Origin of the sequence: Polaribacter glomeratus (assembly GCF_002954665.1) — a bacterium.
Classification (GTDB): domain Bacteria; phylum Bacteroidota; class Bacteroidia; order Flavobacteriales; family Flavobacteriaceae; genus Polaribacter; species Polaribacter glomeratus.
The window spans coordinates 2,245,632-2,303,302 of sequence record NZ_MSCM01000001.1 but is presented as its reverse complement, the minus strand read 5'-3'; the positions used below and the strand labels follow the sequence as shown (position 1 = coordinate 2,303,302).

45 protein-coding genes and 2 riboswitches (2 of these 47 cut by a window edge) are annotated in these 57,671 nt (G+C 31.9%); of the genes, 31 read left to right on the top strand and 14 right to left on the bottom strand.

Annotation, left to right across the window (positions count from 1 at the left end):
* Nucleotides 1–288: the start of a tRNA (N6-isopentenyl adenosine(37)-C2)-methylthiotransferase MiaB gene (miaB, locus tag BTO16_RS09755; RefSeq protein WP_105021386.1), read on the bottom strand. 1,167 nt of this gene lie to the left of the window's left edge; only the first 288 of its 1,455 coding nucleotides appear in the window; its start codon is at nucleotides 286–288; its stop codon lies beyond the left edge, outside the window.
* Nucleotides 289–490: 202 nt separating this feature from the next.
* Here miaB and topA point away from each other — a divergent pair, with 202 nt between their 5' ends.
* The 7 genes from topA to BTO16_RS09720 all read left to right on the top strand — a co-directional run bounded on the left by topA (nucleotide 491) and on the right by BTO16_RS09720 (nucleotide 10,034).
* Nucleotides 491–3,013: a type I DNA topoisomerase gene (topA, locus tag BTO16_RS09750; protein WP_105021385.1), complete on the top strand. Its 2,523-nt coding sequence runs from the start codon at nucleotides 491–493 to the stop codon at nucleotides 3,011–3,013.
* A 35-nt stretch (nucleotides 3,014–3,048) separates the two neighbouring features.
* The gene (locus tag BTO16_RS09745; RefSeq protein ID WP_105021384.1) at nucleotides 3,049–4,209 is read left to right on the top strand and encodes a formimidoylglutamase; all 1,161 of its coding nucleotides are present in this window, start codon (nucleotides 3,049–3,051) and stop codon (nucleotides 4,207–4,209) included.
* A gap of 105 nt (nucleotides 4,210–4,314) precedes the next feature.
* A complete protein-coding gene (porK, locus tag BTO16_RS09740) occupies nucleotides 4,315–5,676 on the top strand; it encodes a T9SS ring complex lipoprotein PorK/GldK (RefSeq protein ID WP_105021383.1) in 1,362 nt (453 codons plus the stop codon).
* A gap of 42 nt (nucleotides 5,677–5,718) precedes the next feature.
* The gene (porL, locus tag BTO16_RS09735) at nucleotides 5,719–6,354 is read left to right on the top strand and encodes a type IX secretion system motor protein PorL/GldL (RefSeq protein ID WP_105021382.1); all 636 of its coding nucleotides are present in this window, start codon (nucleotides 5,719–5,721) and stop codon (nucleotides 6,352–6,354) included.
* Nucleotides 6,355–6,399: 45 nt separating this feature from the next.
* Nucleotides 6,400–7,926 (top strand): type IX secretion system motor protein PorM/GldM, encoded by a 1,527-nt coding sequence (gene porM / locus BTO16_RS09730; RefSeq protein WP_105021381.1) that lies wholly within the window; start codon nucleotides 6,400–6,402, stop codon nucleotides 7,924–7,926.
* Between the two features lie 16 nt (nucleotides 7,927–7,942).
* A complete protein-coding gene (porN, locus tag BTO16_RS09725) occupies nucleotides 7,943–8,797 on the top strand; it encodes a type IX secretion system ring subunit PorN/GldN (protein WP_105021380.1) in 855 nt (284 codons plus the stop codon).
* 196 nt (nucleotides 8,798–8,993) lie between these two features.
* The gene (locus tag BTO16_RS09720) at nucleotides 8,994–10,034 is read left to right on the top strand and encodes an NAD(P)/FAD-dependent oxidoreductase (protein WP_105021379.1); all 1,041 of its coding nucleotides are present in this window, start codon (nucleotides 8,994–8,996) and stop codon (nucleotides 10,032–10,034) included.
* A 49-nt stretch (nucleotides 10,035–10,083) separates the two neighbouring features.
* On the opposite strand, the gene BTO16_RS09715 is transcribed toward BTO16_RS09720, so the two are convergent.
* Entirely contained in the window at nucleotides 10,084–10,461 is a 378-nt protein-coding gene (locus BTO16_RS09715; RefSeq protein WP_245892057.1) for a DUF983 domain-containing protein, read from the bottom strand.
* 71 nt (nucleotides 10,462–10,532) lie between these two features.
* Between BTO16_RS09715 and BTO16_RS09710 the strand changes: the two genes are divergently transcribed.
* The 5 genes from BTO16_RS09710 to BTO16_RS09690 all read left to right on the top strand — a co-directional run bounded on the left by BTO16_RS09710 (nucleotide 10,533) and on the right by BTO16_RS09690 (nucleotide 17,866).
* Nucleotides 10,533–12,449, top strand: coding sequence for an ABC-F family ATP-binding cassette domain-containing protein (locus tag BTO16_RS09710; protein WP_105021378.1), 1,917 nt, complete (start codon nucleotides 10,533–10,535; stop codon nucleotides 12,447–12,449).
* Nucleotides 12,450–12,583: 134 nt separating this feature from the next.
* On the top strand, nucleotides 12,584–13,522 hold the full coding sequence (locus tag BTO16_RS09705; protein WP_105021377.1) for a 1-aminocyclopropane-1-carboxylate deaminase/D-cysteine desulfhydrase: 939 nt from the start codon (nucleotides 12,584–12,586) through the stop codon (nucleotides 13,520–13,522).
* Entirely contained in the window at nucleotides 13,522–14,355 is an 834-nt protein-coding gene (locus BTO16_RS09700; protein ID WP_105021376.1) for a glucosaminidase domain-containing protein, read from the top strand. Before BTO16_RS09705 ends, BTO16_RS09700 begins: the two co-directional genes overlap by 1 nt.
* Before the next feature lie 134 nt (nucleotides 14,356–14,489).
* Complete coding sequence (locus tag BTO16_RS09695; protein ID WP_170064436.1) at nucleotides 14,490–17,255, top strand: M16 family metallopeptidase; 2,766 nt, start codon at nucleotides 14,490–14,492, stop codon at nucleotides 17,253–17,255.
* Nucleotides 17,256–17,350: 95 nt separating this feature from the next.
* On the top strand, nucleotides 17,351–17,866 hold the full coding sequence (locus tag BTO16_RS09690) for a gamma carbonic anhydrase family protein (protein ID WP_105021374.1): 516 nt from the start codon (nucleotides 17,351–17,353) through the stop codon (nucleotides 17,864–17,866).
* A 202-nt stretch (nucleotides 17,867–18,068) separates the two neighbouring features.
* Here the strand turns inward: BTO16_RS09690 and BTO16_RS09685 are convergent, their stop codons facing one another.
* Nucleotides 18,069–18,515 (bottom strand): hypothetical protein, encoded by a 447-nt coding sequence (locus BTO16_RS09685; protein WP_105021373.1) that lies wholly within the window; start codon nucleotides 18,513–18,515, stop codon nucleotides 18,069–18,071.
* A 176-nt stretch (nucleotides 18,516–18,691) separates the two neighbouring features.
* A complete protein-coding gene (locus tag BTO16_RS09680) occupies nucleotides 18,692–19,081 on the bottom strand; it encodes a hypothetical protein (RefSeq protein ID WP_105021372.1) in 390 nt (129 codons plus the stop codon).
* An 88-nt stretch (nucleotides 19,082–19,169) separates the two neighbouring features.
* Between BTO16_RS09680 and BTO16_RS09675 the strand changes: the two genes are divergently transcribed.
* Together BTO16_RS09675 and BTO16_RS09670 are read left to right on the top strand one after the other, a co-directional pair.
* On the top strand, nucleotides 19,170–20,825 hold the full coding sequence (locus BTO16_RS09675) for a mechanosensitive ion channel family protein (RefSeq protein WP_211298220.1): 1,656 nt from the start codon (nucleotides 19,170–19,172) through the stop codon (nucleotides 20,823–20,825).
* Nucleotides 20,822–21,799: an endonuclease/exonuclease/phosphatase family protein gene (locus tag BTO16_RS09670; protein ID WP_105021370.1), complete on the top strand. Its 978-nt coding sequence runs from the start codon at nucleotides 20,822–20,824 to the stop codon at nucleotides 21,797–21,799. The genes BTO16_RS09675 and BTO16_RS09670 overlap by 4 nt, the downstream gene beginning before the upstream one ends.
* Nucleotides 21,800–21,948: 149 nt before the next feature.
* On the opposite strand, the gene BTO16_RS09665 is transcribed toward BTO16_RS09670, so the two are convergent.
* The 10 genes from BTO16_RS09665 to metK all read right to left on the bottom strand — a co-directional run bounded on the left by BTO16_RS09665 (nucleotide 21,949) and on the right by metK (nucleotide 38,401).
* A complete protein-coding gene (locus BTO16_RS09665) occupies nucleotides 21,949–22,905 on the bottom strand; it encodes a tRNA dihydrouridine synthase (protein ID WP_105021369.1) in 957 nt (318 codons plus the stop codon).
* Between the two features lie 208 nt (nucleotides 22,906–23,113).
* Nucleotides 23,114–24,289: a DmpA family aminopeptidase gene (locus BTO16_RS09660; protein WP_105021368.1), complete on the bottom strand. Its 1,176-nt coding sequence runs from the start codon at nucleotides 24,287–24,289 to the stop codon at nucleotides 23,114–23,116.
* 251 nt (nucleotides 24,290–24,540) lie between these two features.
* Nucleotides 24,541–25,623 carry a DUF3667 domain-containing protein gene (locus BTO16_RS09655; RefSeq protein ID WP_105021367.1) on the bottom strand — a complete coding sequence of 361 codons (1,083 nt, stop codon included), beginning with the start codon at nucleotides 25,621–25,623 and terminating at the stop codon, nucleotides 24,541–24,543.
* A gap of 315 nt (nucleotides 25,624–25,938) precedes the next feature.
* Entirely contained in the window at nucleotides 25,939–27,081 is a 1,143-nt protein-coding gene (locus BTO16_RS09650; RefSeq protein WP_105021366.1) for an alpha/beta hydrolase-fold protein, read from the bottom strand.
* A gap of 414 nt (nucleotides 27,082–27,495) precedes the next feature.
* Nucleotides 27,496–28,800 (bottom strand): sulfatase-like hydrolase/transferase, encoded by a 1,305-nt coding sequence (locus tag BTO16_RS09645; RefSeq protein WP_105021365.1) that lies wholly within the window; start codon nucleotides 28,798–28,800, stop codon nucleotides 27,496–27,498.
* Nucleotides 28,801–28,817: 17 nt separating this feature from the next.
* Nucleotides 28,818–29,759 (bottom strand): YHYH protein, encoded by a 942-nt coding sequence (locus tag BTO16_RS09640; protein ID WP_105021364.1) that lies wholly within the window; start codon nucleotides 29,757–29,759, stop codon nucleotides 28,818–28,820.
* Between the two features lie 525 nt (nucleotides 29,760–30,284).
* On the bottom strand, nucleotides 30,285–32,765 hold the full coding sequence (locus BTO16_RS09635; protein ID WP_105021363.1) for a zinc-dependent metalloprotease: 2,481 nt from the start codon (nucleotides 32,763–32,765) through the stop codon (nucleotides 30,285–30,287).
* A gap of 332 nt (nucleotides 32,766–33,097) precedes the next feature.
* A complete protein-coding gene (locus BTO16_RS09630) occupies nucleotides 33,098–34,843 on the bottom strand; it encodes an LruC domain-containing protein (protein WP_105021362.1) in 1,746 nt (581 codons plus the stop codon).
* A 284-nt stretch (nucleotides 34,844–35,127) separates the two neighbouring features.
* Entirely contained in the window at nucleotides 35,128–36,867 is a 1,740-nt protein-coding gene (locus BTO16_RS09625) for an LruC domain-containing protein (RefSeq protein WP_105021361.1), read from the bottom strand.
* 244 nt (nucleotides 36,868–37,111) lie between these two features.
* Nucleotides 37,112–38,401, bottom strand: coding sequence for a methionine adenosyltransferase (gene metK / locus BTO16_RS09620; RefSeq protein ID WP_105021360.1), 1,290 nt, complete (start codon nucleotides 38,399–38,401; stop codon nucleotides 37,112–37,114).
* Nucleotides 38,402–38,757: 356 nt separating this feature from the next.
* Nucleotides 38,758–38,877, top strand: a riboswitch (SAM riboswitch).
* A 135-nt stretch (nucleotides 38,878–39,012) separates the two neighbouring features.
* Here metK and BTO16_RS09615 point away from each other — a divergent pair.
* The 17 genes from BTO16_RS09615 to BTO16_RS09535 all read left to right on the top strand — a co-directional run.
* Complete coding sequence (locus tag BTO16_RS09615) at nucleotides 39,013–40,287, top strand: O-acetylhomoserine aminocarboxypropyltransferase/cysteine synthase family protein (protein ID WP_105021359.1); 1,275 nt, start codon at nucleotides 39,013–39,015, stop codon at nucleotides 40,285–40,287.
* Between the two features lie 91 nt (nucleotides 40,288–40,378).
* A complete protein-coding gene (gene thrA / locus BTO16_RS09610; RefSeq protein ID WP_105021358.1) occupies nucleotides 40,379–43,780 on the top strand; it encodes a bifunctional aspartate kinase/homoserine dehydrogenase I in 3,402 nt (1,133 codons plus the stop codon).
* Nucleotides 43,781–43,956: 176 nt separating this feature from the next.
* Nucleotides 43,957–45,126: an O-succinylhomoserine sulfhydrylase gene (locus tag BTO16_RS09605; RefSeq protein ID WP_105021357.1), complete on the top strand. Its 1,170-nt coding sequence runs from the start codon at nucleotides 43,957–43,959 to the stop codon at nucleotides 45,124–45,126.
* A gap of 27 nt (nucleotides 45,127–45,153) precedes the next feature.
* A complete protein-coding gene (locus tag BTO16_RS09600; protein ID WP_105021356.1) occupies nucleotides 45,154–45,573 on the top strand; it encodes an RrF2 family transcriptional regulator in 420 nt (139 codons plus the stop codon).
* 30 nt (nucleotides 45,574–45,603) lie between these two features.
* Nucleotides 45,604–46,824 (top strand): acyloxyacyl hydrolase, encoded by a 1,221-nt coding sequence (locus BTO16_RS17855; protein ID WP_245892055.1) that lies wholly within the window; start codon nucleotides 45,604–45,606, stop codon nucleotides 46,822–46,824.
* Nucleotides 46,825–47,052: 228 nt separating this feature from the next.
* The gene (locus BTO16_RS09590) at nucleotides 47,053–47,316 is read left to right on the top strand and encodes a DUF2061 domain-containing protein (protein ID WP_105021355.1); all 264 of its coding nucleotides are present in this window, start codon (nucleotides 47,053–47,055) and stop codon (nucleotides 47,314–47,316) included.
* Nucleotides 47,316–47,930 (top strand): phosphoadenosine phosphosulfate reductase domain-containing protein, encoded by a 615-nt coding sequence (locus BTO16_RS09585; RefSeq protein ID WP_211298219.1) that lies wholly within the window; start codon nucleotides 47,316–47,318, stop codon nucleotides 47,928–47,930. The genes BTO16_RS09590 and BTO16_RS09585 overlap by 1 nt, the downstream gene beginning before the upstream one ends.
* 11 nt (nucleotides 47,931–47,941) lie before the next feature.
* The gene (gene cysD / locus BTO16_RS09580) at nucleotides 47,942–48,847 is read left to right on the top strand and encodes a sulfate adenylyltransferase subunit CysD (RefSeq protein ID WP_211298218.1); all 906 of its coding nucleotides are present in this window, start codon (nucleotides 47,942–47,944) and stop codon (nucleotides 48,845–48,847) included.
* Nucleotides 48,848–48,950: 103 nt separating this feature from the next.
* The gene (locus BTO16_RS09575) at nucleotides 48,951–50,198 is read left to right on the top strand and encodes a sulfate adenylyltransferase subunit 1 (RefSeq protein WP_105021353.1); all 1,248 of its coding nucleotides are present in this window, start codon (nucleotides 48,951–48,953) and stop codon (nucleotides 50,196–50,198) included.
* Between the two features lie 29 nt (nucleotides 50,199–50,227).
* Nucleotides 50,228–52,318 (top strand): HEPN domain-containing protein, encoded by a 2,091-nt coding sequence (locus BTO16_RS09570; RefSeq protein WP_105021352.1) that lies wholly within the window; start codon nucleotides 50,228–50,230, stop codon nucleotides 52,316–52,318.
* A gap of 19 nt (nucleotides 52,319–52,337) precedes the next feature.
* Nucleotides 52,338–53,108, top strand: coding sequence for a uroporphyrinogen-III C-methyltransferase (gene cobA, locus BTO16_RS09565; RefSeq protein ID WP_211298217.1), 771 nt, complete (start codon nucleotides 52,338–52,340; stop codon nucleotides 53,106–53,108).
* Nucleotides 53,109–53,110: 2 nt separating this feature from the next.
* Nucleotides 53,111–53,686, top strand: a complete 576-nt coding sequence (locus BTO16_RS09560; RefSeq protein ID WP_105021350.1) for a precorrin-2 dehydrogenase/sirohydrochlorin ferrochelatase family protein — start codon at nucleotides 53,111–53,113, stop codon at nucleotides 53,684–53,686.
* A gap of 89 nt (nucleotides 53,687–53,775) precedes the next feature.
* The gene (locus BTO16_RS09555; protein WP_105021349.1) at nucleotides 53,776–54,831 is read left to right on the top strand and encodes an NAD(P)/FAD-dependent oxidoreductase; all 1,056 of its coding nucleotides are present in this window, start codon (nucleotides 53,776–53,778) and stop codon (nucleotides 54,829–54,831) included.
* Between the two features lie 161 nt (nucleotides 54,832–54,992).
* Nucleotides 54,993–55,325 carry a 2Fe-2S iron-sulfur cluster-binding protein gene (locus BTO16_RS09550; protein ID WP_105021348.1) on the top strand — a complete coding sequence of 111 codons (333 nt, stop codon included), beginning with the start codon at nucleotides 54,993–54,995 and terminating at the stop codon, nucleotides 55,323–55,325.
* Nucleotides 55,326–55,333: 8 nt separating this feature from the next.
* A complete protein-coding gene (gene epsC / locus BTO16_RS09545) occupies nucleotides 55,334–56,092 on the top strand; it encodes a serine O-acetyltransferase EpsC (RefSeq protein ID WP_105021347.1) in 759 nt (252 codons plus the stop codon).
* Nucleotide 56,093: 1 nt separating this feature from the next.
* Nucleotides 56,094–56,987 (top strand): cysteine synthase CysM, encoded by an 894-nt coding sequence (gene cysM / locus BTO16_RS09540; RefSeq protein WP_105021346.1) that lies wholly within the window; start codon nucleotides 56,094–56,096, stop codon nucleotides 56,985–56,987.
* 208 nt (nucleotides 56,988–57,195) lie between these two features.
* Nucleotides 57,196–57,320, top strand: a riboswitch (SAM riboswitch).
* A gap of 49 nt (nucleotides 57,321–57,369) precedes the next feature.
* A protein-coding gene (locus tag BTO16_RS09535) for a homocysteine S-methyltransferase family protein (protein WP_105021572.1) crosses the window boundary here: on the top strand, nucleotides 57,370–57,671 show its beginning. Its footprint extends 700 nt past the window's final position; the window shows 302 of its 1,002 coding nt (coding positions 1–302); it begins with the start codon at nucleotides 57,370–57,372; its stop codon lies beyond the right edge, outside the window.

Below are 57,671 nucleotides of genomic sequence, written 5' to 3'. Positions count from 1 at the left end.
ATTGATTTGTTTTACAGCATTGTATTTTTGCAAACGCTTTCTAACAGTATCTTCTGCTTTTTCTCGAATCGAGCAAGTATTTACAAGTACTAAATCTGCTTCTTCTAAGAATTGTGTGGTGTTATAACCTTGTTCTGCTAAAATTGATGCAACAATCTCACTATCATTCATATTCATTTGACAGCCATAGCTTTCAATGAATAGTTTCTTGCCATTTTGTACTTTATGTTCGGTTACAAGTGCTTTACCTTGTAATTTTTCGTCGATGATTTTTTCTACGTGTTCCATGAATCAATTTTTCATTTGAAAGAGTGCAAAGATACAACCAAAAATTATTTTTTATGACAGATTGGCAGAAAAAATAACCATGTATTTTTGTTAATTATTCATCGAAAATTAAGGAAATAATTTTTTTTAAAAAAAAACTGCATACTTTTGCATTCTTAAAACATACAATTTAGGGTATGTTTTTTCGACAAAAGAAAGATATATGGCAAAGAATTTAGTTATAGTAGAGTCACCAGCAAAGGCAAAAACCATCGAAAAATTCCTTGGAAAAGATTTTCAAGTAGAATCTAGTTTTGGTCATATTGCAGATTTACCATCCAAAGAGTTAGGTATTGATGTTGATGGAGATTTTAGTCCAACATATATAGTTTCTGATGATAAAAAAGCATTGGTAAAAAAACTAAAGGCTTTAGCTAAAAAAGCAGAAACAGTTTGGTTAGCAAGTGATGAGGATAGAGAAGGAGAGGCAATTGCTTGGCATTTAAAAGAGCAATTAAGTTTAAAAGAAGCCAATACTAAACGTATTGTTTTTCACGAAATTACAAAGAAAGCTATTTTAAAAGCAGTCGAAAACCCAAGAGATATCGACTATAATATGGTAAACGCACAACAAGCGAGAAGAGTTTTAGATCGAATTGTTGGGTATGAATTATCGCCCGTTTTATGGCGAAAAGTAAAAGGAGGTTTATCTGCAGGAAGAGTTCAATCTGTTGCTGTTCGTTTAATTGTTGAAAGAGAAAGAAGCATTCAAGATTTTAATGCAGAAACACATTATAAAGTAGTTGCTGAGTTTTCTAATAACCAGGGAGCAACTTTTAAAGCCGGAATTCCTAAAAATTTCGAAACTAAAAAAGGAGCAGAAAGTTTCTTAAAATCGTGTGCAAATGCTGATTTTTCTATTGCTGATTTAACAAAAAAACCAGCAAAGAAATCACCAGCAGCACCTTTTACAACATCAACCTTACAGCAAGAGGCGTCTAGAAAATTAGGTTTCCCGGTAGGAAAAACAATGCAAGTTGCACAACGTTTGTACGAAGCAGGTTTAATTACTTATATGAGAACCGATAGTGTAAATTTATCGGTGGATGCAAGAGATGAAGCTGCCGAAGAAATTACAAATTATTACGGAAAAGAATATAGCAAACAACGTGTTTTTAAATCGAAAGTAAAAGGCGCACAAGAGGCTCACGAAGCGATTAGACCAACCAACATGAAAATGCACACGGTTGATACAGAATATGACCAAAATAGATTGTACGATTTAATTTGGAAAAGAACGTTGGCTTCGCAAATGAGCGATGCAGAGTTAGAAAGAACCAATGTGAAAATTGAAAATTCTGGAAACACAAAAATATTTACTGCAAACGGCGAAATGATAAAGTTTGATGGTTTTCTAAAAGTATATTTAGAAGGCACAGATAATGAAGATGAAGAGCAAGCTGGGATGTTGCCAAATTTAAAAGTAAATGAAAATTTAGACTACACTTTTATAAACGCAACGCAACGTTTTACGAGTCCGCCTTATAGATTTACAGAAGCATCTTTGGTAAAACAATTAGAGGAATTAGGTATTGGTCGACCATCAACATACGCGCCAACAATTTCTACCGTTCAGCGAAGAGGTTATGTAGAAAAAGGAATTAACGAAGGCGTAGAAAGAGAATATCAACAGATGATATTGTCAAATGGCGATGTAAGAAATCAGACGTTATCAGAGAAAACAGGTTCGGATAAAAATAAGTTAGTGCCTACGGATATCGGGAATATTGTAAACGATTTCTTAGTTGCTAATTTTTCGAATGTTTTAGATTTTGGTTTTACAGCGCGCGTAGAAAGTTCTTTTGATGATATTTCTGAAGGAACAGAAAACTGGACAGAAATGATTAAAGGTTTCTATAAAAAATTCCATGATAATGTAGAGCACGTAAAAGAAAATGCAGAAAGAGAAAGTGGCGAGCGTATTTTAGGTAAACATCCAGAATCTGGAAAAACAGTATTAGTTCGTTTGGGTAAATTTGGACCGATTGCACAAATTGGTGCTCCAGAAGATGAAGAAAAAGTTTTTGCAAGTTTAAATAAAGAACAGAATTTAGGAACCATTACCATGGAAGAAGCCCTAGAATTGTTTTTATTGCCAAAAACTTTAGGAAGTTATGAGGGCGAAGAAGTAATTGTTTCTAACGGACGTTTTGGGCCCTATATTCGATTTGGAACGATGTTTGTTTCTCTTGATAAAGGAGAAAACCCGATGGAAGTTGATTTGCCAAGAGCAGAAGAATTAATTGTTGCAAAACAAGAAGCTGATGCGCCGATTGCACATTACGAAGAATTGCCTGTTCAAAAAGGAGTTGGACGTTTTGGACCTTTTTTAAAATGGAATAATATTTTTATCAACGTAAATAAAAAATACGATTTTGATAATCTTTCTAATGATGATATTGTTGAATTAATTGAAGCTAAAAAACAAAAAGAAATAGAGAAAGTTATTCATAATTGGGAAGATGAAGGCATTCGTGTAGAAAAAGCGAGATGGGGAAGATATAATGTTCTAAAAGGGAAAATTAAAATTGAGTTGCCAAAAACAACAGAAATTGAGAAACTTTCTAAGGAAGAAGCAGTTGCCATGATCGAAGCGAAAACACCCAAGAAAAAGGTTGCAAAAAAGAAAACGGCCGTTAAAAAAACAGCAAAAAAAACAGCTAAAAAAACAGTTAAAAAGAAATAAAGATTTCGGTATCTTTCCACTCCCAATAAAAATTGATGAATCAAGATTTTTTAACCCCTGTAAAAGAAGCTGTTTTAGCGCATTTAGCGTTGCAACCCTCTTTATGTTTGGGGAATACAATTAAAGTTTATTCAGAGAAAGAAGGTTTTCCTGATTTAGAAAACGTACAAATTGCGATTTTCGGAGTTCAAGAAGACAGAAATTCTGAAGATAATTTTGGTTGTGGAGAGAATTTGCATTTTATCAGAAAAAAATTATATCAATTATTTCCAGGAAATTGGCAAACAGAAATTGCCGATTTAGGAAATGTTCTAAAAGGAAATTCTGTTACAGATACCTATTATGCAGTTTCAGAAATTATAACAGACTTATTAAAAAAGAACATTATTCCTGTTATAATTGGTGGAGGTCAGGATATTACTTATGTAAACTATAGAGCTTACGATGCCTTAGAGCAAACTGTAAACGTTACAGCTGTAGATAGTAGGTTTGATTTGGGTGATTTAGATTCTGAATTAACATCACAATCGTATTTGAGTAAAATAATTATGCAAGAGCCTAGCAACTTGTTTAATTATAGCAATGTTGGATATCAAACGTATTTTAACTCTCAAGAAGAGATAGAACTGTTAGATAATTTATTTTTTGATACGTACAGATTAGGAAAAGCAAAAGAATTAGAAAATATTGAGCCCGCTTTTAGAAATGCAGATATTGTTTCTATAGATATTGGCGCAGTAAGGCAAAGTGAGGCTCCTGCTAATAATAATGCTTCTCCAAATGGTTTTTATGGCGAAGAGATTTGTGCTATTTCTAGATATGCAGGGATAAGCGATAAAGTTTCGTCTTTTGGTGTTTATGAATACAATAGTCAATATGATAACAATCATCAAACAGCAAATTTAATTGCACAAATGATTTGGTATTTTATTGAAGGTGTGAATTCTAGAGTCAAGGATTATCCGTTTTCGGGAAAAGAAAATTATCAAAAATTTACTGTTATTCTAGAGGATGATGATCCTTTGGTGTTTTATAAAAGTAATAAAACAGGACGATGGTGGATAGAGATAAATATTTTATCAGATAATAAATATAAAAGACATGCGTTAATACCATGTACATACAAAGATTATAAAGAGGCAACAAAGCAGGTTATACCAGAAAGATGGTATAAAGCAATGAGGAAAATGCTCTAATAAAATAAATAGTAAAAAAATAGTACGTTAAAATCAACTTCAAGATTGTTTTTTAGCAAAAAAAATAATAGGTTTACGAACTTTTAGTAAAGACAAAAATAAAATATGAATAAAGCAGCAATATTTGCACTTTTAATAGCCGTTTTTTACAGTTGTGGTTCTAATGATAGAGGAGAATTGGTAGGTGTAAAAGCTAATAAAAAATGGTTCTCAGAAAAACCTTACGGAATGGCTTTAATTCCGGGTGGTTCTTTTACAATGGGTAAACAGGATGAAGACATTGTAGGTACTTTAAATACGCCTACAAAAACGGTTACTGTTAGTCCTTATTTTATGGATGAAACAGAAATTACAAATAATGAATATAAAGAATTCGTTTTTTGGGTTAGAGATTCTATTGTTAGAACAAAATTAGCTTACCAAGCAGAATTTGCAGGTTTAGGAGCAACCCCTGGGCCAAACGGACAATTGCCTTCTGGCGGAATTCAAAATTATAAATTTAAGGATACGCTGGCAAATGCCACACCATACGAGAAATACATGTATGATAATTATTATAGTTTTGATACTATTCAGCCATTAGATTGGTCTGAAGAAATTATTTGGAAAACAGCAGATTTTCCAGACGTGGATTATGTAGAAGTTATGGATACTTTATTTATTAGCAGAGACAACGCCATAGATGGTGTTAGAACTTTTAATACTAAATATCTAAAATATAAATATACTTGGTTTGATAGAGATAATGCAGCAAGAAAAGGTGGTAATAGAAAAGATTTTGTACAAACAGAAGTTTTAAATGTGTATCCAGATACTACTGTTTGGGTTAAAGATTTTAATTATTCTTACAACGATCCTATGCATCAAGATTATTTTTATCATCAATCTTATGGAGACTATCCGGTAGTAGGTGTTACTTGGGGGCAAGCAAATGCTTTTTGTAACTGGAGAACAAAAAAGAAAAATATTTATTTATTAGGAAAGAAAAATGCAACACAAGTTCCAGATTTTAGATTGCCTACAGAGGCAGAATGGGAATATGCAGCAAGAGGTGGTTTGGATTTTGCAACCTATCCTTGGGGAACAGGAAGTACTACAAGTGATAGAGGATGTTTCTTAGCAAACTTTAAGCCTGTAAGAGGAAATTATGCAGTAGACGGCGCTCTATATACAATGGAAGCTAAATCATTTAATGCAAATGATTACGGACTTTACAATATGGCTGGTAACGTTTCTGAATGGACAAACACAGCATACAATTTATCTTCTTATTACATGGCTTCTACTATGAATCCTAACGTTGAGGATAGAAAAAACAAAAGAAAAATTATTAGAGGAGGTTCTTGGAAAGATGTTGCATATTATTTAGAAGTAGCTTCTAGAGATTATGAATATGCAGATACAGCAAGAAGTTATATCGGTTTTAGAACCGTTCAAAATTACATTGGAACAACAAACAAAAAATAACAAAATAACAAAACAACAAAAAACAAAAAATTTTAAAAAAAAATGGCACAGTCAAGAACATACAAAAAAACAATGAATTTCTTCTACGGAATGGGAGCAGCAGTAGTAATTGTTGGAGCGTTATTTAAAATTCAACACATTACAATAGGTCCGCTTACAGGAGGATTAATGTTAACAATTGGTTTATTAGTAGAAGCATTTATTTTTGCTATTTCGGCATTTGATACTCCGGAAGATGAATTTGATTGGAATAAAGTTTATCCAGAGTTAAGCGAAGATGGATTTTCATCAGAAGCTAAAATTGGTGCAGATGGATTATTATCTCAAAAATTAGATGCGCTATTACAAGAAGCTAAAATAGACTCCTCTTTAATGGAAAGCCTAGGTACAAGTATGAAAAACTTTCAAGGAGCTGCAGAAGGATTGTCTGCTGCATCAGAATCTATTTCATCAACCAATAAATACAATGAACAAGTTTCTTTAGCAGCTGTTCAAATGGAATCTTTAAACGGTTTGTATAAAGTACAAGTAGAAAACACCAGCAAACAAACTGAGTTAAATAGCGCTATTGTGCAAAATACAGAAAGATTAAAGGTACAAATGGAATCTTTAGCAAATAACTTATCTTCTTTAAACGGAGTTTATGGTAATATGCTTTCTGCAATGTCAAGTAAATAATTAGTTCACTAATAAACATAACTTTTAAAAAAAAACTAATTAAGAATGGCTGGAGGAAAAATGTCTGCAAGACAAAAGATGATTAACTTAATGTATCTTGTATTCATTGCTATGTTAGCAATGAACATGAGTAAAGAGGTTTTATCTGCTTTTGGTTTTATGAATGAAAAATTAGAAACTAACAATGTTTCTACTACTGAAAAAAATAATCAAGCATATGCAAATTTAGCAACAAAAGCTTCAGAGCAAGCTGCAAAATTTGATAAGTTAAATAAACAAGCGTTACAGATTAAAAAATATTCTTTAGAATTCTATGCATATTTAGAAGAATTAAAGTCTCAGATGACTGCTGATTTAGAAGATAAAAAAGCGTACGAGTCGATGGATAAAACCGACTTTTTAGATACTTACTTCTTTAAAGGTGATAACTTTACTCAAGAAGGACAAGTGTTTTTAGATAAAGTTAATGGGTATCGAACTAATGTAAATAAAGAGTTAGGCGCAGGCAATAAGTTTGAATCTGTTATAAATAATAGGTTTAATACAAATGATGTAACTGATAAAGACGGTGATGTTATTCCTTGGTTAAAATACAGATATGAAGGCTTTCCTTTAATAGCTTCAATTACAAACTTAACGCAGATGCAAGCTGATATTAAAAATTCAGAAAGCGATATTGTTTCTGCTTTGTTAGGTGGTAAGCTAGAAGAATCTTTATCATTAACCAATTACAAAGGTATTGTAGCACTTGATAAAAACGCATATTTTGCTGGTGAAAAAGTTACTGGTAGAATAGTTTTAGGACGTTATGACGCTACAATGGTTCCGGATAATGTAATCTTAAATGGCCAAAGTTATAAGAACATAGAATCTGGTCAAGTAATTATAGATATGCCAGCAGGAAATGTAGGTAATCATGATATTAAAGGGAAAATAACATTTACGCAAGATGGTAAACCAGTTGATGTTCCTTTTGAAAGTTCATATTCTGTAATTCCAGAACCAGGAAATGCTGTAGTTTCTGCGGATAAAATGAATGTAGTATATAGAGGTTTAGACAATCCTATTTCTGTTTCATTACCCGGCGTAAGTGATAATAACTTAAAAGTTTCTGCTTCTGGTGGTAATTTATCTGGCAGTAATGGTAAATATAGTATTAAGCCAGGCGATGGAGGTATCGCTACAATTAATGTAAGCGCAACTTTAAGTAGCGGCACAACTGTAAACTCTAAAGCAATTTTTAGAATTAAAGATATACCAGCAGCAATGGGTTCTGTTCGTGAACAATACGGAATCGTAAGAATGCCAAAATCTGGTTTAGCGAATTCACCAATTTCTGCAGGTTTGCCAGATTTTGAGTTCGATTTAAATATTACAGTACAAGGCTTTAAAATTAAAGTTCCTGGAGAATTAACAATTATTGTAGACGGTTCAACTTTAAGTGCTGCAGCTAAAAAAGTTTTAGACAAAGCACAAAGAGGCGATATTATTAATATATATGATATTAAAGCAACTGCAAACGGTTACAATCTTAAACAAGTTTTACCAGTAAGTATAGAGTTAACTAATTAGCATAAAAAATTAGATTATGAATAGAAATTTTTTAATATTATTTTTCGCTTTTTTAACATCTGGATTTTTAAATGCACAAGTTAATTTGCTAAATGCAAAATCGGTTAATCAAATTGGTGTAGAAAGTGCAGAGCAATTATTAGCAGATAATGATGGTCCAATTCCTTACGGTTATGTAGATGACAGAGATGTTATGTGGTCTAAAGTGGTTTGGGAGTTTGTAGATTTAAATCAGAAAATTAATTTACCGTATTATTTTCCTATCGATACAACAAATACAGCTTCAGCTAGAAGGTCTTTATTTGATACTTTAATAAGAGGAATTAGAGAAGGTGAAATTAAAGAAGCATATTCAGACTCTTATTTTACTTCAAAAATGACACAAGAAGAAATTAATTCTCGCTTGGTAAACGTTCGTAAACAGAATGGTTACGAAGATACGTATAGAGTTCAATCGCAAGATATTGGAGGGTATATGTTAAAAGGAATGTGGTATTTTGACAAGCGTCAAGGGGAAATGAAATACAGATTATTGGCAATGGCACCGATGGGTAAAGATGTACAAACTATAGGTGCAGAAGGTATCGAAGACGAAACTTTATACGAGTTATTTTGGATTTTCTTTCCTACAGCAAGACAAACTTTGCACGATTCAAAAGTTTTTAATCCAGACAATGCATCACATCCAATTTCATACGATCACTTGTTAAACGCTAGAAGATTTAGTTCGGTAATTGTAAGAGAAGAAAATATTTATGGCAATAGAGCCATTTCAGATTATGTTCGTGGTAATTCTTTATTCCAACTTTTAGAGGCAGATAAGATTAAAGAAGATATTAGAAATAAAGAAATTGATATGTGGAATTATTAGTTTATAATAAAAAATTATAACAGAAACGTTTACGAAAGTAGACGTTTTTTTTATTTGAAGCTATTTCCTGCTTTCACTACTCGCTTCACGCAGAAAAAGCGTGAGAGCTCAAACAGACCGTTCAATCAGGGCTAAAATAATTTGTTAGTTCACATAAAATCGATAATTTTAATTAAAACTTAAGTATTTTTGTTGCATGAAAGTAGATTACATTATTGTTGGTTTGGGATTAGCAGGTTTAGCATTTGCAGAAGAATTAGTAGCTGCAAATAAAACGTTTGTAGTTTTTGAAGATGATTCTCAAACCTCTTCTTTAGTGGCTGGTGGCGTTTACAATCCTGTAATTTTAAAACGATTTACGCCAGTTTGGAATGCAAAAGAACAATTAGAAGTTGCACTTCCTTTTTATCAGAAATTAGAGAAAAAATTTAATACAACGTTTGATGAAAAATTTTTAATAAAAAAAGTTTTTAAATCGATTGAAGATCAAAATAACTGGTTTGAAGCTACAGACAAGCCTTTGTTATCTGCGTATTTAGATCCTAAAATAGACAATCAAAAAAGAAAAGGTATTCTTGCTGATTTTGGTTTTGGAAACGTAAATGAAGCAGGTAGAATTGATACAAAAAAACTTGTAGAACTTTACAGAGAGTATTTAAAAACTGCAAATAAAATACAGTTTAAAAAGTTTGAACATCAGCAAATAAAGTTTAGAGAACATCATCTAGAATACAAGGAATTTATTACAAACAGAATTGTTTTTTGCGAAGGTTTTGGAATGATGAAAAATTTATTTTTCAATTATTTGCCTTTAAATGAAGTAAAAGGTGAGTTAATTATAATTCATGCTCCAGATTTAGATATTGACTTTTTAATAAAATCTACTTTATTTGTGCTTCCTTTAGGTAATCATTTGTACAAAGTAGGCGCAACTTTTAATTGGAGTGATAAAACTTCTAATCCATCCGAAGAAGGAAAAACCGAGTTGGTAGAAAAACTAGAAAAAGTAATTACTGTTCCTTATAAAATTGTAGAGCAAACTGCAGGAATAAGACCTACCGTTAGAGATAGAAGACCTTTAGTTGGTATGCATCCAGCATACAATAAGTTAGCAATTTTAAATGGGTTAGGAACACGCGGTGTTATGATTGCACCAACTGTTGCGAAACAACTTTTTAATAATTTAGAAAAAAATGAAAAATTAGATGTAGAAATTGATATTAAACGATTTGAATAACTTTTAGTAGTAAGTTTTTTAATCAACAAGAAGCAATAATACGAAACATCTAACTTTTTTCATCAAAAGAAACAAACATGTTTATCCAAATAATTCTTGATAATCTTAAATTTATTGGAGCTAAAAGAACTAAAACTACAAAGACACTAAAAAATGACTGTAATAAATTTAGCTCAAAACCAAGCTTTGTTATTATAAAAACAACAATAGATATGGCAACTGTAATTCCGTAATTTACATACATAGCGCCATAAAAAAACGAGGGCTCTAACATATATTTTAAACTACAATTAGGGCAATTATCATAAATCTTAGTAACTTTTGAAGGCTTAAAAGTGAACCCATACTTGAAAAAAGCGCCTTCTTGACATTTTGGGCATTTACCTTTAGAAATGCTGTATAATTTTGTTCCTTTTTTAAACATCATAAAATTAAAAATTTATACTTTTGCAAAGATAAATTTTTATCAATCTAACTTAGTAACATTTATACTATTTAATGTTAAACGTACACAATTTAACAGTTTCTTTTATGGGAACTGAATTATTTTCAGGCATCACTTTTAAATTAAATAAAGGAGATAGAATAGGCTTAATAGGTAAAAATGGAGCAGGGAAATCTACGCTTTTAAAAGTGCTTTCTAAAGACATCGAAAGTAGCGGAACAATGGCTTTTGATAAAGATGTAAGAATTGGTTTTTTAAGACAAGACATCGATTTTGTTGAGGGACGAACAATTTTAGAGGAAGCATATCAAGCCTTTGTAGAAATTAAGGAGATTGAGGTACTACTCGACGATATAAATGAGCAATTAGTTACAAGAACAGATTACGAAAGCGAAGAGTATAGCCAATTAATTCATGATTTAACAGATAATACAGAGCGTTACGAGTTACTTGGTGGTTATAATTACCAAGGTGATACAGAGAAAATACTACAAGGTTTAGGTTTTCAAAGAGAAGATTTTGATAAATTAACGGATACTTTTTCTGGTGGATGGAGAATGCGTATCGAATTAGCAAAATTATTATTACAAAATAATGATATTTTGTTATTAGATGAGCCAACGAATCACTTAGATATTGAGTCTATTATTTGGTTAGAGAACTTTTTAAGATCATACTCAGGAGCAATCGTATTGGTTTCTCATGATAAAATGTTTTTAGATAATGTAACCAACAGAACTATTGAGATTTCTTTAGGTCAGATTTATGATTATAAAAAGCCCTATTCTCAATTCTTATTATTAAGAGGAGAAATCAAAGAAAAACAATTACAGGCTCAGAAAAATCAAGAAAAAGAAATTAAGCAAAAACAGTTTTTAATTAACAAGTTTAAGGCAAAAGCGAGTAAAGCATCGATGGCACAATCTTTAATGAAACAACTTGACAAAGTTGAGTTAATTGAAGTGGATCAAGATGATAATCAAGCTATGAATATTCGTTTTGCAATATCTAAAGAACCAGGAAGAATTATTGTTGAAGCAGAAAAATTATCTAAAAGCTATGGTAAAAAACACGTTTTAGAAAACGTAGATTTACTAATAGAAAGAAATAGTAAGATTGCTTTTGTTGGTCAAAATGGACAAGGAAAATCAACCTTAGCCAAAATGATGGTTGGCGAAATTCCGTTTAAAGGTCATTTAAAACTCGGTCATAATGTAGAAGTTGGTTATTTTGCTCAGAATCAATCAGAACATTTGCCACCAGATAAAACGGTATTAGAAATCATGGAAGATGCAGCAACCGACGGTAATAGAATGCGCGTTAGAGATATGCTTGGATCTTTCTTATTTGGAGGTGATGCGGTAGATAAAAAAGCAAAAGTACTTTCTGGAGGAGAGAGAAATAGACTTGCTTTGTGTAAATTATTGTTGCAGCCATTTAATGTTTTAATTATGGATGAGCCAACAAACCACTTAGATATAGCCTCTAAAAACGTCTTAAAAGAAGCTTTAAAGCAATTTAACGGAACCTTAATAATTGTTTCTCATGATAGGGATTTCTTACAAGGACTAACATCTACTGTATATGGTTTTAAAGATAAAATTATAAAAGAGTATTTAGGTGATATCGATTATTTCTTAGATCAGCACAAAATTGAAAATTTACGCGAAGCTGAAAAGAGAACAGTTATAAAAGTAGAAAAATCGAGTTCTAAAGTTGAAGCAGACCAGCTCTCTAAAGAAGACGAAAAAGAGTTAAAAAAACTAAATAACAGACTTTCTAAAATTGAAACAGAAATTGCAGATTTAGAATCAGAAATTACAAAAAGCGATTTGGAGTTGGCTAAAAACTATAACGAAGTCTCTTCTAGACCTAACTTTTTTGAAAAATACAAAGCTAAAAAAGCAAAAGTTGATAGTTTAATGGAAGAATGGGAAAAGGTGGAAGCAGAAGTAACAGAGTTTTCTTAAAACTGGTTATAAATACTTAATGTTAGTAATTTATATTGCCTTTAAGTGTTTGTAAAATAGATGTATTTTTAATTTTATAATTATTATTTTTAATAAATAAACCCTAGTTTCCTGTAATATAGGAAAAACACAAAATGAACTTCGATTCTCAAATAGAAACTAAAAATCAACAAATTTTTCTTCCAATTCTGGAAGAAAAAAAGGTAGAACTCTTTATAAAAAGAGAAGATTTAATTCACCCTTATATATCTGGTAATAAATTTAGAAAATTAAAATATAATTTAGAAGAAGCAAAAAAACTTAAAAAGAAATCGTTACTTACTTTTGGTGGTGCTTTTTCTAATCATATAGTAGCAACGGCAGTTGCAGGCGAAATGGCTGGATTTAAAACTTTTGCCATTATTAGAGGCGAAGAGTTGGGTTTAAATCTTGCTAAAACATTAGAAGAAAATGCTACTTTAAGAAAGGCACACGAAAGCGGAATGAAATTTCATTTTGTTTCTAGAGAAATATATAGACAAAAATCTTCGTTTGGTTTTATTGAAAAAATGAAAAATAAATGGGGCGATTTTTATGTAATTCCAGAAGGAGGAACCAATATTTTTGGTGTTCAAGGGTGCAAAGAAATTTTAACAATTGAAGATAAGTATTTCGATTTTATTTGTTGCTCAGTTGGCACAGGTGGCACAATTTCTGGATTGATAAATGGATCTAAAAAACACCATAAAATTCTTGGTTTTCCTGCTTTAAAGGGAAACTTTTTATCCGAAGAAATAAGAAAATATACGGTTAAAAAGAATAAATGGAGTTTGCAAAAAGACTACAACTTCGGTGGTTATGCAAAACACACAGATGAATTAATAAGTTTTATAAACACTTTTAAAAAAGATACAGATATTTTGTTAGATCCTATTTATACAGGCAAAATGATGTTTGGCGTTTTAGATTTGATCCAAAAAGATTTTTTTCAAGAAGATAGCAAAATTTTAGCCATACATACTGGCGGAATGCAAGGTATTCATGGAGTAAACCAGAAGTTAAAAGAAAAAAACAAAGAAATTATACTATTATAATGAAGCTAAAAATTTTACTTGGTTGCTTGTTTCTATTTATGCTGTCTAATTGTGGGTCTAGCAGAAAAACAGTTAAAAGTAAGGTTAGAGTAGTTCATAAACAGAAAGAAACTAAAATCAATAATTTACCTGATGTAAATGAAGATGCTCACATAGAAAAGTTAGAAGAAGGTACAAAAAGATTAAATGATTTTTCATTAGCATATATTAAAAAATATGCAGCAATTGCGGTTAGAGAAATGCATTTACATAGCATCCCAGCAAGTATAACTTTAGCCCAAGGCGTTTTAGAATCGGGTTCAGGAAGAAGTGTATTGGCTTCTAAATCTAACAATCATTTCGGGATAAAATGTCATACAGAATGGCAAGGTAAAAGAGTGTATCATGATGATGATGAGAAAGGAGAGTGTTTTAGAAAATACAAATATGTTTCTTCTTCTTTTAAAGATCATTCACTTTTTTTAACACAAAGAAGTAGGTATCACTTTTTATTTTCTTATGGCACTAGAGATTATAAAAACTGGGCGCACGGCTTAAGAAAAGCCGGCTACGCAACAGATCCTCGTTATCCTGCAAAATTAATTACCATTATTGAAGATTATCAATTGCATGAATTTGATCGCATTAAAAAAGGCGATTTTACCTACGAAAGTACTATTGAAGAAGGTGAAGAAAACAACAATGACGAAGTAAATACTTACATTGTACAAAAGGGTGATACTTTATACTCTTTGTCAAGAAAATTTAACACCACAGTAACTGCATTAAAAGATTTGAATGGTTTAAAAAGTAACGATTTAACCATAAACCAAGTATTGATTATAAGTAATTAAAAAATGCAGTACTCTCATTTTTAGAGATGTTGATTTTACATATTCTTTTAATTTATGCAGGTAATCAGTTATTTATGTTGTAATAATCCTAATTAATTTATATCTTTATCATACAAACTTAAAAAATTAATATGATGAAAAAACTGAATTTACAACGTAGTTGCTATCTTTTTGCACTTATGTTTTCTTTTGTTGCATTCACTTTAAATGCACAAACCAAAACGGCTTCCGTTGAAGGAATTGATGAATATAGACTTGATAACGGATTAAAAGTACTCTTATTTCAAGATAAATCGTCACAAACTATCACCGTTAACATTACTTATAGAGTTGGTTCTAGACATGAAGGTTACGGTGAAAAAGGAATGGCACATTTATTAGAACATTTGGTATTTAAGGGCACACCTAATCACCCAAATATTCCAGAAGAATTAACATCACATGGTGCAAGGCCAAACGGTACAACTTGGTACGATAGAACTAATTATTTTGAAACATTTAATGCTACAGATGAAAATTTAGATTGGGCTTTAGATCTAGAATCAGATAGAATGGTTAATTCTTATATAGCAAAAAAAGACTTAGAATCTGAGTTTTCTGTAGTAAGAAACGAATTTGAATCAGGAGAAAATTCTCCTTCAAATGTTTTAATGGATGGTGTAATTAGCACGGCATATTTATGGCATAATTACGGTAATACCACAATCGGAAATAAATCGGATATAGAACGAGTACCTATCGAAAATTTAAAAGCATTTTACAAAAAATATTACAGACCAGATAACGCGGTTTTAATGGTTACTGGTAAATTTGATTCAGAAAAAACGTTAGCACTTATCAATAAAAAGTTTGGTGCAATTAAAAATCCAACAACACCTTTGGTGGATGTGCCAACTATTGAGCCAGAGCAAGACGGCGAAAAGCGCGTTAGTGTAAGTAGAGTAGGTGATTTACAAATAGTTTCAGCAATGTATCATACGCCTGCAGGTTCTGCTTTAGACTATGCGGCTGTTTCTATTGCAGAAAATATTTTAACAGACGAACCTTCTGGTAGATTATATAAAGAATTGGTTGAAGGCAAAAAAGCTTCAAGTTTATGGTCATTTTCTCCGTTTACAAAAGAACCAGGATTTTTATACATCAATGTAGATGTACCTTCTACGAAATCTTTGGATGAGGCTGAAAATACGTTGTTATTTAGTTTAGACAACTTTTCTTCAAAACCAATTACAGCGGAAGAACTAGAAAGAGCAAAAGGAAATCTACTAAAAGACATAGATCAAATTAATAGAAATTCTGCTTATTTAGGAACCTATATGAGCGAGTTTATTGGTGCTGGCGATTGGAGATTATCATATATAACAAGAGACCGAATTGAAGCAACAACTTTAGAGCAGGTAAATGCTGCTATTAAAAAATACTTTATCAAATCGAACAGAACAGTTGGTAAGTTTATACCAACAACCAACCCTGTAAGAATCGGAATTCCGCACACAGAAAATTTAAACGAATTAGTAACCAACTATAAAGGAAAAAAATCCTTAGGAGAAGGCGAGGCTTTTGATGTTTCTTTTGATAGTATTTCTAAAAGACTAGATCTTGGAACACTTGCAGGAACCAACATAAAATATGGTTTTATCAAAAAGAATAATAGAGGTAACACGGTTACGTTAAACTTTACATTTAGAAACGGAAATGTAACGCAATTGTCTAATTTAGGTCTAAGTGATAGTTATACAGCAAGAATGCTAAATAAAGGAACTACTACAAAAACCAGACAAAATATAGAAGATGAATTAAGTGCGCTAAAATCTACTATAAACTTTAGAGGCGGCAACGGCAGAACATCCGTAGATGTTAGCTCTACCGAAGAAAATTTAATGGCAACCTTAGCGTTAATGACAGATATGCTTAAAAACCCGTCATTTAACAAAGAAGAATTTGATAAATTAAAAGCAGAAGAATTAGCAAATTTAGAAAGCAGTAAAAATGATCCTCAGTATTTAGTTTTAAATAAAATTAGAAGAATTAATCAAAAGCATCAAAAAGGACATCCTTTGTATTTGGAGTCTTTAGAAGAAAACGCTGCATCTATAGAAACACTAACCATTAATGACCTTAAAAAATACCATCAGGATTTTTATGGTATTTCTAATAGCGCTAATTTAATTGTTATAGGAGATTTAGATGAATCAAAATTAGAGCAATTTTTTCAAAACGAATTCAAAAACTTTAAATCTACGAAACCTTTTACAGAAATTCCAAATGCCTTTTTTGTAAATAAAGGAACCAATGAATCTATAAATACACCAGACAAAAAAAATGCATTTACTTTCGGAATTTTAACAGCTAAAACGAGCCAAGACAGCCAAGATTTTGCAGCTTTACAAATAGCAGGATCTATTTTTGGAGGTGGTTTTTTGAGCTCTAGAGTTGCAAATCGTTTGCGTCAAAAAGATGGTGTAAGTTATGGAGTTGGCGGAAGAGTAACGGTAGATAATAATAAAGATAATGAAAATTCTATGATTATGGTCTACGCAATTTATGCACCACAAAATGCAGCCAAAGTTCAATTAGGATTTAAAGAAGAAATAGCACTTTTTATGAAAGACGGTATTACACAAGATGAATTAGATACAGCTATTAAAGGATGGGTGCAAGCAGAAAATGTTTCTAGAGCTAAAGATGACGAATTGTTAAATGTTATTAATGATAATATTTTTTATAACAGAGATTTAAATTTTCAGAAAAATATAGAAAATAACGTTAAAAAACTTACCGTTGAAGATGTGAATAAAGTAATTAAAAAATACTTTAAAACAATTGATAATTGGAGTTTTATAAATGGTGGAGATTTTAAAAACGACATAAATACCAAAGAAATAAAAAAAATAGATTAAGTTTTTTTACACATAAATTTTAAAAGGAGAAGTTTTAACTTCTCCTTTTTTTAGCTAAAAATTTAACAGAAATAATAATCAATAAAAAATAAAATATGCCAATTATTAAAGCCGTAAACGGTAAACACCCACAAATACCAGAAGATTGCTATGTTGCAGAAAATGCTACAATTGTTGGTGAAGTTTCTTTAGGCAAAGAATGCAGTATTTGGTTTAACGCCGTTCTTAGAGGAGATGTTCATTATATTAAAATAGGCAATAAAGTAAACATTCAAGATGGCGCAGTTATTCACGCAACCTATCTAAAATCGCCCACAACCATTGGTAATAATGTTTCTATTGGTCATAATGCAATTGTACATGGTTGCACAATTCAAGACAATGTTTTAGTTGGTATGGGTTCTATTATTATGGATGATTGCGTAATAGAATCAAATTCTATTATTGCAGCTGGCGCAGTTGTAACAAAAAACACAAGAGTAGAAAGTGGTAGCATTTATGCAGGCGTGCCAGCTAAAAAAGTGAAAGATATTTCAGAAGAATTAATTTCTGGAGAAATTGATAGAATTGCCAATAATTACGTAAAATATTCCAGTTGGTTTAAAGAGTAAATTTTGGGCGTTACACAAGGTCGCGATTTCACTACTCGCTCTTTTTGAAAAAATAAAAAAGAGTTTAAACAATTAGCCTGGCTTGATAGTAGTCGAAAGGATCAATCGCTAACGCAAAATTTAGAAAACATCAAAAACCCGATTTCAATTAAGAAGTCGGGTTTTATTTAAAGTTAATCAACCAAACTAATTATTAACTTTTTTAGCGTCTTTCATTTTTGCTTTTTTCAGCCTGTTTTTTTCTCATCATCATTCTTCGTTCATTTCCTTTTCTTTCTTTTTTCATCTGCTCAAACTTCTCAAATTGTTCTTTATTTAAGATGTTTTTCATGCTGTTTTTAAAAGCAATTTGATTGTCTAATTGTGCACTTCTCATTGCATAAATTTCATCTGCAGTAGGTTTTTTATTTTCCTTTCTGCTCTGCATAGCTGCTTTTTTTTCTGCCGCTTGCGCATTCATTAACGGTTTAATTTGGTCTTGTTGTTTATTCGTTAAATCTAGACCAAGAGTCATTTTTTTAACAGCTAAATCGGTATGTTGTTCAACAGATAATCTTGGACTTTTTTCATTTTCTCTTTCTTTTTTTTGTGCTTGAACGGCTACAGTAAAAGCGAATACTAAAGCTAAAATGCTTGCTAATTTTTTCATGATATAAAATATTTAATTGTTTTTATGTGCACCTCTTTGACCTACAAAAAGTAAAAAGGTTTAATTTAGTGTTCTGATTAACATATTTTTAACTTTAAAAATTAAACAATAAAAAACTCGAATTCAATTTAGAACTCGAGTTTTTAAATAAATGAAGCTATTAATTTTATTTTTTATTAATTGTCTTTCTTCTTTTTAGAATCCATTTCTTTTTTCTTTTTTATCGCTTCTTTTAGTAAATGGTATTTTATTAATTGAGCTTTATCTAAAATACTGGCCATTTTAACATTCATAGCAGTTTTTTTAGCTTTTTTAATTTTTTTTAATTTTTTTTGGGCTTCTTTTGATGGTTTTTTTCCAGATTTATTCTGCTCTTTTTTCTTGTCATCCATCATTTTTTTATCAATAATTTGAGCTTCTAATAAAGGTCTAATCTCATTTTGTTGAGCAATTGTAAGGTTCAAATCTGTTGTCATTTTTGACAATATTTTTTCTGCTTTTTTTTGAGCTTTCGTGGTTAAAGTAAAAGCGAATATTAAAACTAATAGAGTTACCAATTTTCTCATAATATATACATTGTTTTTTTTTTAATTGTTGATCTTAGATAGATAGAAAATGAAAAGGTTTAAATTTGCAATAAAATTTTTACAATTTATGAAAATAAAAGGATTCATTTTATTATTTTTCTTTATTACACTTTATTCAAATGCACAAGAAACCGTAGAAGTAGATTTAAGCAATCCACATGCAACCATTTATACACACTTTTATTTTTTACAGAACGATTCTTATGAGCCCAAAAAGGCTGCAGCCACAATTTTAGGTTTATCAGAAAAAAAAGCTATAGAAAAAGTCTTAAAAATTAAAAAGGTTTTAGATGGTAAAGGCCTATCGATAGATTTTAATAAAATACCCACGAATCCTAATTATAAAGATTCAATTGGGTATACTACTTTTAATAAGTACATATTATTTCCTGAGAGAATGCCAAATATTTATGTTGAAAAAACGGAGGGTAGTTGGTATTTTTCTGCTGAAACAGTTGCACGTATTGATCAAATTTATAAAGATGTTTTTCCGTGGTATGTAGATCAATTACAAGAAGTTATTCCGGTTTCTGGTCACAAAAAAATACTTGGTATAGAACTTTGGCAAGCTATAGGTTTACTGTTATTATTAGTTGCTGTTTTGGTTATTTTTCTTCTGATAAAGAAAATAGCTTTTTTTATTTTAAGAAAAATACAACACCAAATTACGCATAGAACTTCTGATCTAGAGCTAGATAAGGTGCTTAAAAAATTAGCACATCCAATTAGTTTATTAATTTCTTTATCATTTATAAATAAGTTTTTTCCATCATTACAATTCCCTTTAGCTATAAATACATGGGTTTTTCTAGGGTTAAATATTGCTGGAACTGTTTTTTGGATTTACGTAATGTTAAAGTTGGTAAAAGTTGTAATGCGTATTTATGCAGAATTTACAGAAAGAACAGATAATAGATTAGACGATCAATTAGTGCCTATCCTAAATAATTTTTTAAAAGGATTGGTACTTGTTTTTGGGTTATTTAAAGTTCTAAGATTGTTTGGTGTAGACACAACAACATTACTAGCAGGAGCAACTATTGGTGGCTTGGCTTTTGCTTTAGCATCTCAAGACACTGTTAAAAACTTAATTGGTACCATTATGATCTTCTTAGACAAACCTTTTCATATTGATGATTGGATTGAAGCTGGCGAAGTTGTAGGTACTGTAGAGCAAGTAGGTTTTAGATCTACCATAGTGCGTGCTGCAGATACTTCTATATATCAAATACCAAATAGTAAATTATCAGAAATTGTTATTAATAACAAAGGTTTGCGTTTGTATAGAAGGTATCAAACAAATTTAGGAGTTCGCTATGACACACCTCCAGAATTAATTCAAGCCTTTGTAACTGGTGTTAGAGAAATTATAATTTTACACCCAGATACAAGATCGGAACCTGATTCTTACAACGTAGAATTTGCTGGTTTTGGCGATTCTGCTTTATTAATTTTAGTGAATGTATATTTTAAAAGCTTAGCCTGGGGAAATGAGCAATCATCTAAACATAGATTGCACATGGCTATCATTAAGTTAGCAAAAGGTTTAGGAGTAGAATTTGCTTTTCCATCAACTACTGTTACAATTGAGCAATTTCCTGAGAAAAAATCACTAGATTTAAAGTATAATACGAATCAGGAAAGAATTGATGCTGTAATCTTAAAATCTGTCGAAGATTTTAAAGCAGAAAATCCTGTAGAAGATATAATTGAAAACCTATGAAACGTTTCTTAAAATACTTGTTCCGCTTTCTACTATTGTTGGTTATCGCCTTTGTAGTTTTCTTTTTTTGGGCATCTTCATCAACTTTAGATGAAGGTGAATATGCAAATATACTAGAAACAGATAGTATGGAAACACCTGCAAAGGATTCCGTTTTTAGCATTGTAACCTATAATATTGGCTATTTAAGCGGAATGACAAATAACCTTCCTGTAGCAAAATCTAAACAATTGTTTATTGACAATATGGCTATCGTCTTAGCGGAAACTAAAAAGATAAACCCAGATATTATTGCGTTTCAAGAAATTGATTATAGCGCTTCTAGAAGTTATTTTATAAATCAGCAAGAAGAAATTGCAAAATTAGGATATGGCTACAGAGCTCAAACTATTAATTGGGATGAGCGTTATTTACCTTTTCCTTATTGGCCAATAAGTATGCAATTTGGTAAAGTTGTATCTGGCCAATCTATTATTAGTAAATATCCTTTAAAAGAGCACCAAAGAATTGTTTTATCAAGAGTTGCAGATGAACCTTATTACAGAAATGTTTTTTATTTAGAACGTTTAGCACAAGTAGTAAAAGTTGTTTTAAATACTAAAGAAGTTGTGCTGATAAATGCCCACTTAGAGGCTTTTGATATACCTACACGAGAGCAGCAATTAGCAGAAGTTTTAAAAATATTTAATCAATATAAAGATGCCTATCCTACTATTTTATTAGGCGATTTTAATTCTAGTGCAATAGATCAAACTGCAGTTATTCAAAAAGTGTTTATGAATAATGAAATTGGAAATGCAGCTTTTGATCTTCAAAATTTAGAAAAAACATTCGATTCTAAAGATCCTTACGAAAGAATAGATTATATATTCTACACAAAAAATTCTATTGAATATGTATCTGGAAAAGTGTTAAATGAATTCGGACAAGCTTCAGATCATTTACCTGTTTTTATGGAGTTTAAGTTAAAGTGAGATTGAGGTTTTTTTATCTCGATTGATATGGCGAGTTTTAATACTGAAATAAATTCAGCAGAAGTTTATTATATCAGACACTAACAGATTTAGCGTTTTTTAGATTTAGAAACAAACCAAATTACTTTGAAAAAATATGATTTCAAGATTTATGAATAGCTTCGTGCTTCCTTAAAAATTTCATCAACAGCTTTTGCATAATTCTTAGCATTACTTGCTTTTTTAATCTTTTTAAAGGTTTTCTGCGGATTATCAAAACTCTGAGAAAAGTATTCCCAAAAGCCTAGCATTTTCATTTTTATGGGTGTTGGTCCAGAAAGAGCAGCATCATATTCTTGAAAAATACGATCGTGAAATTCGCTAAAAACATCAAACCTATTTTTAGGATATTCTGTTGTATCCGCTTTAATCATGCCAGGTAAAAAAGGATCTGCAATTAAACCTCTACCAATCATCCAATGATCTATAGAAGGAAAACGGTTTTTAAGTTTTTTGTAAGCAGCAACAGACGTAATATCGCCGTTATAATACATTTTATGCTTACTATTATCCAAACACTTTTGAAAAGCTTCTAAATTTGTTCCGCCTTTGTACAATTGTTTTCCTATTCTTGCGTGAATGGCAATATTTTTTAAAGGATAGGTGTCTAAAATAGGTAAAACGTCTAAAATTTCTTCTGGAGTATCATATCCCATTCTCATTTTCATAGAAACGATGATGTCTGATTCGTTATGAACTTTGTGAAGAATACTATTTATTTTTTCAAAATCGCTAATTAATCCAGAACCCATTCCTTGTTTAGTAACCATTGGATAAGGGCAACCTAAATTCCAGTTTAATTCTTTATACCCTAATTCCTGTACATATTTGGTAACGAATAAAAACTCATCAGCATCATTGGTCATGATTTGCGGAATCACCGTTAGCGTGGTATTGTTTTCTGGAAGAATATCTCTTTGATACGAGTTTTTAATAACAAGTTTTCCGTTTAGTCTAATGTAGGGTGCGTAAAAAGTGTCAATTCCACCAAAGAAATGATTAAAAGCATTTCTAAACTTATGGTCTGTAAAACCTTGCAAAGGAGAGGATAAAAGTGTCTGATTCATGAAAAATAAAGTTATGCAAATATAACATACTTTTTAAATCATTTTAGAAACTAATAAGTGTTAATAAAGAGAAATACCTTGTAGTATTTTTTTTGGTTGATAAAGGCAGTGTTATCTTTTTTTTGCAGTGAATCCTTAGGTTTTATAATCGTCTACTGCATCAACTTGATGTTTTGTGTCTTGTTAAATTAAGTTTTAAAACATTATATTATTTTTTAAATCGATTGTATTTCTTTAAAGTTTTAATCAATAAATCGTGTGGCAAAGCATACACTTTGTTTCCATTAATTCCTTCCATAGTTTCTGCTGCAACCATTGCATTAATAATTGCTTCTTCAACGACCTGCACAGTTGCTTCAAAAACAGGCATTAGTAAATCGTTGGCCATCGAATCTACGGATGTTTTATTATCTCTATTAAAAGCATTTTCATTTGCTGTAGAGAATGCTATAAAAATATCGCCAGAACCGTTACTTCCTCGCCCACCAACAATACCTATTCCTAAAGGAATTCTTTGAGAAATTCTTTTTAATTGATGTGGTAAAAGAGGTACATCTGTTGCTATTACTACTATTATAGAACCATCACCTTCTTGTCTTCTAGATTTTGGCGGCGCATTATATATAGAATTTAAGGTGTCTTTTAATTCAATACCAACAGGAACACCAGCTATCGATAAATTTCTTTTAGCTCCAAAATTAGATTGCACAATTGCCCCAACCGTATAGCTAGAATCTTTTATTTTAAAAACTCTTGATGCCGTACCTGTGCCTCCTTTAAAACCTAAACACATCATTCCTGTTCCTCCGCCAACATTTCCTTCGGCAATCTTTCCGCCCGTTGAATTTCTTATAGCTTCTAAAACATTTTCTTCTTTAACATGAAAGCCATAAATATCATTAAGAAAACCATCATAAGTTTCGGCAACAACCGGGTAGGTATACCACCAATCTTCGCCACTATACCAATCTGTATCTACATACCATTTTAAAACGGCGTCTCTAACAACGCCTACACTATTTGTATTGGTTATCATAATTGGTGTTTCTAAAAAACCCGATTCTGTAACCCAAGTTGTGCCTGTCATTTCTCCATTTCCATTTAGGCTGTACCAATTTGCATAAACCGGACTGAATTTTTTGGCTTTTCCTCTTGGAAATATTGCGGTAACGCCAGTTCTTACAGGGCCTTTGCCAAGGCTGTTTTTACCAATTCCAGAAATCATAGTGCTATAACCCACTTCAACACCTGTAACATCTGTAATTGCATTAAATTTTCCTGTTGTGCCAATAAACGGAATACCTAAATCTCTTGCTCTTGGTTTTTGTCCGTAATAATGGAAACTAATAAGGAATGCTATAAAAACGAAGCCTACTTTTTTCATATTGGTTGATTTTTAGTTTGGTTAAATTTTATTGATTTAACAAATTTCTATAAAAGTATAGTGTCTCAAAATTTTGTTAATCATATATTTACGAAGTTAGTGCTTTTTTAAGATATTCTAAAACCAAGTTATTGTTCATAAAAAACCTTACAGATTTGCAAGGTTTTTTTACAAATAGAAATGTCTTTAAGTTCTTGTAAATTAATTGTTTTAATACGTTTAGTTTTTAAAGAACAAAGTTACCAAAAGGGTTAGTTTAGATGTAAATACATGTACAGGCTAAATAACAAGACCATAACACTAAAAACAAGTATGCTAATAATGTATACTAGGCTACTTTTAAAAAAAGAAAGTAAAACTCTATCGCCATAAAAACGACGATGTGCTGGAAAAAAGTAATAAAACATATAAAAGTAACCTGCGGTTGATAAACCAAAATGAAACCAACCCAAAACGGAGTACACTTTCATTAATGGCTCTAATTTGTTTATAAAAAAGAGCATTAATATCATTAAAAGCAAAAAAGAAAAGTAGTGAAGCGTAAAGATTCCGTGGTCAAAATAGTACCATTTCTTTTTGTTATGAAATAGCCATAAAATAAAAGCGAAAATAGGCATGTAAATAAATAAAACCTTTGGTAAATTGAGGTTAAAAGCAGTTGAAAAATCTTTAAAGATTTCCTCTTCGGTTTGTTCTTCTTCAATTTTAAGCAATTTTTTAATAAATTGATATTTTGTTGAGTTTGCTGTGATATTTTTAGAACCTTTTTTTCGTAAAGAATCCATTTCGGCTATGTTTTCTAAGCCTAAGTTTAAAATTCTTTTAGAATTAATCTCATTCGTTCCGTCTAGAATTTTTTTAAGAGTATCATTTTTACCTTGAGAAATTAGGCCTATTTTAGTAAGACCATCTATACTTTTTTCTTTAAAGTGAATTGAATCTATAGGGGTTATTTTCGCTTTTGTTATTTCTTTTTCTATTCCATTTTCTTTTGGGATATCTGCAACTACGTTGGTTTCTATAGAAAAAACGGATACGATAAGAAAGGTTATAAAACTGATAAAAACATAAAGCTGAATAGGGTTTAAATATTGTAATCGCTTTCCTGACAGGTACGCTTTAGATAAAGCTGCTGGTTTAAACATCAAATTATAGATGGTTTTCCAAAAGGCATTATCGTAATGGGTTAGATCCAAAAAAAAACGAGTAAATAAGTGATGAAAACTTCTTCGGGTTTCAATGTTTTCTTGACCACAATTTTCGCAATAGCGATGTGGAACCAAATGATCGCAATTAAGACATGTCTTTTCTAATCGAATTGGTTTTTTTGACATCAGTAATAGTTCCTTTGAAAATTATGCCGTAAAAATATTCATTTTTAGCTTACAAAAACGATTAATTTTTTAGCTAAGTATTAATGCCGTTGCCGTATTTTTATATCGTAATATCTGCGTTTAATAAAGATTGATTTTATATCACACTAAAAAAAACAACCTTAATTGTTGATGAAATAGAGTTTAGACATATAAGTAACTAGCTAGTAATCTAAAATAAAACTAGTGTTAATTTGAGAGTTTTCTTTTCTGAAAAGTAGGAAGGGTTTGTTCATGTACTCTTTTACATAACAAAACTTTAAAAATTATAAGGTTTTATTTTAGTTCTTTTAAAATTTCTTTTTTTTCAGATTCAGAGTAAAATTCAGAATTATTAAGGCTTTTAATTAATTTTTTTAATGTAGTTTTTGTGTCTAAATTTAGTTCTTCTTGAGCCCAGATAATATTTAGAAATCCTTCAGAAAAATTCGGATATTCATTTAAAAGTATTTCCCATACCACAATAGCTTTTTCAAATTGTTTGTCATTAAAAAATTCCCAACCTTTACCATTTAATATCCCAATTGATGCACGAAGTTCTTGCCCATAATGATTTTTAATATTTTGTGAAGCTATCGTTAATTGATTAACATCTTTATTACGTATGCTAAAGAAGTTGTTTACTTGGTTGCTCCAATATTCAAAAACGTCATAAAGAGCAGTAGGCGCTATTAATCCGGGCGTAGAATTGTGATGTGCTTCTTGGAAAAGCACTCCTTTAGCATCTATTAATTTATTGTTTATAAATTTTAACGATTTTTCCATTAACTTAAATTCATCAGGAAAGTCATTCCCAATTCCATACCGATAATATTTTGTAAATTTTCCATTATAAGAATTCACAGCAATTATAGAATCAGAAAGGTTTATGTTCTTTTGAGTCGTAAAAAAAGGACTCAGTGAAATAACTGCATTTAAATCTTTTAATCTTTTTTCAAATAAATAGGTAGTTAAATAACCATATCTAGAATGTCCAATAAACATTCTAAATTTACTTGCTTTGTACTTCTCTTCAATCAGAGGTATTAGCTCATTAAATATAAACAATTCATTTTCTTCTGCTTGCCCATCAAAACTGGTGGCTTTGTGTAAGGTTTCTCTAGTCCTTTTCATGGTATCGGACTTTACACTCACAATTATTGTAGAAGGTATTTGATCGTTAATAGTTAAGTAATCGATAGTGTTTATGATAAACTCATGGCTTCTTGTATTTTGTTTATCAAAAATTATAGTTAATGGATAGGTTTTATCAATATCTTTTTGCCAATGTTTAGGAACTATAATAGAGATGTCTTTAGTATAACCTAAATGCGAAGAAAAAATAGTTGTATCAATTAACTTCTTATAGCTTTCATAGTTTTGTGATAAAATACTTTCTGTAAAAATTAAAAATAAGATAATGAAGGTGAGTTTTTTCATTTTAGTTTAAAGTTTTTAAGCTTGATGAGCAGGTTTTGCAGCTTTAATTACTTACTAAAGTAATTAAATAAAAATTAAATTATAAGCGTCTAAAATTTTTTTGGAAGTATGCAAAAAGAGAACAATCAATTTTACTGCTAAGTCGACTTTTAAATAAGGTAAAAAAATAACTACAATTAACTGAATACCATTTTGTTATAATACCAATAATCATCTCGATTTATCAAGCAATTTTCTATTATAATAAGGCTCAAGTTTGGGCTTTTTTATAAAAAGATTTAAGGTGCTATGATTGTGTTTTATATATAAAAAGAGGCTGCTTTTTATAAACAAAGTCTAGATGTTTAAATCTACTAAACCTATTGCACACAAATAGTTTTATATAAAAAGAATATGTTGTTCTTGGTCGTCATTTTAACTTCGAATTTTAGCTAATTCAGTTTCTAATTCTGATTTTGTGTTCTGTTCGACTGTTGATAAAGTTCCTTTTAATAAATTACTTTTTTCATAAGGATCATTCACTAAATGGTACATTTCTTCTGCTCCAACCGAATTAACAATAAGTTTATATTCTCCATTACTTATAGTCCAATTATCAGTTGCACCGTCAACTAATTCAGTATATTGATACTCTCTTATAGTTGTAGATTGTGTAAATAACGTTTTAAAACTTTTGCTATCGTAAATCTCTTTTGCAGAACTACCAGCAATTTCGGCTATTGTGGCAAATAAATCTGTGCTATTTATTAGGTTATCATCTGTACCCGAACGAGAAACAGAATTTCCAGAAATAAACATAGGAACGTTAACACCGCCTTGGTATAAAGTGTTTTTTACTGTTGCGCTTGAAAAAGTACTTTGTGCAACCTGATTTGGTGTGCCATTATCGCCAATAAAAATTAGTATGGTGTTATTTCTTTCATCTTCTGGAATACTATCCAATAATCTTCCAATTTGATAATCCATTGCTTCAATGGCTGCCATATAATAAGGAATTGGGTCTAGACCGTTGCTATAAGTAGGTAAATTACCTTGATTGTGCATGTTACTTGGTGGAACATGAAAAGGTGTGTGAGGTGCATTATAAGCCAACCATAAAAACCAAGGTTTAGATTGTTGTTGTATCCAATTTATTGATAAGTCTGTAAAAACTTCTGTAATGTATTCTTTGGTTTGACTTGAAGCACCATTTTCGTTAAGTTGCCATTGATAATAATCTTCTACGGCACCACGTATAAAACCCGCGTAATAATCAATTCCAAATGTTTCTGGGTTTACGGTTGTATTATTGCCAGATAAATGCCATTTACCAACAAGTGCAGATGCGTAAGTATTGTTGGTTTGAGTGCTAATATATTTTTGTAGCGTAGTTTCTGAAGTAGATAATTGGTCTCCCACACTTTTTACTCCAGTTCTATAGCCATATTTTCCAGTAATTAGAGAAGCTCTAGTAGGTGTGCACGTAGGATTTGTCCAAAAATTAGTAAATGAAATTCCATTATTTCTAATAGCATCAATATTTGGTGTTAAAGGTTTTATAGTACCTTCAGAATATCCATTAAGAGCATCTTTACCTAAATCATCTGCAATTATAAAAAGAATATTAGGCGTTTTAACGTTTGGTACTTCTATTATTGGTTCTGTACTAGCAGTTTGATTAGAACAGGATACTAAAACAAAAGAGCACAAAAAGATTGTTATATATAAGTTTAATTTCATAAGTAATATCTTTAATTTTATTGAGGTGTTCCTTTATAAGATCCAATATTATATGGAAAATCAAACGTCCAGTGATAATGATAAATATCTAACATTTTACCATCCCAAAGTACAGGATGTTTATGACCATGCGATGCATCTAAATCTGATGACCAAAGTACAATGCCGTCTTCACCTTCTGGACCATAAATGCCAAAACCGTCTAACATATATCCCATAAGTGCACCGTGACCGGATTGATGTACTTGAATATGATCTTGTAACTCTTTAGAAGGATAATGATAATGATAGGTATTTGTACCATCGGAATGCCCACCAAATTTATCTAAAATTTCATGAGCGGCTGCATCATTACCTAGTGTTGATGCGCCATGATAAATAACACTACCTGTTAAAGAAATACCAGATGCACCAAAGTTAACACAAGTTGGCTGTGAGGCTTCTACCGGAATTGCAGGAAACGTAAATGTAATTGGTCGTGCTAATATTGCATTAGGATTTCGGTCATATTTATAAACTGCACTATTTGGATTTATTGGAAAAACACCTGTTGGATGATTTGGTAAAGCATTACCAGTGATGATACGATTTCCATTACCATCAAGCGAAATATTTAATTCACTTATCCATGTTACATTTCCTTCCACTTGTGGTTTTTTGGTATAATCCCAAGTTCCATCAGCGTTTGTCCAATCGCTTGCATTATTTGCACCTGCGCCGTTAGAAGGAAGTCCGCATAACCATAAAGAAAGAAAATCAGGCAAAGGATCGCCTTGGTTTCTTATCAAGATTTGTGTTTCTCCTACACCACCAAAAGGCAAACTAGTGAGGTCAACGGTTACAGGTAAAGTTTCTTTTTCTATTTCTACAGAATCGTCAGATTTGTTGCAGCTTGTGAGTGTGAAGAAAGTTACAAACAAGCAAATACTTTTTATTTTTAAATAATTTTTGGAAGTCATAATTTATCTAATTTTGTATTTGGACTTTCTTTTTTCCAAATAGTTTAATTTTAAAGCGATTTTTTTGGAATCGCAAGAATTGTACTAGCAGATGAGCCCCCAATTGCTAGAGTCTTTAGGTAAGCAGTTACTTAGTTAACTCTTAATTTAATTAAAAATGCAAATATCTTTTCAAACAAAATAAGCCTTTTTTGGTATTTGCAGAATCTTAGCACAAAATAATTAGGTCATTTTTTCTTACTTGTATGTAATAACCAACTACAAATAAAACCTCATCAATCAAGTTGAGGTTCTTTAAATTATAAAAGTTAGTATCACGCTATATTTTAACTTAATATGGTGTAATTTTAGATAGAATTTAAAAGAGATATTACAACTAAGTGCACCTACTTTTATTTTAAGATACTATGTTCCTCCATATCTTTATTTAGTAAAAGTAAGAGTGTGATTTTTACAAATAATGAACATAAAAAAACCTCATCAATTAAGATGAGGTTTTTTTATATAGTAAAATAAGATTTCTAATTACTTAGGATCTAAAGCCGCATCAATTCTAGCTACAACATCCTCTAAATGATAACGAGAAGTAGTATCCGAAGTTCTAGAAGCTGCAGATTTTACATCTCTCATTAATCTATTTAATTCTCCTCTTGCAAAAGATTTAATATCCGACTGACCAACGTTTACAGAAGCAGCACCATAACGACCCGTTTGGTCTGGCGCTTTGTTTAATAAATACTCTAAACGCTCAATGTGCGCTTTTTGTAGATTTCTTCTGTAGGTATCAATATTTTTTCTAGTATACAGTTCAGACCAAACGCCTTTTCTTAATTCAGCAAACATAGAAACCAAAGTATAAGCTTTAGCGCCATTTAAAGTTTCGTTTTCTATCATTCTTGCCATTCTATCTGTACTTAAAACACCATTTAAAGTTCTTACTTGCAATGATCTTATATCTTCTATAGCGCCACTAGATTGTACTTTAGAAAACAAATCTTTATCTAACATCCAAGTTGGTGTTACAAATAATTGATCAATTACAAACTGTAAAGACTCTTTTTGACGCTCTTTATCTACATGTGTGTAAACAGCTCCTTCTTGATCTGTTGTTTTGTAGTTTTCATATATACCACCAACATTAGAAGAAACATGCCCCATATATCTAGCAAACTGAGTTGTAATTTGACCATACATTGTTGCCAAATCCTCATAAGTTTCTCCTTTTTCTGATGTCCATTTTTCTAAATTTGGTAAAATTCTTTGTAGGTTTTTAATTCCATACATAGAGGCCTTTACAGCATCATCACCTAAATCTTCTGTTTGCGAACTTGGGTCTATAACAGTACCCTGTTGACGGCCAAAACGATATATTGGGTCACCAGCTTTTTCTAAAATCCAAGCATCTAACGTTTCTTTTTCTTCTTTTGCATCTTTATCTAAAATAGGTCTATATCCCCAAGAAATGGCATATTTATCGTACACACCAATGTTTGGCATTAATGCAACACCTTTATCTTCTGGTTGTGCAACATAATTAAAACGAGCATAATCCATAATAGAAGGTGCTGTTCCGTATTTTTTAGTAAAACTTGCAGAACGTAAAGAGTCTACAGGTACTGCAGAAGAACTACCCATGTTATGAGGCAATCCTAAGGTATGACCAAGCTCATGAGAAGATACAAACTTGATTAATTCTCCCATTGTTTCTGTTTTAAAATTGTTTCCTCTTGCATCTGGATTAATTGCTGCTGTTTGAATAAAAAACCAATTATGCAATAAAGACATTACATTATGATACCAGTTAATATCCGATTCTAAGATTTCTCCAGAACGAGGATCACTAACATGAGGTCCGTTTGCGTTAGGAATAGGAGATGCTAAATAACGAATTACAGAATAGCGAATATCTTCTGGACTATAATCTGGATCTTCTTCTTTAGTAGGTGCTCTTTTAGCTATAATTGCGTTTTTAAATCCTGCCGCTTCAAAAGCAACTTGCCAATCATTTACACCCTGTATAATATAAGGAACCCATTCTTCTGGGGTTGCTCTATCTACATAGTAAACAATTTGTTTTTTAGGTTCTACCAATTCACCCGCTTTAAATTTGGCGATGTCTTCCTCTTTTATTTCTAATCGATATCTATCTAAATATGCAACGGTTTTACTTTTTTGGGCTTCTAAACCATAATCTGTTTGTCTGCTTGTAAACCAACCAACTCTTTCATCAAAATAACGACGCTTCATGGGTACTTTAGGTAATAAAACCATAGAGTTACTCATCTCTAAAGTAATTGAACCTAAATCGCTATTAGACGGCGCTTTGTTTGCAAAATATGTTTTTACGTGTCTAAATTCTATGTTTTTAGGATAGCTACTCATTCTATCTATATAAGAACGATCGGTATCCATTCTTGTAACTTGGTATGCTTTTCTATAATATTCAGGAAAACCAAAAGGTTTAACATCTGTAGCAAATAAAGCAGTTGCATCAATTACTGTTGCAGTAGAATCTTTACTAAATGCTTTTATAGGAAACGAAAATAAAATAGGTTCTAAGTTAGAATTTACAACAGCTTCATGAACTGGTAAAAGTGTGTCGGCAACAACATTATGAGAAACAATACGTACTAAAATTTGTTTATTTTTCTTTTCCCAACGTAAAACTTGTTCGTTTGTTTTACCACCGCCAAAGCCAATTCCGCTCGCAGTTTTAGCAATTCTAGTTACCATTAGCATTTCTCTTTTTAAAAGAGAATCTGGAATTTCAAATAAGTACGTTTCTTCATTCTGATGAACTTTAAACAAACCTTCATCTGTTTTAAATTCTTTTGTAACTACTTTATCATAAGGCAGAATATCACCTTTTTTAGGTTTATCATCTGGCTTGGTAGTTTTTTTAGTTTCTGGCTTTTTCTTTTTCCAAAATTGGGCATTGGCTTCTGCAGAAAAGCCAAAAACGAAAGCAACTAAAAATAGCTGCAAAAGTATTTTTTTTGAAGTCATAAATTGTTTGATTTGAATTTCTTCGAAATTACATAATCCATAAAATAAGAACTCTTAAATTTTTGTTAAAGAGAATGTGACGTTAGTGTTAAAAAAAATGGGGAAATAAATAGAAAACCTATTAATGTTTAATTTTAATATGTTTTTTTAGCGGATATTCTTAGATTGCCAATTCCTTTTTTATATATCAACTTTATGTTAACGTAAATCTAAATATGTTGGCTGATAAGCAGAAACTGAAAACATTTTTTATTTAAATATTAAAAGGAATCAAAAAAAAATCTCAGATTAAATTTTAATCTGAGATCTAATAACGTGAAAGAAGTTAAACTTTAGTTTTTTAAGTTATTGTTGTTTCTATATCCATTTTTATCTATATACCAATCTACCTTTGTTGTTCCGCCCGATGTAGCCCAGTTAGAAAAGAAATTATAACCATCTGTAATGATAACTTTTTCTTTTGGCGCTTTATAGACTCCTGCAATATTAATAGCCCATGGCAAACCTGTTGGTGTTTTAAAATCACCATCGCTATCTTTAATTGTTGGAGATGTACCTATAGTAGTTGTTTTTGGATAATAGGTTGTTGGTTTCTTTGGTAAATGTATTTCTTTAAGCCTGTCTTTGTTTACAATTAAAAAAGGGTTAAAAGGGGCGGTGCCTAGAGCAGTAGTAGCTATAGGATTGGCAAATACAATCGATATGGTATTGCGGATGCCCACATTTATATGTGCATTATCAAAAAAGATAATTACTGCGTTTGGTTGCAACTGTTCGGTACCATTTGCATTGTTAGTAATGATGTTTTCTGTTAAATTTGATCCCGAAACACTAGAAATTGCAGACGGTAAAACACCTTGCAGTTCAACACCAAAACCATTTGTATAACTTCCGCCTACAGATTCAACCATATAATTATAGTCTACTTGTTTTACTTTATTTTGTGCATTTAAAATAGTTTGTATGTTGTAGCTAACTACTAAATCATTAAAGTCATAGTCACCTGTATACGGCCATTGATCTTCAAATGCAATCGTGGCATTTGTTACTGCCGTTGGATAAAATAATTTATTAATTACACCCACACAATTGCCAGCTTTTGTTTCTGTAATTACAATATTGTCGATAAAGTTTCCAACACTTCCGCCACCTACCGCTTCAAAAATAAAGTATGTATCCTGTTGTTCTGCAGGTACGGTATAAGTTCCAGAATAGTGTACCCAAGCAGTTTTACCAGTTCTCATTGTAGCTTCTGTCGTTGCAGTTGCTAAGTTTTCTCCAATTCTTACCACGGCATTATCTGTACCAGATCTACCACGATGCCAAACAGACCAGCTTATTTCTGCACCGGGACTTGTACAAATACGTTGATACAATGCAGAGCTTTGGTTTGCGTTTAGTTCTGCAAAATAAGTTCCATTTTGAGCAGGTACTCCTTGAAACCCAGATTTCCATAACTCAATTTTGCTGTCAGTTGCTGTTGTAGACCAACCATCAACATTTTTCTCGTCTGTTATAATATAACTGTTGGGTAGTGCAGGTCCTTTTTCAAAACCACCGTTTAAAAAGAAGTTATCGGTACATTCAGAACACCCGTTAGCATTTACTTTATAGGTTAACGACTTACTATCAGTCTTATTTGCAAACTTAAAATCAATTTTATTATCTAAAATGGTTATAATTTCAAAAGAATATTCAAGTCCGTCTTTTCTTGATAAATATACTTTATCGTAAACGCTAGATAGGCTAAGTACTTGACCAATTTCGCCTTCGAAAGGTTTACCAGAATACAGTAAATTAGTAAGCGCTTCCGAAATATTTTCAGCTTCTGTAGTAGCGTTTTCTGCGTAGGCATAAACTTCATACTTTACATGAGGAGTAGTATCATTAATAGTTAATGTTACTTTTCTTTCGGTTTCAAAATTAAAATTATTGGGGATTGTTAAACTTTCTAGCGCTTTTATACCATCAACTGTAGTTTCTCCTGTTTCACTTTGCTGTAAATCACTTTCATTTGGTACGCAAGAACTAAAAATTAGTAAGAAAGTTAACACAGAAAATAAGTTAAAAGTTTTCATTTTGTAGGGATTAATATATTAATTAAACTCATTCAAAGGTATTCAATTAAATATTCTTGTTTAAATAAATTTAGACTATCATAGTTTTTCTGATAATAATTAGCGGGCAAGTGTCGATGAATGGTTCATAGAACCTTTTTGCTGTTACTGCTATTTATCTCACCGCCTTAAAAAAAATCATTACTATACTTTTTTAGTTAAAAATTACAGACTTTTTTTATTTTTGAGATTGATCTTTTGAAGCAAAAAAAAGCTGAACTTTAATTTTTTAGTTTATCCTTATTTCAATGTCCTGTCTTGTCTTCATGCCAGTCTACTTTAGATTTACCGCCTGAGGAAGCCCAATTAGAAAAAAAGTTATAACCTTCTGTAATTGTAATTTTTTCTTTAGGTGCTTTGTAGTTTCCAGCTACATTTATAGCCCATGGTAAACCTGTAGTTGTTTTAAAATCGCCATCACTATCTTTAACTGTTGGAGACGTTACAATATTGGTTGTAGTAGGAAAATAGGTAGTAGGTTTTGTTGGCAAATGTATTTCTTTTAGTCTATTTCTGTTTATTATTAAAAAAGGATTAAAAGGGGCGGTGCCTAATGAAGCAGTAGTTATAGGGTTTGTAAATATAATAGAAATCGTATTGCTTAAACCTTCATTAATATGACCGTTATCAAAGAACACGATAACTGCGTTTGGTTGCGATTGCTCTGTTCCATTTGCATTATTCGTTATAATTCCTTCGGTTAAATTTGCTCCACTAACACTTGCAACTGCAGATGGTAATACACCCTCTAGTTCTATCCCAAATCCGTTTCTATAACTTCCTCCAATAGATTCTACTGTGTAATTATAGTCTATTTGTGTTACTTTATTTTGTGCATTTAAGGTAGTTACAATGTTATAGTTCATTACTAAATCATTAAAGTCATAGTCACCGGTGTATGGCCATTGGTCTTCAAATGCTATGTTTGCCTTTGTAAATTCTGTTGGATAAAACATTTTACTCGTTATACTAGCACAAGTGCCAGCAACTGTTTCTGCAATCACAACATTATCAATAAAGTTACCATCACTTTTGTCATTGTTATGAGAGCTTACAGCCTCAAATATAAAATAAGTATCTACTTGCCCAGCAGGTACAGTGTATGTTCCAGTGTATTTTATCCATGCCGTATTGTTAGTTGTCATTGTAGCCTCAGTAGTTGCTGTTGTCAAATATTGCCCAATTTTTACTACAGATACGTCTGTGCCTTGACCGCCACGATGCCAAACAGACCAGGTTATTTCCGCACCAGGGCTTGTACAGATACGTTGATATACTGCGGTATTTTTCTTAGCATTTAATGCTGTAAAATATAATCCGTTTTGAGAGGATACTCCATTATTACCAGATTTCCATAACTCAATTTTATTATTAGAAGCCGTAGTAGACCAACCATCAACATCTTGTTCTTTAGGGTTAATAGGCTTGTTATTTGGTAGTTCTGGTCCGTTTTCGAAACTACCATTTAGAAAAAAGTTAGTAGTGCATTCAGTACATCCGGTATTGTTAGTTTTAGAAGTACCTGTGGATTTATTTGCTGATTTATTTGCGAACTTGAAATCAATTTGATTATTTAAAACAGTTAAAATTTGAGAGGTATATTCAAGTCCGTCTTTTCTTAAAAGATAAACCTTGCCATAAACACTAGACAAACTAAATACTTGACTAAGCTCGCCATTAAATAATTTACCAGCGAACAATAAATTATTGAGTGCTTCCGATATATTTTCAGTTTCAGTACCAACATTGTCTGAGTATGCAAAAATTTCATAGCTTACATAAGGAGTAGTATCATTAATAGTTAATGTTACTGCTCTTTCAGTTTCAAAATTAAAGCTACTTGGAATTGACAAACTTTCTAAAACTTTTATAGCATCTACTGGAGTTTCTGCCGTTTCTTGTGGTTGTAAGTCCCCTTCGTTTGGCACACAAGAAGTAAAAATTACTAAAAAAATTAAGATGAAGTGTAATTTGGGAGCTTTCATAATTAAGGGGTTTAGGGTTATATGAAAAATTATATTGCGAGATAAAAGTATAAATATAAGTATTTTTTTTTCATATTATTACGATTAATGTGGTCTTAGTTATATCTAACGGCAAATATTTGTCGACCAATGGCATTAATGATCCTAATTTGACGCTAAATGGGTGTTTAGTAAAGTAATTAGCAAAAAAAAACTGCCTTTTCAGACAGTCTTGTATTATACGCACTTATTTTTGAAGCCTTTTTTACAACTTAAAAGCCTTTTTTACAGCATCTACGTAATCTAATTTCTCCCAAGTAAATGTTTCTACTTGTTCGGTAGCTGTTTCTCCCATAGGATTTGTAAACGTAACTGTTTTTATTTCTGGAGTTCTTCCCATGTGTCCATAAGCCGCAGTTTCCGAATAAATTGGCGCTCTTAATTTTAAACGTTTTTCAATAAAATACGGACGCATATCAAACAGCGTTTCTACAATTTTACTAATCTCTCCATCCGTTAAATTTACAGTGGATGTTCTGTACGTATCTACATTGATACTTGTAGGTTTTGCAACACCAATTGCATACGAAACTTGCACTAAAACCTCTTTACAAAGTCCGGCAGCAACTAAATTTTTAGCAATATGTCTTGTTGCATACGCACCAGATCGATCTACTTTACTTGGGTCTTTACCAGAAAATGCTCCACCACCATGTGCGCCTTTTCCGCCGTAGGTATCTACAATAATTTTTCTTCCTGTTAAACCCGTATCTCCATGAGGACCACCAATTACAAAAACGCCTGTTGGATTAATATGATAGGTTATATTATCTGTAAATAACTTCTGAATATTAGCAGGCAAATCGGCAACAACTCTTGATATTAAAGTAGATTTCAAATCAGAGGCAATTTTTTCTAACATTGCATCATTTGCTATTTTTTTATCTTCTTTACTTGCGGATGCAGGTTTTATAAAATCGTCATGTTGCGTAGAGATTACAATTGCATCAATTCTTTGAGGCACATTATCATCAGAATACTCAATAGTAACTTGACTTTTTGCATCTGGTCTTAAATAAGTAATTTCTTTATTTTCTCTTCTTATTTTAGCCAACTCAATCAACAATCTGTGCGAAATTTCTAATGCCAACGGCATATAGTTCTCTGTCTCATCTGTTGCGTACCCAAACATCATTCCTTGATCTCCAGCGCCTTGATCTTCAGGATTTGCTCTGTCAACACCTTGGTTAATATCTGGTGATTGCTCGTGTATTGCAGATAAAATTCCGCAAGAATTACCATCAAACATATAGGCGCTTTTGTTGTAACCAATTTTATTGATTACTTCTCTTGCAATCTGTTGCACGTCTAAATACGTGTTCGATTTTACTTCACCAGCCAAAATAACTTGACCAGTAGTCACTAAAGTTTCACAAGCAACTTTACTGTTTTTATCAAAAGCTAAAAAATTATCTATTAAAGCATCAGAAATTTGGTCTGCAACTTTATCTGGGTGTCCTTCAGAAACACTTTCTGAGGTAAATAAATATGACATATAAATCTTCTTTTTATGGATTAATGAAAAATGAAAAGAGATTGCTTGGTCGCCGAAAGTAGTAGAAAATTACTGCTTTAGCTTTTTTTAATGAGGTTGCAATCAGTTCAAATTTTTCCTCTAAATTCTGATGCAAAGTTACGTTTTAAATCGAGAAAACAGAATTTATACTAATAATATTTGATTATAGTATTATCAGTAAAAAGAAAGCGGTTTAATTTTAATTTTTGTGATTCGAAAAAATACAAGTATAAAAATGTGATATCTATAATAATTAAAAATAAAGCTATTTTTATTTGGTTATTAAATTTTTATGACCATATATTTGCACTCACAAAGTTCAATAACTTATTGAAATGTTATCAAGAAAGGTGGAGGGATTAGACCCTTTGAAACCTTAGCAACCCTTTAGTAATAAAGAAGGTGCTACATTCTACCCTTGTGCTGAACCAGTTTCAGTACCTCAGAAATGAAAAAGGATAGATAACAAAAAAAGAATTTTCCGTTTCTGGATTATTCAATTTTTCTTAATAACATTTTTCTAGTAAGAACATCAATATAAAATTGGTGCATTTGGCTTAATTATTTATTAACTCAAAAAAAATAGAAAAATGAGTACACACAAATTCGCAACAAACGCATTACATGCAGGGCATGATGTAAAAGCAAATGGAGGAACAAGAGCCGTTCCTATTTATCAAACAACTTCGTATGTTTTTAACAATGCAGATCATGCTGCTAATCTTTTTTCATTAAAAGAATTAGGGTTTATTTACACACGTTTAAACAATCCTACAAATCAAATTTTACAAGATCGTTTGGCGGCTATTGAAGGCGGAATCGGAGCAGTCGTTTTTGCATCTGGAACGGGCGCAATTGCTACAGGTTTATTGACACTTTTAAAAGCGGGCGACCATATTGTAGCTTCAAGCAGTTTGTACGGTGGTACTTACAACTTATTAAGCGTTACTTTGCCAAGATTAGGCATTACAACAACGTTTGTAGATGCTTCAAATCCAGCTAATTTTGCTGCTGCTGTGCAGGATAATACAAGAGCCTTTTTTGTAGAATCTTTAGGAAATCCTAAGTTAGATGTGTTAGATTTAGACGCAATTTCTGCACATTCAAGAGCTGCGGAAGTTCCTTTTATTGTTGATAATACAGTCGCAACGCCTGCGTTGTTAAATCCGATAAAGCATGGTGCAAATATTGTAATTCATTCACTTACCAAATACATTGGTGGTCAAGGAAACTCTTTAGGAGGCGCAATTATTGATGCCGGAACCTTTAATTGGGCAAACGGAAAGTTCCCAGAATTTACAGAGCCTTCTGCAGGGTATCATGGTTTAGTATATCATGAAGCTTTAGGGGCAGCGGCGTTTACTTTTAAATTAATTTTAGAAGGATTGCGTGATTTTGGAGCAGCAATTAGTCCAACAAATGCGTTTAATATTATTCAAGGTTTAGAAACGTTGTCAATCCGAATCAAACAACATTCAGAAAATGCATTGGCATTGGCAAAATGGTTGGAGCAACAAGAAGAAGTTACTTGGGTAAATTATCCTGGTTTAGAAAGTAGCAAATACAAATCTTTAGCAGATAAATACTTGCCAAAAGGGCAAAGCGGAATCGTTACTTTCGGCGCAAAAGGCGGATTTGAAGCTGCGAAAACAGTATCAAATGAAACGAAGATTTTCTCTTTATTGGCGAATATTGGCGATACAAAATCGTTAATCATTCATCCTGCAAGTACCACACATCAACAATTAAATGACGAACAACAAGCAAGCGCTGGTGTTACGCAAGATTTAATTAGATTGTCTGTTGGTATTGAAGATCTAGAAGATTTAAAAGCCGATTTAAAAGAAGCTTTTTCTAAAATATAATAACAATGTATGTTCGAGCGCAGTCGAGAACTCTTAAAACCTTTCGATTGTGCTCAAACAGACATACCTTTTTTAATAAAATATTTTATACTTGAAAAACCAATTACAACATATCATCCTACACAATTTCACTACAGAAAGTGGTGTGCAATTTAATGACATTCAATTAAGTTATCAATTGTTTGGACAAGAATTAGGCACTGCGCCTATTGTTTTGGTCAATCATGCGTTAACAGGAAATAGCGATGTTGCTGGTGAAAATGGTTGGTGGAAAGATATTATTGGTGCTAAAAAAACTATTGATACAAACAATTACACCATTTTAGCTTTTAACATTCCGGGTAATGGTTTCGACGGATTTATAATTGAAAACTACAAAAGTTTTATTGCCAGAGATGTTGCAAACTTGTTTTTAATTGGACTAAAAGAGTTAAAGATTGATGCTATTTTTGCATTCATTGGTGGTTCTTTGGGCGGCGGAATTGCTTGGGAAATGATGTTGTTAAATACAAAATTAACCCAACATTTTATCCCCGTTGCAACCGATTGGAAATCTACAGATTGGTTGATCGCCAATTGCCAAATTCAGGAACAATTTTTGGTAAATTCTAGCAATCCTGTGCATGACGCCCGTATGCATGCGATGCTTTGCTACAGAACGCCAGAATCTTTTAAAGAACGTTTTCATCGTTCAAAAAATGAAGGTTCAGAAATTTTTAATGTAGAAAGTTGGTTGCTGCACCACGGAAATAAATTACAAGAACGCTATCAATTATCGTCTTATAAATTGATGAATCAGTTATTGAAGACCATTGATGTTACTAATAATGGTAAGAAGAATATTGAAATTTTAGATTCAATAACTGCGGATATTCATATTATTGGTGTCAATTCTGATTTGTTTTTTACTGCGGAAGAGAACAGACAAACGCATAAAAAGTTAGCATTAACCAAAGAAAATGTTACCTACAATGAAATAAATTCTGTGCACGGTCATGATGCGTTTTTAATTGAATATGAACAATTACAGACTATTATTGAGCCAATTTTCAATAAAGATTATAGAAAGAAAAAAATGAAGGTAGTTAAGTTTGGAGGAAAATCTTTAGCCAACGGAAAAGGAATAAAGAATGCCATTGAAATTATTTTAAATAAATATAATAACGACGAAAAAATCACGGTTGTTGCTTCTGCGAGAGGAAATTCGACCAACGATTTAGAATCGATTCTGCAAAAAGCCGCCGCTAAAAAGGAATATAAATCAAAGTTTAAAAAATTTAAAGAATATCAATTAGAACCAAACAGTTCAGTTGATTTTTCTCAAGAATTTTCTAAATTAGAAACCATTTTTGAAGGCGTTTCTTTGTTAGGCGATTATAGCCAGAAAATTAAAGATGAGGTTTTAGCCCAAGGCGAATTGTTATCCGTAAAATTACTGGCAAGTTTGCTAGAAAAAGAAAATATTTCTGCAAACGCAACAGATGCAAGAACACTAATTATCACGGATGAAAATTTTGGAAATGCACATCCAATTACATCCATTTCTAAAGAAAATGTAATCAATTATTACAAGAAAAATAAAGACACCATTAACATTGTAACCGGTTTTATATCTTCAAATAAAAAAGGAGAAACAACTACTTTAGGAAGAAACGGAAGTAATTACACGGCAGCTTTATTAGCTAATTTTTTAGATGCAGATGAGCTGCAGAATTACACACACGTTAGCGGAATTTTTACTGCAAACCCTGATTTGGTTGCAGACGCAAAAAAAATTGAACAATTATCCTATTCTGAGGCGAACGAATTAGCCAATTTAGGAACCACAATTTTACACGCAAAAACGATTATTCCGTTATTAGAAAAGAACATCAATCTTAGAATTTTAAACACGTTTAACAAAGAAGATAAAGGAACTTTAATTACATCAGAATCATCCACAAAAGGAATTAAATCAATTTCAACAATTGATAATGTGGCACTTTTAAATTTTGAAGGTCGAGGTTTGCTGGGTAAAGTGGGCGTTGATGCACGAATTTTTAAAACTTTAAGTGATCGAAATATTAGCATCAGTATTATTTCTCAAGGTTCATCAGAAAGAGGAATTGGTTTAATTATTGAAGCTGATAGAGCGCAAGAAGCAGTTGCTGCTTTAGAAAAAGAATTTGAAAATGATTTTTATTCGCAAGATGTAAATCAGATTTCAATTGTACATAATGTGGCTGTTATTTCTATTATTGGTCAGGATTTAAGTGAATTTCATCATCCTTATAATGCCTTAATTAAAAATCAAATTGTGCCCGTTTTGTTTAATAACACGGTTACCGGAAAAAATGTGAGTTTGGTGGTTAAAAAAGACCAATTGCACAAAGCCGTAAATGTAATTCATGGTCAAGTTTTTGGCGTAACCAAGAAAATAAACATTGCTATTTTTGGTAAAGGTTTGGTTGGCGGAACATTAATTGATCAAATTATTGAAAACACGCAATCAGTTTTAGAACGCAGAAAAATTCAGTTGAATGTTTTTGCAGTCGCAAACTCTAAAAAAGTGTTGTTAGCTAAAAACGGCGTGTCTAAAAACTGGAAACAAGATTTACTAGAAAATGGTGATGAGAATGTTTCGGTAGATGACATTATTGAATTTTCAAAAACACATCATTTTGAGAATTTAATACTTGTTGATAATACCGCAAGTGTCGCTTTTGTAAGTAATTATATTCCTTTTATTGAGGCTGGTTTCGATTTGGTTTCTTGTAATAAAATTGCAAATACCTTGTCTTTTGATTTTTACAAAGAAATAAGAGCAAAATTAAAAGAATATAAAAAACAATATTTGTACGAAACCAATGTTGGTGCAGGTTTGCCTTTGATTGATACAATACGTTTATTGCATGAATCAGGAGAGAATATCACCAAAATTAGAGGTGTATTTTCTGGAAGTTTAAGTTATTTATTTAATAATTTTTCTTCGGATGATGTTGCGTTTTCGAACGTATTAAAAGAGGCAATTGACAAAGGATTTACAGAACCAGATCCGCGGGAAGATTTAGGAGGAAATGATGTTGCTAGAAAATTACTGATTTTAGCGCGGGAATTAGAATTAGAAAATGAATTGAATGAAGTGGAAATTAAAAATTTAATTCCGATTAATTTAAGAAAAGGTTCTGCTGATGAATTTTTATGCAATTTAGAATTGCTAAATGAAGAATATCAGACCTTAAAAGACAATCAGAAACCAAATCATGTTTTACGTTATATTGGAGAATTAAGTGGAGATTTATCCAAAGAAAAAGGAAATTTAGAAGTAAAATTAGTTTCCACTCCGATAAACACACCTTTAGGTTCTTTAAAAGGATCAGACGCAATTTTTGAAATTTACACAGAATCGTACGGAGAACAACCTATTGTAATTCAAGGAGCAGGAGCAGGAGCAAGCGTAACGGCAAGAGGTGTTTTTGGTGATATTTTAAGATTGGCAAAACATAATGATTAAAATAGTTGACAGTTTTTAGTTGGCAGTATTCAGTCAATTAAGAACAGTTAAAAAAGATACAGGACAAAAGAAATAAGAGAGTTATAGTTCTTTGTAATTATTTTGATTTTTAAATCGAAATTTATCCTGGTTCTTGATTCTAAAAACAAAAGCGGTCTTACAATCTAATAAAAAATATGAGCAAACATTTCGAAACACAAGCAATTAGAAATCAGACGGAAAGGTCTCAGTTTTCAGAACATTCTACACCTTTATATTTAACATCAAGTTTTGTTTTTGAGGATGCAGAAGAGATGCGTGCATCCTTCGCAGAAGAAAAAGAACGAAATTTATACAGCCGATTTACAAACCCGAATACAACGGAATTTGTAGATAAAATTGTTGCGATGGAAGGTGCAGAAACGGGGTACGCTTTTGCAACCGGAATGTCTGCAATCTTTTCAACATTTGCCGCTTTGTTAAATGCCGGCGATCATATTGTTTCGTGCCGTTCGGTCTTTGGCTCAACGCACAGTATGTTTACCAAATATTTACCAAAATGGAATATTGAAACTTCTTATTTTAAGGTAGATGAAGTTGATTTGGTAGAAAGTTTAATTAAAGAAAATACGAAGATTTTATATATAGAAACACCTACAAATCCGGCTGTAGATATTTTAGATTTAGAAGTTATTGGTAAAATCGCCAAAAAGCACCACTTAATTTTTATTGTAGACAACTGTTTTGCAACGCCATACGTGCAACAACCTATTAAATTCGGCGCGGATTTAGTAATTCATTCGGCAACAAAATTAATTGATGGTCAAGGTAGAGTTTTAGGCGGCGTAACAGTTGGTAAAGAAGATTTGATGCGAGAAATTTATCTTTTTGCAAGAAATACCGGTCCTGCAATGTCTCCTTTTAATGCGTGGGTTTTATCAAAAAGTTTAGAGACTTTATCAATCCGAGTGGAAAAACATGCAGAAAATGCTTTAAAAGTGGCAAGCTTTTTAGAAGGAAATAAAAATGTTGAATTTGTAAAATATCCTTTTTTAAAATCTCATCCTCAATATGAAGTGGCAAAAAAACAAATGTCGTTAGGCGGAAATATTGTTGCTTTCGAAATTAAAGGCGGCATTGAGGCAGGAAGAAAGTTTTTAGACAATATTAAAATGTGTTCGTTATCTGCAAATTTGGGCGATACAAGAACGATTGTTACGCACCCTTCGTCTACAACGCACGGGCGTTTGACTGAAGAAGATAGATTAGAAGTTGGTATTACAGATGGTTTGGTGCGCATTTCTGTTGGTTTAGAAAATGTTTTAGATATTATTGAAGATATTGAGCAAGCTTTGAATGCTGAATAATACCATTTATTTGTGTAGTTTTGTTTTATGCTCTCAAAGAAAACAAAATACGGAATTAAAGCACTTACTTATTTAGCGAAGCAGGAAAATAAAATACCCGTTCAAATTGCTACGATAGCTAAAAGTGAAAATATTTCTTTGAAGTTTTTAGAAAGCATTTTATTAACGCTTCGTAAAAACGGCTTTTTGGGTTCTAAAAAAGGAAAAGGTGGAGGTTCTTATTTACTCAAAGAACCTTCTGAAATAGAAATGACAGCGATTATGAGAATTTTAGAAGGCCCAATTTCTATGGTTCCTTGTGTAAGTTTAAATTTTTATGAAAAGTGTGATGACTGTCCGGATGAAAATGCCTGTGCTGTTCATAATTTAATGCTTCAAGTGAGAGATAGTACACTTCAAATTTTTAGAAACACCACATTGGCGGATTTAACAATCAATAAATCGTAATATCTTTTGATAAAAAGCGCGCTACTTCGGATGAAAAAAAACTTGCTACTCCTTCTAATTTTGCTGATTTCATTTACTATGTTTAGTCAGGATGAAAATGAATCAAAAACGAAGCTGACGAACTTTTTATCAAAATCGTATTATAGTATCAATTTAGGAGGTGTTTTTTATCCGTTTTCAAACGATAATTTAATTGATGGATATCAAACAGAAACTTTTAGCAGAAATTGGTTTTCTGGAAGATTGTTGCTAGGACATAAATTAACGGATGATTTGGCCCTGCAATTCGGAACAATGAGACCCGCTTCTTGGTTTAAATACGACAATGTAAATAACATTGGTTATGATAGAAGTGTTTGGATAAACGCTTGGTCTTTGTCACTTAAAAAAGATTTTAAATTACATAAAAACACTTCTTTTTATGCAGAAGCAGGAATCGCAAATTTAACAAGATTTGGTTTTTTAATAGATGATAAAGAAATCTATGAAGATGCGCATTATGGAAGTTTGTTATATGGTTTTGGGTTGCAACACCGTTTAAATAATAAATGGAGATTGTCTTTAAACGGAACATTTTTACCAAAATCAACAAAGCATAATCAGCCTTCAATATCGCAAGTTTCTTTGGGTTTTGAATATCATTTGCAACAACTTGATGCTAAAAAGGCACAAGAATTTGCCAGCAACGAACATTTTTTTCCAACCAATATTCTGCAAGTAAGTTATGGCACAAGTGCGATTGGTTTTGGGGTAAATCGTTTTTTTGGGATGAGTTTAAAAGTAGGAAGTTTTGAGAGTTTCGGAATTCCTGTTTTTTGGGTAGGACAAGTAAAAGCAAAACATGCGTTTTCGGTAACTTATCAAAGATTGATTTTTAGAACAGAAAAGATTTTTTCTTTAGATTGGGGCGCAAGTGTAACTGCTTTTCAGTCTGAACTAACAAACGAAAACGTTTTTGCGTTTTCAATATTTCCTGTTTTACGTTTTTATCTATTAAGAAAAAAAGACTTCGATTTCTACACAAACTATTCTATAATTGGCCCAACTTTTTTAACAAAAAGCGATATTGATGGCTTAGAAACTGGTCCAAAAATCACCTACCAAGATACGATGGGTTTTGGTGTTTTCTTCGGAAAAGAAAGAAAGTATAACTTCGAATTGCGCATTATGCACTACTCAAATGGAAACATTTTTACAGGAAATGATGGTGTTGCGGTTCCGCTTCAATTTACTTTAGGTAAAACTTTTTAAGTTTTTCAAACACGTCTTTTTACAGGCATTACTTATTCTTAAAATATTTCTTTAACTACATCCTTATAGTGCTAGCATATTCTTAAAACAAACCCCTTTTTATTATTAATCTATTAAATCTATAGGGTAATTATTATTTTAACTATTTTATCTTGAGTTTTTATAAAAATAAGCTGTAGGTTTGCGTATCCTATTAATCTAGTAGGGTAATAAAAATGCTTAATTTTTATGATTGCAGCGCAGATGATTTTCAGTAAAAAAATTGCAGAACACAGTTTTGAAGAGGATAAAGTTTCTGAAAAACCAGTAAGAAGTATTGCGAAAGCTTTAAGCTGGAGAATTATTGGAACCCTAGATACATTAGTGGTTTCGTATATTTTAACAGGTAAAATAACTTTAGCGGCATCCATAGCATCCGTAGATTTTATAACGAAATTAGTCTTGTATTTCTTTCACGAGAGAGCTTGGAACAAATTAAAATGGGGAAAATAATGAGTTTGAATTTAGAAGAAATCAACAAAGAATTACAAGATAAAAGTCCGGCAGAAATTATTTCATGGGCAATCTCTTTTGGGAAAAATCCAGTAATTACGACCAACTTTAGACCTTATGAAGTGGCTATTTTAAAAGCAGTTACTGAGGTGCAAAAAGACATTAAAGTAATTTGGTGCGATACAGGATATAATACTGTGCAGACTTATAAACACGCGGAGGAAATCATCAAAAAACTGAATTTAAACATTCATTTATATACACCAAAACAAACAGTTGCGCATAGAAATGTGGTTTTAGGAGTTCCGGCTATAGAAGATCCAAAACATACACTATTTACAGAGCAAGTAAAGTTAGAACCATTTGCTAGAGCAATGAAAGAGCATCAGCCAGATGTGTGGTTTACAAATTTAAGAAAAGGTCAAACTGCCTTTAGAAATAGTATTGATGTTGTTTCTCAAAGTAAAGACGGAATTGTAAAAGTAAGTCCGTTTTACAACTGGACAGATGAACAATTAGACGCTTATTTAGTTGAAAAAAAATTACCAAATGAGTTTGTTTATTTCGATCCAACAAAAGTAGAAAACAACAGAGAATGTGGTTTGCATATTTAAAAGACATGATTATGAATCAAAGAACAATACAAGTAGACGCTTTAGAAAGCGAAGCCATTTATATTTTTAGAGAAGTAGTTGCTCAGTTTGAAAAACCAGTGTTATTATTTTCTGGTGGAAAAGACAGTATTACATTAGTACGTTTGGCGCAAAAAGCGTTTTATCCGGCGAAAATTCCATTTCCATTAATGCATATTGATACCGGTCATAATTTTCCGGAAACGATTGAATTTAGAGACCGATTAGTGAAAGAATTAGGTGTTGAATTAATTGTTAGAAACGTTCAAGATAACATCGATTCTGGAAGAGTAAAAGAAGAAACAGGCAGATATGCAAGTAGAAATATGTTGCAAACAGAAACCCTTTTAGATGCTATTGAAGAGTTTGGTTTTGATGCTTGTATTGGTGGCGCAAGAAGAGACGAGGAAAAAGCGAGAGCCAAAGAAAGAATTTTTTCTGTAAGAGACGATTTTGGGCAATGGGATGAAAAAAATCAACGTCCAGAAGTATTTGACATGTTAAACGGTAGAATTGATTTAGGACAAAATGTACGTGTTTTTCCTATTTCTAATTGGACAGAATTAGATGTTTGGTCGTATATCAAACAAGAAAATATAGAAATTCCTTCTATTTATTTTGCGCACATCAGACCTACTTTTTTAAGAGACGGTATGATTTGGTCTTCTGATGACGAAATTGTATATCGAGAAGAAAGTGAACGAGTGGCGCATAGATTGGTGAGATTCAGAACTGTTGGAGACATGAGTTGTACCGCAGCTGTTCTTTCTGAAGCAGCGACTATTGATGCAGTTGTTAAAGAAATTAGAGCATCGACCATTTCAGAGAGAGGCGCAAGAATTGATGACAAACGTTCAGAAGCTGCCATGGAAAAAAGAAAACAACAAGGGTATTTCTAGAAAAAATGCTTTTAGCTATTTGGGTGTTAGCCTTTAGCGAAACAAAAATGAATATAAAAATCGGCGAATAGCGAATAAGCGAAAAGCCAACAGCGAACAAAAAATGAAAGTACTAAAAATAGCAACAGCAGGAAGTGTAGATGATGGCAAAAGCACTTTGATTGGTCGTATTTTATATGATACAAAATCACTTACGGATGATAAATTAGAAGCGATTGAGGAAAAAAGTAGACAACGTGGTTTTGACTATTTAGATTTTTCTTTGGCAACGGATGGTTTAATTGCAGAGCGAGAACAAGGAATTACGATTGATGTAGCTCATATTTATTTTTCAACACCATCAAAAAGTTTCATCATTGCAGACACTCCGGGTCATATAGAATACACAAGAAATATGGTAACGGGTGCTTCAACGGCACAAGCTTCCATTGTTTTAATTGATGCGAGAAACGGAGTCGTAGAACAAACGTACCGTCATTTTTTTATCAATAATTTATTGAGAATTAAAGATGTTGTAATCGCGATTAATAAAATGGATTTAGTTGATTTTTCCGAAGAAAAGTACAACATCATTAAAGGAGAAATAGAATATTTAGCAAGTAAAAGTGAATATAAAGGTCAGAATTTAACGTTTATTCCTTTATCAGCCTTAAAAGGTGATAATGTGGTTGAGAGATCAGAAAACACCCCTTGGTATACAGGTGAAACTTTACTACATCATTTAGAAAATTTAGATTCAGAAGATATTTCTGAAGTTTCTCAAGTTCGTTTTCCTGTGCAAACGGTGATTAGACCAAAAACTGAAGAATTTCATGATTTTAGAGGATATGCTGGTAAAATTTATGGTGGAGATCTAGAAATAGGAGACAAGGTTTTGGTATTACCATCTTTAACAAAATCGAGAATTAAAGGCATTCATTTTTTTGATAAAGAATATGCACGAGCAAAAAGCGGAAGTTCTGTAACAATCACGCTAGAAGATAATGTAAATGTGAGTAGAGGTGATATGTTGGTGAAAGTAAATGAAGCGCCCAAAATTTCGAAAGAATTAGAAGCTACAATTTGTTGGATGGACAAAGAACCTTTGGAAGCATCACAAAAATACTTTATCAAACATGGCGTAAATGATGCACAAGCAAAAATCACACAATTATCAAGTATTATAAAAACAGATTTTTCAGGGATTGAAGAAAATCCATTTCAATTAGTATTAAATCAAATTGGCGATATTCAATTAAAATTGAGTAAACCGTTGTTATTTGATTCTTACAAAGACAATAAATCAAACGGATCTTTTATCCTAATCAATCCAAAAACAAACAATACAGTTGGTGTAGGTTTTATCAAATAGAAGCTACTTAATTCAAATAGAATAGTAAAATGCAAAGTTTTAGAACAGAAATAGAAAATCCGATTGTAGAAAAAGATATTATTGAATTAGCAGATAAAATTGCACAATTTAATAACCTACAAATAGATGAAGAAAAATTTAGAAGTTTACGTTTAGCAAGAGGTGTTTACGGTCAGCGTCAAGCAGGCGTGCAAATGATTCGTATTAAATTGCCTTTTGGTAAAGTAATGAGCAATCAACTAAGAAGAATTGCTGATGTTTCTGATGAATATTCAAGAGGAAGATTACACATTACAACGCGTCAAGATATTCAAATTCACTATGTAGATTTACAAAGAACGCCAGAATTGTGGGCGCAATTAGAAAGAGATGATGTTACATTAAGAGAAGCTTGCGGAAATGTGGTAAGAAATGTTACTGCTTCAGAAACTGCGGGTATCGATATTAATGAACCTTTTGACGTTTCTCCATATGCAGTTGCTTTATTTAAATTCTTTTTACGTAACCCAATTTGTCAAGAAATGGGACGTAAATTCAAGGTTTCTTTTTCCGCTACGGATGAAGATACAGGTTTGTCGTATTTGCACGATTTAGGATATATTGCTAAAATAGAAAACGGAGTTAGAGGTTTTAAAGTGATGGTTGCCGGCGGATTAGGTTCTCAACCAAGGCACGCAGAAGTGCTCTATGATTTTCTGCCTTCGGATAAAATTATTCCGGTTATGGAAGGCGTTTTAAGAGTTTTTGACCGTTTTGGAGAACGTAAAAGTCGGGCTAAAGCAAGAATGAAATTCTTATTAAAAGATATCGGATTAGAAGCTTTTAGAGCTTTAATTGAAGAAGAACAAAATGCAATTGAATTTAAAACGGTTGTTATTGATGCGGATTCTTATGTGCCTTCAAAACCAGTTATTATTGAAGCGCCACAGGTAGAAATAAAAGATCAAGTTGCGTTTGATTTATGGAAATCAACAAATTTAATTCCGCAAAAGCAAGAAGGCTATGTTGCTATCGGAGTCAAAGTTTTATTAGGCGATTTTTATACAGACAAAGCACGATTATTAGCCGATTTAGTTGATACGTATGCCGCTAAAGAAATCCGTTTAACATTAAGGCAAAATATTGTAATTCCGTTTGTAAAGTTAGATTTAGTGCCACTTTTTTACACTGAATTAGAAAAACTAGGTTTTGTAGAAGCAGGTTATAACAAAGCGGTAGATATTACCGCGTGTCCAGGAACTGATACGTGTAATTTAGGAATTGCAAGCAGCACAGGAATTGCCGTAGAATTAGAAAAAGTAATTGCAGCAGAATATCCGCAGTATTTAAAAAACTCAGATTTAGTGATTAAAATTAGCGGTTGTATGAATGCTTGTGGACAGCATAATATGGCAAATATTGGTTTTCAAGGAATGACGGTACGAACGCCAGAAAAACTAATTGCACCCGCGTTGCAAGTTTTATTAGGCGGTGGAAATTTTGGAAACGGAAATGGCGCTTTTGCAGACAAAGTAGTAAAAGTACCAAGTAAAAGAGGTCCAGAAGCGTTGCGTAGAATTTTAAATGATTTTGAAGCCAATGCAAACGGAAAGCAATTTGTAGACTATTATAAAGTAACAGGTGAACGTTATTTTTATGATTTATTAAATGATTTACAGGATGTTAGCGATTTAACCCAAGAAGATTTTATTGATTGGGGCGAAGAAGATAAATATGTAAAAGAAATCGGAATTGGAGAGTGTGCCGGCGTTGTGATTGATTTAATTGCCACTTTATTTTTAGAAAGCGAAGAAAAGATTGACAATGCAATTGAAGCATTTGAAAATGGCGTGTATTCTGGAGCAATTTATTATGCATATCAATCTTTGGTAAATTCGGCAAAAGCATCTTTATTGGCAGAAGATGAAAAAACAAATAACCAAGCAACTATTATTTCTCAATTTGATGAAGTATTTATTTTATCCAAAAAAATAGCGTTGGAAACTTCTTTTTCAGAACTGATTTATCAAATTAATAAAAATGCGCCAACCAAAGAATTTGCTAAAAAATATATAGAAAATTCAACGGATTTTTTACAAAAAGTAAGAGCGTATAGAAATGCTGAGATTTCGGTTTTATAAAAAGTTAATTAAAGAAAAGATGAATTTAAAGAATCCAAAATTAACAGTTGTAGGTGCAGGTCCTGGAGATATAGATTTAATCACCGTAAAAGCGTTAAAAGTTTTAAAAACTGCAGATGTTGTTTTATATGATGCCTTAGTAAATGAAGAATTGTTGGATTTTATCAACCCAAAAGCAGAACTTATTTTCGTTGGTAAACGCAGAGGTTGTTACAAATATCAACAAGAACAAATTAATGAATTAATTGTTGCTCGAGCAAATTCTCACGGACATGTAGTTCGTTTAAAAGGAGGTGATCCTTTTATTTTTGGCAGAGGAGCAGAAGAAATGGAATATGCTGCAAATTATGGGATAGAAGTAGCCGTTGTTCCTGGAATTTCGTCCTCATTAGCAGTGCCCGCATCACAAAATATTCCCTTAACAAAACGCGGAAGCGCAGAAAGTTTTTGGGTAATTACAGGAACTACGAAAGAGCATCAAATATCGTCGGATATTAAATTAGCAGCTCAATCAAATGCTACGGTTGTAATTTTAATGGGAATGAGCAAATTGCCGCAAATTGTAAAATTATTTCAAGCAGAAGGTAAAAATGATTTACCGGTTGCGATTATTCAAGACGGAACAACATCCAAAGAAAAAACAGGAATCGGAACAGTTGATACGATAGCACAAATTGTTGCTGAAAAAGATTTAAGAAATCCTGCGATTATTGTCTTGGGAGAAGTGGTAAAACATCGTCAGACTATTTTGGAGATTCAACATCAATATGCAAAAGAATTAGTTTTTTAAGTATGGAACAAAATGAATTATATCCAATTTTTTTAAAAACACATCAATTAGAAACTTTAATTGTTGGCGGCGGATTTGTAGCCTTAGAAAAATTGTCTTTTTTATTAAAGTCAAGCCCAAATTCAAAAGTAACGATGGTTTCTCCTTTTTTTAGAGATGAAACACAAGCGTTGGCAAATAAATTTGGAATTAAAATGATTCTTGATAATTATCAAAATTCCTATTTAGAAGGCAAACACATGGTTGTTGCTACGACAGACAATGTAGCTGTAAATGTGCAAGTTTACAAAGATTGTAAAGAAAGAAACATTTTGGTAAATGTTGCTGATAATCCTCCGTATTGCGACTTTTATATGGGCGGAATTGTAACCAAAGGAAACGTAAAAATAGCGATTTCTACCAATGGAAAATCACCAACAACAGCTAAAAGATTACGTCAGTTTTTTGAAGATGTAATTCCGGATAATATTGATGATTTGGTAAAGAATTTGAATGAATATAGAAAAACCATCAAAGGAAACTTTGAAGAAAAAGTAGAAAAGCTAAACGAGTTTACAAAGAGTTTGGTAGGTAAATAAAAGTACAACGTCATTGCGAACGCAGTGAAGCAATCTGTTAATTTAAAAGAGATTGTTTTGTTCCTAGCAATGACAAGCAAAGCAAAATTATGATTACAACAGATATACTAATTATTGGCGCAGGACCAACAGGATTATTTACAGTTTTTGAAGCAGGTTTATTAAAATTAAAATGTCATTTAATTGATGCGTTACCGCAACCTGGAGGGCAATGTTCCGAGATTTATCCGAAGAAACCAATTTATGATATTCCTGCATATCCAGAGATTTTAGCAGGCGATTTAACGCATAAATTAATAGAACAAAGCAAACAATTTAAACCTGGTTTTACTTTAGGTGAACGCGCAGAAACAATTGACAAACAAGAGGACGGAACGTTTATTGTAACGACTAATAAAGGTACAAAACATCATGCAAAAATTGTTGCAATCGCTGGTGGTTTAGGTTCTTTTGAACCAAGAAAACCATTGATTTCGAATATTCAAAAATTTGAAGACAAAGGTGTTGAGTATATTATAAAAGAACCAGAATTATATCGAGATAAAAAAGTGGTGATTTCTGGTGGTGGAGATTCTGCTTTAGATTGGGCTGTTTTCTTATCTAATATTGCATCCGAAGTTACTTTAATCCACAGAAGAAACGAATTTAGAGGTGCGTTAGATTCCGTTGAAAAAGTACAAGAATTAAAGAATTTAGGAAAAATAAGATTAATTACGCCGGCAGAAGTAAAAGGAATTTTAGGCACTGATAAAGTAACAGGTGTTGCTGTACAAAAAGAAGGCGAAGATGCATTTATTGTAGATGCAGATCATTTTATTCCGTTGTTTGGATTGTCTCCAAAATTAGGTCCAATTGGCAATTGGGGATTAGAAATCGAGAAAAATGCTATCAAAGTAAACAACGCGTTAGATTATCAAACAAACATTCCGGGTGTGTATGCAATTGGCGATGTAAATACCTATCCTGGGAAGTTAAAATTAATTTTATGCGGATTTCATGAAGCAACTTTAATGTGTCAGAGTGCTTACAAACGAATTTTTCCTGATAAAAAATATGTAATGAAATATACCACAGTTGGTGGTGTAGATGGTTTTGATGGAACACGGAAGGAAGCTCCAAAAGCAGTAGTTAAGGCGATTCAGTAATATTTTTATAGAGTTTTGAAAAACTTTTAAGTACAATTATTGTTAGGTTTTTAGAATTTTATAGACAGAACAAATAGTAAGAAAAGAACGCAGAGGTTTTTAAAACCCGTGCGGTCTAACCAATCAAATTTCTTACTTTTGATGTTTGATAAAAAGATACAATGAGTTTAGATATTAATATAAAAATAACAGACAGAAACGGAGTCATTCACGAAGTTGTTGCACCAACAGACATGGCAATGAATTTGATGGAAATTGTTCGTTCGTATGAATTAGCAGAAGAAGGTACCATCGGGATTTGTGGCGGAATGGCAATGTGTGCTTCTTGTCAATGTTATGTAAATTCAGAACACAAATTACCAGAAATGACTGATGATGAAGATGCTATGTTAGCAGAAGCTTTTCATGTGCAAGACAATAGTAGGCTGGGTTGTCAAATACAAATGACCTCAGAAATGGATGGATTAGAAGTTGAATTAGCACCAGAAATTTAACAATCTAAATGAAAGAAGTAGAAGAAATAGTCGCGTTTAAGAATTATAGAATGTGTCTAAAAGACGCTGTTGGTGTTTTTACAAAAGAACTGATTAATAACTTATTTGATGTAAATCATTTAGGTGATAATGGACCGAAAACGAAATACAAGTTTTTAAAGATTCTAGAAAGATTATCTGTGGAAAATGGAGAAAATTTGTGGAACGATTTTGAAAATTCTTTTATTGACATCAGACAAAAATTAGATTTAGATGCAATTGCTGCGGAAAAAAGTGATCCAGCAGCTAAGAGTTTAGAAGAGGTGTATTTAGCATATCCGGGTTTTTATGCAATTGCGGTTCACAGATTAAGTCATAAATTATTGCAATTAGGAATTCCGGTTTTTCCAAGAGTGATGAGCGAATTTGCACATAGCATCACCGGCACAGATATTCATCCAGGAGCAGAAATAGGAGATTCATTTTTTATAGACCATGCAACGGGAATTGTTATTGGCGAAACGACCATTATCAAAAATAATGTACAGATTTTTCAAGGAGTTACTTTAGGCGGCATTCAGGTTAAAAAGAGTTTGGCATCCACAAAAAGGCATCCAACAATAGAAAGTAATGTAATTATTTATGCAAATGCAACCATTTTAGGTGGCGATGTTGTTATCGGAGAAAATTCGGTAATTGGCGCAAATGTATGTATAACTGAATCGATACCAGAAAATTCGGTGGTTACCGTTCGATCAGAAAATAAAATAGTCCAAAAAAGAAATTAATATGCAAACAAAAAGTATCATAGATTTCATAGGAAATACACCTTTGGTGGAAGCGCAACATATTTTCAAAAAAGAAGGCGTTACTTTATTACTCAAATTAGAAGGAAATAATCCTGGAGGAAGTGTAAAAGATAGAGCCGCGTATAATATGATTTTTGAAGCGCTCAATAAAAAAAACATAAAAAAAGGAGATACTTTAGTTGAAGCAACTAGTGGAAATACAGGAATTGCGTTGGCTTTAATGGCAAAGGTTTTAGGCGTTAACATGGTGTTGGTAATGCCAGAGAACTCAACCATAGAAAGAGTAAAGACAATGCGCGCTTATGGTGCAAAAGTGATTTTAACTTCGAAAGAGTTGGGTATAGAAGGTTCTAGAGACCATGCTTTAAAGTTAAAATACAAAAAAGGCTATTTTAGATTGAATCAATTTGACAATCCAGACAATTCGAAAGCACATTTTAAAACTACAGGTCCAGAAATATGGAGAGATACAGAAGGACAAGTAACGCATTTTATTGCGGCAATGGGAACTACAGGAACTATTATGGGAGTTTCCGATTATTTAAAAGGAAAAAATAAGGAAATTAAAATAATTGGAGCGCAACCCAAAGATGGCGCTAAAATACCCGGAATTAGAAAATGGCCTCAAGAGTATTTGCCTGCTATTTTTAATGCATCTAAAGTAGACGAAGTTATAGAAGTTAGTGAAGAAGAAGCAAAAGCGATGACACAAAGATTAGCATCCGAAGAAGGAATTTTTGCAGGAATGAGCAGCGGAGGTTCTGTATTAGCAGCTATAAAAGTAGCAGAAAAATTAGAAAAAGGAGTTGTTGTTGCTATTGTTTGCGATAGAGGCGACCGATATTTATCATCAACATTATTTGAGAAAGATTAAAAATAAATAAGACACGTATTTTACTTATTAACAAGAATTAAAAAGTACTATTTTGATAAAATAAGATACCGTTGATTTTCTTTTAGTCTAAATAATTTGTGAAATTCGTAAAATTAATGTCTAAAATTCAGCAATATTTACAGTATAAAATCCTACGAATAAAAAAATAAACCGTTAATTTGTAGCTCAGTTCATAAACTTATTGATTACGTTATCACGAAAGGCAGAGGGATTAGACCCATTGAAGCCTTGGCAACCTCTCATTTATGAGAAAGGTGCTACATTCTACAAGAAAATTCTGAATTAATTTTAGTATTTCTTGACAGATAACAGCGAAAAAATTACCTTTCCTGATGACATATTGATACTAATATCAAAAAAAATGTCACATATATACAAAGCTTTACAAGAACGAATTTTAGTTTTAGATGGTGCCATGGGCACGATGCTACAAGCCTATAAATTTACCGAAGAAGATTTTAGAGGAGAACGCTTTAAAGACTACCCAACACCTTTGCAAGGCAACAATGACTTGTTATCAATAACACAGCCAGAAGCTATTAAAACCATTCATGCTAAGTATTTTGAAGCAGGTGCAGATATTATAGAAACCAATACTTTTTCAGGTACAACGATTGCAATGGCAGATTATCAACTAGAAGATTTAGTCTATGAATTAAATTT

What these genes read in the sequence shown, in the direction of transcription:
- BTO16_RS09715 (WP_245892057.1), bottom strand. Translation starts at nt 10,461, where the DNA reads ATGATGTTTAAAAAAGGAACAAAATTATACAGCATTTCTAAAGGTAAA.
- BTO16_RS09690 (WP_105021374.1), top strand. Translation starts at nt 17,351, where the DNA reads ATGCCAATTATTAAAGCCGTAAACGGTAAACACCCACAAATACCAGAA.
- BTO16_RS09605 (WP_105021357.1), top strand. Translation starts at nt 43,957, where the DNA reads ATGAGCAAACATTTCGAAACACAAGCAATTAGAAATCAGACGGAAAGG.
- porK (WP_105021383.1), top strand. Translation starts at nt 4,315, where the DNA reads ATGAATAAAGCAGCAATATTTGCACTTTTAATAGCCGTTTTTTACAGT.
- BTO16_RS09700 (WP_105021376.1), top strand. Translation starts at nt 13,522, where the DNA reads ATGAAGCTAAAAATTTTACTTGGTTGCTTGTTTCTATTTATGCTGTCT.
- BTO16_RS09560 (WP_105021350.1), top strand. Translation starts at nt 53,111, where the DNA reads ATGGAACAAAATGAATTATATCCAATTTTTTTAAAAACACATCAATTA.
- BTO16_RS09615 (WP_105021359.1), top strand. Translation starts at nt 39,013, where the DNA reads ATGAGTACACACAAATTCGCAACAAACGCATTACATGCAGGGCATGAT.
- BTO16_RS09655 (WP_105021367.1), bottom strand. Translation starts at nt 25,623, where the DNA reads ATGTCAAAAAAACCAATTCGATTAGAAAAGACATGTCTTAATTGCGAT.
- BTO16_RS09680 (WP_105021372.1), bottom strand. Translation starts at nt 19,081, where the DNA reads ATGAGAAAATTGGTAACTCTATTAGTTTTAATATTCGCTTTTACTTTA.
- BTO16_RS09570 (WP_105021352.1), top strand. Translation starts at nt 50,228, where the DNA reads ATGCAAAGTTTTAGAACAGAAATAGAAAATCCGATTGTAGAAAAAGAT.
- BTO16_RS09695 (WP_170064436.1), top strand. Translation starts at nt 14,490, where the DNA reads ATGAAAAAACTGAATTTACAACGTAGTTGCTATCTTTTTGCACTTATG.
- porM (WP_105021381.1), top strand. Translation starts at nt 6,400, where the DNA reads ATGGCTGGAGGAAAAATGTCTGCAAGACAAAAGATGATTAACTTAATG.
- porN (WP_105021380.1), top strand. Translation starts at nt 7,943, where the DNA reads ATGAATAGAAATTTTTTAATATTATTTTTCGCTTTTTTAACATCTGGA.
- BTO16_RS09635 (WP_105021363.1), bottom strand. Translation starts at nt 32,765, where the DNA reads ATGACTTCAAAAAAAATACTTTTGCAGCTATTTTTAGTTGCTTTCGTT.
- BTO16_RS09630 (WP_105021362.1), bottom strand. Translation starts at nt 34,843, where the DNA reads ATGAAAACTTTTAACTTATTTTCTGTGTTAACTTTCTTACTAATTTTT.
- BTO16_RS09585 (WP_211298219.1), top strand. Translation starts at nt 47,316, where the DNA reads ATGAGTTTGAATTTAGAAGAAATCAACAAAGAATTACAAGATAAAAGT.
- BTO16_RS09745 (WP_105021384.1), top strand. Translation starts at nt 3,049, where the DNA reads ATGAATCAAGATTTTTTAACCCCTGTAAAAGAAGCTGTTTTAGCGCAT.
- topA (WP_105021385.1), top strand. Translation starts at nt 491, where the DNA reads ATGGCAAAGAATTTAGTTATAGTAGAGTCACCAGCAAAGGCAAAAACC.
- BTO16_RS09575 (WP_105021353.1), top strand. Translation starts at nt 48,951, where the DNA reads ATGAAAGTACTAAAAATAGCAACAGCAGGAAGTGTAGATGATGGCAAA.
- epsC (WP_105021347.1), top strand. Translation starts at nt 55,334, where the DNA reads ATGAAAGAAGTAGAAGAAATAGTCGCGTTTAAGAATTATAGAATGTGT.
- BTO16_RS09555 (WP_105021349.1), top strand. Translation starts at nt 53,776, where the DNA reads ATGATTACAACAGATATACTAATTATTGGCGCAGGACCAACAGGATTA.
- BTO16_RS09590 (WP_105021355.1), top strand. Translation starts at nt 47,053, where the DNA reads ATGATTGCAGCGCAGATGATTTTCAGTAAAAAAATTGCAGAACACAGT.
- cysD (WP_211298218.1), top strand. Translation starts at nt 47,942, where the DNA reads ATGAATCAAAGAACAATACAAGTAGACGCTTTAGAAAGCGAAGCCATT.
- BTO16_RS09625 (WP_105021361.1), bottom strand. Translation starts at nt 36,867, where the DNA reads ATGAAAGCTCCCAAATTACACTTCATCTTAATTTTTTTAGTAATTTTT.
- BTO16_RS09550 (WP_105021348.1), top strand. Translation starts at nt 54,993, where the DNA reads ATGAGTTTAGATATTAATATAAAAATAACAGACAGAAACGGAGTCATT.
- cysM (WP_105021346.1), top strand. Translation starts at nt 56,094, where the DNA reads ATGCAAACAAAAAGTATCATAGATTTCATAGGAAATACACCTTTGGTG.
- BTO16_RS09645 (WP_105021365.1), bottom strand. Translation starts at nt 28,800, where the DNA reads ATGAAATTAAACTTATATATAACAATCTTTTTGTGCTCTTTTGTTTTA.
- BTO16_RS09670 (WP_105021370.1), top strand. Translation starts at nt 20,822, where the DNA reads ATGAAACGTTTCTTAAAATACTTGTTCCGCTTTCTACTATTGTTGGTT.
- BTO16_RS09640 (WP_105021364.1), bottom strand. Translation starts at nt 29,759, where the DNA reads ATGACTTCCAAAAATTATTTAAAAATAAAAAGTATTTGCTTGTTTGTA.
- BTO16_RS09675 (WP_211298220.1), top strand. Translation starts at nt 19,170, where the DNA reads ATGAAAATAAAAGGATTCATTTTATTATTTTTCTTTATTACACTTTAT.
- metK (WP_105021360.1), bottom strand. Translation starts at nt 38,401, where the DNA reads ATGTCATATTTATTTACCTCAGAAAGTGTTTCTGAAGGACACCCAGAT.
- BTO16_RS09660 (WP_105021368.1), bottom strand. Translation starts at nt 24,289, where the DNA reads ATGAAAAAAGTAGGCTTCGTTTTTATAGCATTCCTTATTAGTTTCCAT.
- BTO16_RS09720 (WP_105021379.1), top strand. Translation starts at nt 8,994, where the DNA reads ATGAAAGTAGATTACATTATTGTTGGTTTGGGATTAGCAGGTTTAGCA.
- BTO16_RS17855 (WP_245892055.1), top strand. Translation starts at nt 45,604, where the DNA reads ATGAAAAAAAACTTGCTACTCCTTCTAATTTTGCTGATTTCATTTACT.
- BTO16_RS09650 (WP_105021366.1), bottom strand. Translation starts at nt 27,081, where the DNA reads ATGAAAAAACTCACCTTCATTATCTTATTTTTAATTTTTACAGAAAGT.
- BTO16_RS09685 (WP_105021373.1), bottom strand. Translation starts at nt 18,515, where the DNA reads ATGAAAAAATTAGCAAGCATTTTAGCTTTAGTATTCGCTTTTACTGTA.
- porL (WP_105021382.1), top strand. Translation starts at nt 5,719, where the DNA reads ATGGCACAGTCAAGAACATACAAAAAAACAATGAATTTCTTCTACGGA.
- BTO16_RS09665 (WP_105021369.1), bottom strand. Translation starts at nt 22,905, where the DNA reads ATGAATCAGACACTTTTATCCTCTCCTTTGCAAGGTTTTACAGACCAT.
- BTO16_RS09705 (WP_105021377.1), top strand. Translation starts at nt 12,584, where the DNA reads ATGAACTTCGATTCTCAAATAGAAACTAAAAATCAACAAATTTTTCTT.
- BTO16_RS09600 (WP_105021356.1), top strand. Translation starts at nt 45,154, where the DNA reads ATGCTCTCAAAGAAAACAAAATACGGAATTAAAGCACTTACTTATTTA.
- cobA (WP_211298217.1), top strand. Translation starts at nt 52,338, where the DNA reads ATGAATTTAAAGAATCCAAAATTAACAGTTGTAGGTGCAGGTCCTGGA.
- BTO16_RS09710 (WP_105021378.1), top strand. Translation starts at nt 10,533, where the DNA reads ATGTTAAACGTACACAATTTAACAGTTTCTTTTATGGGAACTGAATTA.